Origin of the sequence: Streptomyces sp. NEAU-W12 (assembly GCF_026242095.1) — a bacterium.
In the GTDB taxonomy this organism is placed as follows: domain Bacteria; phylum Actinomycetota; class Actinomycetes; order Streptomycetales; family Streptomycetaceae; genus Streptomyces.
The window spans coordinates 239357-297027 of record NZ_JAPJDM010000001.1 but is presented as its reverse complement, the minus strand read 5'-3'; the positions used below and the strand labels follow the sequence as shown (position 1 = coordinate 297027).

Annotated in this window: 46 protein-coding genes, 3 pseudogenes and 1 riboswitch (1 of these 50 cut by a window edge); of the genes and pseudogenes, 27 read left to right on the top strand and 22 right to left on the bottom strand. The window is 68.6% G+C overall.

Annotated features, from left to right (window positions below; translation table 11 throughout):
• The 5 genes from ORI94_RS01290 to hisC all read right to left on the bottom strand — a co-directional run.
• A protein-coding gene (locus tag ORI94_RS01290; protein ID WP_266071795.1) for a M23 family metallopeptidase crosses the window boundary here: on the bottom strand, positions 1-348 show its 5' portion. The gene continues 717 nt to the left of window position 1, outside the view; only the first 348 of its 1065 coding nucleotides appear in the window; its start codon is at positions 346-348; the stop codon falls past the left edge of the window.
• A 202-nt stretch (positions 349-550) separates the two neighbouring features.
• Positions 551-4102, bottom strand: a complete 3552-nt coding sequence (gene cydD / locus ORI94_RS01285; RefSeq protein WP_266071794.1) for a thiol reductant ABC exporter subunit CydD — start codon at positions 4100-4102, stop codon at positions 551-553.
• Positions 4103-4114: 12 nt separating this feature from the next.
• A complete protein-coding gene (gene cydB, locus ORI94_RS01280; protein ID WP_266071793.1) occupies positions 4115-5119 on the bottom strand; it encodes a cytochrome d ubiquinol oxidase subunit II in 1005 nt (334 codons plus the stop codon).
• Between the two features lie 21 nt (positions 5120-5140).
• The gene (locus ORI94_RS01275; protein WP_266071792.1) at positions 5141-6646 is read right to left on the bottom strand and encodes a cytochrome ubiquinol oxidase subunit I; all 1506 of its coding nucleotides are present in this window, start codon (positions 6644-6646) and stop codon (positions 5141-5143) included.
• 260 nt (positions 6647-6906) lie between these two features.
• Positions 6907-7986 carry a histidinol-phosphate transaminase gene (gene hisC / locus ORI94_RS01270; protein WP_266071791.1) on the bottom strand — a complete coding sequence of 360 codons (1080 nt, stop codon included), beginning with the start codon at positions 7984-7986 and terminating at the stop codon, positions 6907-6909.
• Positions 7987-8553: 567 nt separating this feature from the next.
• Between hisC and ORI94_RS01265 the strand changes: the two genes are divergently transcribed.
• The 3 genes from ORI94_RS01265 to ORI94_RS01255 all read left to right on the top strand — a co-directional run bounded on the left by ORI94_RS01265 (position 8554) and on the right by ORI94_RS01255 (position 12140).
• Entirely contained in the window at positions 8554-9666 is a 1113-nt protein-coding gene (locus ORI94_RS01265; protein WP_078878020.1) for a LacI family DNA-binding transcriptional regulator, read from the top strand.
• Positions 9667-9995: 329 nt separating this feature from the next.
• Complete coding sequence (locus tag ORI94_RS01260) at positions 9996-11087, top strand: metallophosphoesterase (protein ID WP_266071967.1); 1092 nt, start codon at positions 9996-9998, stop codon at positions 11085-11087.
• A 183-nt stretch (positions 11088-11270) separates the two neighbouring features.
• Entirely contained in the window at positions 11271-12140 is an 870-nt protein-coding gene (locus ORI94_RS01255; protein WP_266071790.1) for a hypothetical protein, read from the top strand.
• Between the two features lie 232 nt (positions 12141-12372).
• Here ORI94_RS01255 and ORI94_RS01250 read toward each other — a convergent pair whose 3' ends face one another.
• Both ORI94_RS01250 and thiC read right to left on the bottom strand, forming a co-directional pair.
• Positions 12373-13875 (bottom strand): VWA domain-containing protein, encoded by a 1503-nt coding sequence (locus ORI94_RS01250; protein WP_266071789.1) that lies wholly within the window; start codon positions 13873-13875, stop codon positions 12373-12375.
• A gap of 98 nt (positions 13876-13973) precedes the next feature.
• Positions 13974-15803, bottom strand: coding sequence for a phosphomethylpyrimidine synthase ThiC (gene thiC, locus ORI94_RS01245; RefSeq protein ID WP_266071788.1), 1830 nt, complete (start codon positions 15801-15803; stop codon positions 13974-13976).
• Positions 15796-15986: riboswitch (TPP riboswitch) on the bottom strand. It overlaps the preceding gene by 8 nt.
• A gap of 72 nt (positions 15987-16058) precedes the next feature.
• On the opposite strand from thiC, the gene ORI94_RS01240 reads away from it, so the two are divergent.
• Positions 16059-17795, top strand: a complete 1737-nt coding sequence (locus ORI94_RS01240) for a YibE/F family protein (protein ID WP_266071787.1) — start codon at positions 16059-16061, stop codon at positions 17793-17795.
• A gap of 136 nt (positions 17796-17931) precedes the next feature.
• On the opposite strand, the gene ORI94_RS01235 is transcribed toward ORI94_RS01240, so the two are convergent.
• The 4 genes from ORI94_RS01235 to ORI94_RS01220 all read right to left on the bottom strand — a co-directional run bounded on the left by ORI94_RS01235 (position 17932) and on the right by ORI94_RS01220 (position 20172).
• Positions 17932-18366, bottom strand: coding sequence for an SsgA family sporulation/cell division regulator (locus ORI94_RS01235; RefSeq protein WP_042163260.1), 435 nt, complete (start codon positions 18364-18366; stop codon positions 17932-17934).
• 98 nt (positions 18367-18464) lie between these two features.
• Positions 18465-19202 carry an IclR family transcriptional regulator domain-containing protein gene (locus tag ORI94_RS01230; protein ID WP_323056019.1) on the bottom strand — a complete coding sequence of 246 codons (738 nt, stop codon included), beginning with the start codon at positions 19200-19202 and terminating at the stop codon, positions 18465-18467.
• 290 nt (positions 19203-19492) lie between these two features.
• Positions 19493-19705: a DUF5326 family protein gene (locus ORI94_RS01225; RefSeq protein ID WP_042163258.1), complete on the bottom strand. Its 213-nt coding sequence runs from the start codon at positions 19703-19705 to the stop codon at positions 19493-19495.
• A 149-nt stretch (positions 19706-19854) separates the two neighbouring features.
• A complete protein-coding gene (locus tag ORI94_RS01220; RefSeq protein WP_042163256.1) occupies positions 19855-20172 on the bottom strand; it encodes a cupin domain-containing protein in 318 nt (105 codons plus the stop codon).
• A gap of 59 nt (positions 20173-20231) precedes the next feature.
• Between ORI94_RS01220 and ORI94_RS01215 the strand changes: the two genes are divergently transcribed.
• From ORI94_RS01215 to ORI94_RS01190, 6 genes are all read left to right on the top strand, one after another.
• Positions 20232-20609, top strand: coding sequence for a phage holin family protein (locus ORI94_RS01215; protein WP_266071786.1), 378 nt, complete (start codon positions 20232-20234; stop codon positions 20607-20609).
• 5 nt (positions 20610-20614) lie between these two features.
• Positions 20615-21106 (top strand): low molecular weight protein-tyrosine-phosphatase, encoded by a 492-nt coding sequence (locus ORI94_RS01210; protein WP_266071785.1) that lies wholly within the window; start codon positions 20615-20617, stop codon positions 21104-21106.
• On the top strand, positions 21103-22275 hold the full coding sequence (locus tag ORI94_RS01205) for a cystathionine gamma-lyase (protein WP_266071784.1): 1173 nt from the start codon (positions 21103-21105) through the stop codon (positions 22273-22275). Before ORI94_RS01210 ends, ORI94_RS01205 begins: the two co-directional genes overlap by 4 nt.
• Positions 22276-22499: 224 nt before the next feature.
• Positions 22500-23405 (top strand): LysR family transcriptional regulator, encoded by a 906-nt coding sequence (locus tag ORI94_RS01200; protein WP_266071783.1) that lies wholly within the window; start codon positions 22500-22502, stop codon positions 23403-23405.
• Between the two features lie 88 nt (positions 23406-23493).
• On the top strand, positions 23494-23976 hold the full coding sequence (locus ORI94_RS01195; protein WP_266071782.1) for an NUDIX domain-containing protein: 483 nt from the start codon (positions 23494-23496) through the stop codon (positions 23974-23976).
• Between the two features lie 153 nt (positions 23977-24129).
• A complete protein-coding gene (locus ORI94_RS01190; protein WP_266071781.1) occupies positions 24130-25002 on the top strand; it encodes a GNAT family N-acetyltransferase in 873 nt (290 codons plus the stop codon).
• Positions 25003-25084: 82 nt separating this feature from the next.
• Here the strand turns inward: ORI94_RS01190 and ORI94_RS01185 are convergent, their stop codons facing one another.
• Positions 25085-25441: a GlcG/HbpS family heme-binding protein gene (locus tag ORI94_RS01185; RefSeq protein WP_266071780.1), complete on the bottom strand. Its 357-nt coding sequence runs from the start codon at positions 25439-25441 to the stop codon at positions 25085-25087.
• 380 nt (positions 25442-25821) lie between these two features.
• Here ORI94_RS01185 and ORI94_RS01180 point away from each other — a divergent pair.
• Positions 25822-26178, top strand: a pseudogene (locus ORI94_RS01180) (MarR family winged helix-turn-helix transcriptional regulator); the annotation flags it as partial.
• Positions 26179-26223: 45 nt separating this feature from the next.
• Positions 26224-26667: pseudogene (locus ORI94_RS01175) on the top strand (GNAT family N-acetyltransferase).
• A gap of 97 nt (positions 26668-26764) precedes the next feature.
• Here the strand turns inward: ORI94_RS01175 and ORI94_RS01170 are convergent.
• The 3 genes from ORI94_RS01170 to dnaB form a co-directional block, all read right to left on the bottom strand.
• Positions 26765-28150, bottom strand: a complete 1386-nt coding sequence (locus ORI94_RS01170; protein WP_266071779.1) for a serine hydrolase domain-containing protein — start codon at positions 28148-28150, stop codon at positions 26765-26767.
• 91 nt (positions 28151-28241) lie between these two features.
• Positions 28242-29012: a methyltransferase domain-containing protein gene (locus tag ORI94_RS01165; RefSeq protein ID WP_266071778.1), complete on the bottom strand. Its 771-nt coding sequence runs from the start codon at positions 29010-29012 to the stop codon at positions 28242-28244.
• A gap of 67 nt (positions 29013-29079) precedes the next feature.
• Entirely contained in the window at positions 29080-30558 is a 1479-nt protein-coding gene (gene dnaB, locus ORI94_RS01160) for a replicative DNA helicase (RefSeq protein ID WP_266071777.1), read from the bottom strand.
• Positions 30559-31018: 460 nt separating this feature from the next.
• Between dnaB and ORI94_RS01155 the strand changes: the two genes are divergently transcribed.
• A complete protein-coding gene (locus tag ORI94_RS01155) occupies positions 31019-32356 on the top strand; it encodes an MATE family efflux transporter (RefSeq protein WP_266071776.1) in 1338 nt (445 codons plus the stop codon).
• A 93-nt stretch (positions 32357-32449) separates the two neighbouring features.
• Here the strand turns inward: ORI94_RS01155 and rplI are convergent, their stop codons facing one another.
• From rplI to rpsF, 4 genes are all read right to left on the bottom strand, one after another.
• Positions 32450-32896, bottom strand: coding sequence for a 50S ribosomal protein L9 (gene rplI / locus ORI94_RS01150; protein ID WP_266071775.1), 447 nt, complete (start codon positions 32894-32896; stop codon positions 32450-32452).
• A gap of 18 nt (positions 32897-32914) precedes the next feature.
• The gene (rpsR, locus tag ORI94_RS01145; RefSeq protein ID WP_003949403.1) at positions 32915-33151 is read right to left on the bottom strand and encodes a 30S ribosomal protein S18; all 237 of its coding nucleotides are present in this window, start codon (positions 33149-33151) and stop codon (positions 32915-32917) included.
• Between the two features lie 42 nt (positions 33152-33193).
• The gene (locus tag ORI94_RS01140; protein ID WP_266071774.1) at positions 33194-33790 is read right to left on the bottom strand and encodes a single-stranded DNA-binding protein; all 597 of its coding nucleotides are present in this window, start codon (positions 33788-33790) and stop codon (positions 33194-33196) included.
• A gap of 77 nt (positions 33791-33867) precedes the next feature.
• Entirely contained in the window at positions 33868-34158 is a 291-nt protein-coding gene (rpsF, locus tag ORI94_RS01135; protein WP_062188887.1) for a 30S ribosomal protein S6, read from the bottom strand.
• A 319-nt stretch (positions 34159-34477) separates the two neighbouring features.
• Here rpsF and ORI94_RS01130 point away from each other — a divergent pair, with 319 nt between their 5' ends.
• The 3 genes from ORI94_RS01130 (at position 34478) to ORI94_RS01120 (ending at position 37232) form a co-directional block, all read left to right on the top strand.
• Complete coding sequence (locus tag ORI94_RS01130; protein WP_266071773.1) at positions 34478-34792, top strand: hypothetical protein; 315 nt, start codon at positions 34478-34480, stop codon at positions 34790-34792.
• A gap of 185 nt (positions 34793-34977) precedes the next feature.
• Positions 34978-36099 carry a peptidoglycan bridge formation glycyltransferase FemX gene (gene femX, locus ORI94_RS01125; protein ID WP_042163219.1) on the top strand — a complete coding sequence of 374 codons (1122 nt, stop codon included), beginning with the start codon at positions 34978-34980 and terminating at the stop codon, positions 36097-36099.
• 101 nt (positions 36100-36200) lie between these two features.
• Positions 36201-37232, top strand: a complete 1032-nt coding sequence (locus ORI94_RS01120) for an alanine racemase (protein ID WP_042163217.1) — start codon at positions 36201-36203, stop codon at positions 37230-37232.
• Positions 37233-37419: 187 nt separating this feature from the next.
• On the opposite strand, the gene ORI94_RS01115 is transcribed toward ORI94_RS01120, so the two are convergent.
• Positions 37420-38928, bottom strand: coding sequence for a glycosyltransferase family 87 protein (locus ORI94_RS01115; RefSeq protein WP_266071965.1), 1509 nt, complete (start codon positions 38926-38928; stop codon positions 37420-37422).
• Between the two features lie 99 nt (positions 38929-39027).
• Positions 39028-41703: a transglycosylase domain-containing protein gene (locus ORI94_RS01110; protein ID WP_266071772.1), complete on the bottom strand. Its 2676-nt coding sequence runs from the start codon at positions 41701-41703 to the stop codon at positions 39028-39030.
• A 394-nt stretch (positions 41704-42097) separates the two neighbouring features.
• Between ORI94_RS01110 and ORI94_RS01105 the strand changes: the two genes are divergently transcribed.
• From ORI94_RS01105 to ORI94_RS01090, 4 genes and pseudogenes are all read left to right on the top strand, one after another.
• Positions 42098-42781 (top strand): PadR family transcriptional regulator, encoded by a 684-nt coding sequence (locus ORI94_RS01105; RefSeq protein ID WP_266071771.1) that lies wholly within the window; start codon positions 42098-42100, stop codon positions 42779-42781.
• Positions 42782-42824: 43 nt separating this feature from the next.
• Positions 42825-43907, top strand: coding sequence for an inositol-3-phosphate synthase (locus ORI94_RS01100; RefSeq protein ID WP_266071770.1), 1083 nt, complete (start codon positions 42825-42827; stop codon positions 43905-43907).
• Positions 43908-44008: 101 nt separating this feature from the next.
• Entirely contained in the window at positions 44009-45271 is a 1263-nt protein-coding gene (locus tag ORI94_RS01095; protein ID WP_266071769.1) for an MFS transporter, read from the top strand.
• Positions 45272-45394: 123 nt separating this feature from the next.
• Positions 45395-45889, top strand: a pseudogene (locus ORI94_RS01090) (hypothetical protein); the annotation flags it as partial.
• Positions 45890-45995: 106 nt separating this feature from the next.
• Here ORI94_RS01090 and ORI94_RS01085 read toward each other — a convergent pair.
• A complete protein-coding gene (locus ORI94_RS01085) occupies positions 45996-47462 on the bottom strand; it encodes a CCA tRNA nucleotidyltransferase (RefSeq protein ID WP_416237748.1) in 1467 nt (488 codons plus the stop codon).
• A gap of 251 nt (positions 47463-47713) precedes the next feature.
• Here ORI94_RS01085 and ORI94_RS01080 point away from each other — a divergent pair, with 251 nt between their 5' ends.
• From ORI94_RS01080 to trxA, 7 genes are all read left to right on the top strand, one after another.
• Positions 47714-50128, top strand: coding sequence for a DUF6049 family protein (locus ORI94_RS01080; RefSeq protein WP_266071768.1), 2415 nt, complete (start codon positions 47714-47716; stop codon positions 50126-50128).
• 44 nt (positions 50129-50172) lie between these two features.
• A complete protein-coding gene (gene murJ / locus ORI94_RS01075; RefSeq protein WP_266071767.1) occupies positions 50173-52494 on the top strand; it encodes a murein biosynthesis integral membrane protein MurJ in 2322 nt (773 codons plus the stop codon).
• Between the two features lie 141 nt (positions 52495-52635).
• Positions 52636-54360: a protein kinase family protein gene (locus tag ORI94_RS01070; protein ID WP_266071766.1), complete on the top strand. Its 1725-nt coding sequence runs from the start codon at positions 52636-52638 to the stop codon at positions 54358-54360.
• 30 nt (positions 54361-54390) lie between these two features.
• Positions 54391-55116 (top strand): RNA polymerase sigma factor SigM, encoded by a 726-nt coding sequence (sigM, locus tag ORI94_RS01065; RefSeq protein ID WP_266071764.1) that lies wholly within the window; start codon positions 54391-54393, stop codon positions 55114-55116.
• Positions 55113-56024, top strand: a complete 912-nt coding sequence (locus tag ORI94_RS01060) for an anti-sigma factor family protein (RefSeq protein ID WP_266071763.1) — start codon at positions 55113-55115, stop codon at positions 56022-56024. The genes sigM and ORI94_RS01060 overlap by 4 nt, the downstream gene beginning before the upstream one ends.
• A 192-nt stretch (positions 56025-56216) precedes the next feature.
• Positions 56217-57185, top strand: a complete 969-nt coding sequence (gene trxB, locus ORI94_RS01055) for a thioredoxin-disulfide reductase (protein WP_266071762.1) — start codon at positions 56217-56219, stop codon at positions 57183-57185.
• 41 nt (positions 57186-57226) lie between these two features.
• Positions 57227-57559 carry a thioredoxin gene (gene trxA, locus ORI94_RS01050; protein ID WP_266071761.1) on the top strand — a complete coding sequence of 111 codons (333 nt, stop codon included), beginning with the start codon at positions 57227-57229 and terminating at the stop codon, positions 57557-57559.
• Positions 57560-57671: the final 112 nt, after the last annotated feature.

Sequence of the window (57671 nt, the reverse complement as noted above, 5' to 3'; positions counted from 1 at the left end):
GTGCGCGGTCAACGGAAGTCCGCCGCCACTGCGGTACTGGGACCGTGCGACACGACCGAGGTCGTCGCGCAGGACCTCGGCGTCCCGGCGCTTCCGGTCGAGCAGCCTCTCCAGCCGCAGCACCTCGGTCCGCTGCCGCTCGGCCTCGCGCCGGCCCGCCTCGTACTTCAGCGTCGCCGCGGCCGCCTCCTCGTAGAGCCGCGCCACCTGTGCGCTGACCCCTGCCTGTGGGCCGTGACCCGGAGCATGCGGACCGTCGCCCTCCCGGTCGGTGGGCCGGGCGGCGAGCACGGCGAGCGCGCACAACGGCACGGCGAAGAGCAGCGGATGACGGCGGGTGAGACGCATGACAGCGATCCTGGTCCCCGCCCCGGCCCACGACCCTGTTCACCTCGTACGCCTGGGGGACCGGACGACCCGGATGGACCAGTGATACCGCCGAACAGAGGCACGGGGAGACGGGATTGACAGCCTGTCAATCGTCTTCCGTCACGCACGTCCGTACCGGGCGCACGCGCCTCGTGCCACATGCCCGCCCCTCGTGCCCGGGTCAGCCCACCTCCACCAGCTCCACCAGCCGGTCCGCCTCGGCCTCGCGTCGCGCCATCCGCCGCAACGGCCCGGCTGCGGAGGCCAGTTCCCCGTACGCACCGCGCTGCACCACACGTCCCTCATCCAGCACGATCACCTCGTCCACCGCCTCGAGCCCGGCCAGCCGGTGGGTGATCAGCAGCGTCGTACGGCCCTCGGTGGCGGCCAGCAGGTCGGTGGTGAGGGCGTCGGCGGTCGGCAGGTCGAGGTGCTCCGCAGGCTCGTCCAGCACCAGCACGGGGAAGTCCGCGAGCAGCACCCTGGCCAGCGCCAGCCGTTGCCGCTGACCGCCGGAGAGCCGCGCCCCGTGCTCGCCGACGAGTGTGTCCAGGCCGTCGGGCAGACTGTCGGCCCACTCCAGCAGCCGGGCACGGGCAAGCGCGTCGCGCACTTCTCCCTCGGTGGCTTCGCGCTTGGCGAGCAGCAGGTTCTCGCGTACGGAGCTGTCGAAGAGGTGGGCATCCTGCGCGCACAGCCCGACCAGCCCACGTACGTCGTCACCGTCCAGGGCGTACGCGTCCACACCGGCCAGCGTGTACGAACCGGCGCCGGGGTCCAGGAACCGCAGCAGCACCTGTGCGAGCGTCGTCTTGCCGGAGCCTGACGGGCCGACCACCGCGATCCTGCGGCCCTGCTCCAGCGTCAGGTCCAGCCCGGCGAGCGCGTCCCGTTCCTGCCCGGCGTGCCGGGCCTCCAGCCCCTTGACCACGAGTGGGAACGGCGACGCGGGCGCCTGCCGGGGCTGCTCCGGCTCCCGTACGGGCACCGGGGCGTCCAGCACCTCGTACACGCGCTCGGCGCTCTTGCGCACCCTCTGCCGGTGCTGCACGGCGAGCGGCAGCCCGAGTACGGCCTCGAAGGCCGCGAGCGGGGTGAGGACGACGACGGCCAGTGCCACTCCGTCCAGCCGGCCGGCGGCCACCGCCTGGACGCCGACGACGGCCGCGGCCGTGACGGTCAGGCCCGAGACGAGTGCGACGAGCCCATCGCCGAGGGCGGTGGCGGTGGCGGCACGCGAGGCGATCCGGGTGAGCACGCCGTCGGCCCGCCGGGTCCCGGCGGTCCGCGCGGGCAGAGCCCCGGCGACCGTCAGCTCCCCGGTCCCGGTGAGCAGGTCGGTGACCTGGGTCGCGAGGACTCCGCGGGCGGGCGCCAGCCTGCGCTCCGCGCGCCGGGCCACCGCGCCCGTGAGGAGGGGCAGACCCGCCCCCGCCACGAGCAGCCCGGCCGCGAGGACGGCACCGGCCTCCGGAAGCAGCCAGGCCGTGAAGCCGACGGACAGGGCCGAGACGACCACCGCCGCACCGGCCGGCAGCAGCCAGCGCAGCCAGTAGTCCTGGAGTTCGTCCACATCGGCGACCAGCCGGGAGAGCAGATCGCCCCTGCGGACCCCGCGCAGCGCGGCGGGCGCCAGCCGCTCCAGCCGCCGGTACACCGCGACCCTGGTGTCGGCCAGCATCCGCAGTACCGCTTCGTGCGACACGAGCCGCTCGGCGTACCGGAACACGGCCCGCCCGATACCGAAGGCCCGGGTCGCCGTGACGGCGAGCATCAGGTACATCACGGGCGGCTGTTGCGAGGCCCGGGAGATGAGATACCCGGATGTCGCCATGAGGCCCACAGCGCTGCCCAGCGCGAGGCTGCCGAGCAGCAGCGCGAGCATGAGCCGCCCCCGGTGGGCGCCGGACATGGCACGGACACGGGCCAGCACGCCGCCCGCTTTGGCCGCCACGACCGGTCCGGTCGGCGCCGGGCCCTCGGAGTCGGCGGGCTCGGCCTTCTCCACCTGCTCCCAGTCGAGAGCGGGCTGGACGTCCGCCCGTTCCCGGCCGGCACCGAGGACGGTGTCACCGTGCTCGGGCTGCGGCCGGTCACCGGGGGTGGGGTCGGCCAGCCGCACCACCCGGTCCGCCACCGCGAGCAGTGCCGGACGGTGCACCACCAGCAGTACCGTCCGTCCGGCCGCCAGGCGCCGTACCGCTGCCACGACCTCGGCCTCGGTGGCACCGTCCAGTGCGGCCGTCGGTTCGTCGAGCAGCAGCACGGGCCGGTCCGCGAGGAACGCACGGGCGAGCGCGAGCCGTTGCCGCTGTCCCGCGGACAGTCCCGCCCCGTCCTCCCCCAGCACCGTGCCGGTGCCCTCGGGCAGCGCGTCCACGAACTCCAGGGCGCCCGCGTCCCGCAGAGCCCGACGGACGGCATCGTCGTCCGCGTCGGGCCGGGCCAGGCGTACGTTCTCGGCGACAGTCCCGGCATACAGGTGCGGTCGCTGCGGCACCCAGGCCACCCGGCTGTGCCACTGGGCCGGATCGAGACCGGTGAGATCGGCTCCTCCGATCCGGACCCGCCCCTCGGTCGGCTGCACGAAGCCCAGCAACACGTTCAGCAGTGTCGACTTGCCCGTCCCGCTCGGCCCGACGAGCGCGACCGTCTCCCCGGGTTCGACGGAGAACGACACGCCCGACACGGCGTTCGACGACCGTCCGGAATAGCGGACGGTCACGCCCTCGAAGGACAGGGCACCCGACGGCGCCGCCGCGGCCCCCGGTGCCGGAAGGGGTGTCTCCAGGACCTCGAAGATCTCCTCTGCGGCGGCCAGCCCCTCCGCCGCCGCGTGGTACTGCGTGCCGACCTGGCGCAGGGGCAGATAGGCCTCGGGCGCGAGGATCAGGATGAGCAGGCCGATGTACAGGTCCATGTCGCCGTACACGAGCCGCATGCCGATCGTCACGGCGACCAGGGCCACCGAGACGGTGGCGAGGAGTTCCAGCGCGAAGGAGGAGATGAAGGCGATCCGCAGGGTCCGCATGGTCGCCCTGCGGTACTCGGCGGTGATCCGCCGGATCGACTCCGCCTGCGCCTTGGCCCGTCCGAACACCTTCAGCGTCGGCAGCCCGGCCACGACGTCCAGGAAGTGGCCGGACAGCCGGGACAGCAGCTCCCACTGCCGGTCCATCCGGGACTGGGTGACCCAGCCGATCAGCATCATGAAGACCGGGATGAGCGGCAGGGTGACGACGATGATCGCCGCCGAGACCCAGTCCTCGGTGACGATCCGCGCCAGCACCGCGACCGGAACGACCACCGCGAGCCCCAACTGGGGCAGATAGCGCGAGAAGTAGCCGTCGAGGGCATCGACCCCGCGGGTCGCCAGGGCGACCAGTGAGCCGGTCCGCTGCCCGGTCAGCCACCCCGGGCCGAGCGTCGTCGCCCGCTCCAGCAGCCGGCCCCGAAGCTCCGACTTGACCGCCGCGCCGGCCCGGTGCGCGGCCAGTCCGGTGAGCCAGCCGACCAGGGCACGGCCGACCGCGACACAGGCCAGAAGCACCAGGGGGGTACCGAGGTCCGCCACGGCCATGCCGTGCTGGAAGGAACCCACCACCACCTCGGCGATGAGCATGGCCTGAGCGATCACCAGCACCGCGCCGACGGCACCCAGGGCGACCACCGCCGCCAGGAAGAGCCGTGTGGCACGGGCGTAGCGGAGCAGCCGCGGATCGATTGGTTTCACGTGAAACACACCTCAGTGCACGGGATCGGCGATGTGCTGGGTGCCGATCCGCTTACGGAAGACCCAGTAGGTCCAGCCCTGGTAGACCATGACGAGCGGCGCGGCGATCACCGTGAGCCAGGTCATGATCGTCAATGTGTAGTCGCTGGAGGAGGCGTTGGTGACGGTGAGACTCCAGTCCGCGTCCAGCGTGGACGGCATGACGTTCGGGAAGAGCGTCAGGAAGAGCATCGTCACGGCGGCCACGATGGTGACACCGGACAGGGCGAACGACCATCCCTCGCGCTCTGCCTGGTTCGCCACCAGCGCGGCGACCAGGGCAGCTGCCGTGACGACCATCGCGACCAGGCTCGCGCCGTCACCGCGCTCGATCTGTGTCCACACCAGGAAGACCAGCGCGAGGACAGCGGTGATCAGCCCCGTTCGCAGGGCCGTCTGCCGGGCCCGGCCCCGGATGTCACCGACGGTCTTGAGTGCGGCGAACACGGCGCCGTGGAAGGTGAAGAGCGTCAGCGTGACCAGACCGCCCAGCAACGCGTACGGGTTGAGCAGGTCCCAGACGTTGCCCACGTACTCGAACTCGGCGTCGAGCTTCACTCCACGCACGATGTTGCCGAACGCCACGCCCCAGAGGAACGCGGGGATGAGCGAGGTCCAGAAGATCGCCGCCTCCCAGTTGCGCTGCCAGCGCTCCTCCGGCCGCTTGACCCGGTACTCGAAGGCGACACCGCGGATGATCAGGCAGACCAGGATGACCAGCAGCGGCAGGTAGAAGCCGGAGAAGAGCGTGGCGTACCACTCGGGGAAGGCCGCGAAGGTCGCGCCGCCGGCCGTGAGCAGCCATACCTCGTTGCCGTCCCAGACGGGGCCGATGGTGTTGATCAGCACCCGCTTCTCGGCGCGGTCACGGGCAAGCAGCCGGGTGAGGATCCCGATCCCGAAGTCGAAGCCCTCCAGGAAGAAATAGCCGATCCACAGGAAGGCGATCAGAACGAACCAGACGTTGTGAAGTTCCATGACTCTGTGGCTCCCTCGGGCCTAGTACGAGAAGGCCATCGGCTTGTCGGCGTCCCGGAGATCGCCACCGATCTTCGTGGGCGGGTTGAGATCGGCCTCGGTGAGTTCGGGCGGGCCCGCCTTGACGTACTTGGCGAGCAGCTTGACCTCCACCACGGCCAGAGCGGCGTACAGCAGGGTGAAGACGGTCATCGAGATGATGACCTCGGCCTGGGACACTCCGGGGGAGACCGCGTGCCGGGTCTGCATCACGCCGTAGACGACCCAGGGCTGCCGGCCCATCTCGGTGAATATCCAGCCCCAGGCGTTGGCTATCAGAGGGAAGGCCATGGTCCAGAACGCCAGGAGCCAGTACAGCCGGGTGAGCCTCGCGCCCAGCGGCTTCTTCAGCAGCACCAGGCGCGGTACCTCGTCCTCCCCGGTACGCAGGGCCGCGGGCACCAGGAACCTCTTCCTCGTGAGCCAGAGCCCCAGCAGCGCGAGCGAGAAGGAGGCCATGCCGAAGCCGATCATCCAGCGGAAGCCCCAGTAGGCGACCGGCACGATGGGCTTGTAGTCACCGGGACCGAACTGCTCTCGCAGGGCCTCATTGGTGTCGTGGATGCCGGGCACGTACGAATCGAAGTCGCCGTGGGCGAGGAAGGACAGCAGCCCGGGTACCTCCAGGGCGACCTCGTTGTGCCCCTTGTCGACGTCGCCGTACGCGAACACGGAGAACGGCGCCGGACTCTCGCCCTCCCACAGGGCCTCGGCGGCGGCCATCTTCATGGGCTGCTGCTCGTACATGACCTTGCCGAGGGTGTCTCCGCTGATCGCGGTGAACATGCCTCCGACCGCCATGGTGACCAGGCCGAGCCGGAGCGACGTCCGCATCACCGGGATGTGCTTCTTGCGCATCAGATGGAAGGCGGCGATGCCGACCATGAAGGCGCCGCCGGTCAGCGCGGACGCCGAGAAGCTGTGGAAGACCTGGTTGAGCGTGGTGTTCTGGGTGAGCACCAGCCAGAAGTCGGTGAGTTCCGCCCGCCCCTTCTCCTCGTTGATCCGGTAGCCGACCGGGTGCTGCATCCAGGAGTTGGCCGCCAGGATGAAGTACGCCGACAGCAGTGTGCCGAGGGAGACCATCCAGATACAGGCCAGGTGGATCTTCTTGGGCAACTTGTCCCAGCCGAAGATCCACAGGCCGATGAAGGTGGACTCGAAGAAGAAGGCGACCAGGGCCTCGAAGGCGAGCGGGGCACCGAAGACGTCACCGACGAAGCGCGAGTAGTCGGACCAGTTCATGCCGAACTGGAACTCCTGCACGATGCCGGTGACCACCCCCATCGCGATGTTGATCAGGAAGAGCTTCCCCCAGAACTTCGTCGCCCTGAGGTACTTCTCCTTCCCGGTGCGCACCCAGGCGGTCTCCAGCCCGGCCGTGAGAGCGGCCAGCGAGATCGTCAGAGGAACGAAGAGGAAGTGATAGACGGTGGTGATACCGAACTGCCATCGCGCCAGTGTCTCCGGCGCCAAAGCCAGGTCCACGTCGCCGCTCCTTACATCGCCGTGGTCACAACGACCGTTTGGCCTGTTCATCCGCCGCATCTCGGGAGAAACGGGATGCGCTTGTGAACGCGTTCACATTCACAAGCAATTATGACCTACTGCTTTTCACATCTGGAAGGGGGGTCCCCTGTGACGTCAACCCCTTCTCGGCGACGGTGGGAACACAGGAGTGCCGGGCGACGGCCCACCCGTCGCCCGGCACTCCTGGCCCTGCTCCTGACCGTGTGCGGTTACAACCGCTACAGCTCCTTGCGGAAGGCTTCCGTCACCTTCAGGAAGATGTCGTTCGCCTCGGCCTCGCCGACCGTCACCCGCACGCCCTCACCGGGGAAGGGCCTGACGACCACCCCCGCCTGCTCGCACGCCTGCGCGAAGGCCGTCGTGCGCTCCCCCAGCCGCAGCCACACGAAGTTGGCCTGGGTCTCGGGTACCTGCCAGCTCTGGGCGCGCAGCGCTTCCACGACACGGTTGCGCTCACACACCAGCGAGCCGACCCGTCCGATGAGCTCGTCCTCGGCACGCAGCGAGGCGATCGCGGCATCCTGTGCGACCTGGCTCACACCGAACGGCACCGCCGTCTTGCGCAGCGCCGCGGCCACCGGCTCGTGGGCGATCGCGAAGCCGACCCGCAGCCCCGCCAGACCGTAGGCCTTGGAGAAGGTCCGCAGGACGCAGACGTTGGGCCGGTCCCGGTAGAACTCCACGCCGTCCGGGACCTCGGGGTCACGGATGAACTCGCGGTACGCCTCGTCGATCACCACCAGGACATCACGGGGCACCCGGTCGAGAAAACGCTCCAGCTCCGCCCGCCGCACCACCGTGCCGGTCGGGTTGTTGGGGTTGCATACGAAGATCAGCCGGGTCCGTCCGGTGATCGCCCCGGCCATCGCGTCCAGGTCGTGCACATCGCCCGGTGTCAGCGGCACCTGCACGGCGGTGGCACCGCTGATCCTGGTGATGATCGGATACGCCTCGAACGAACGCCACGCGTAGATCACCTCGTCGCCGGGGCCCGAGGTGGCCTGCAGCAGCTGCTGGGCGACGCCGACAGAGCCGGTGCCGGTGGCCAGATGGGAGACCGGCACGGCGAAGCGCTCGGACAGCTCAGACATCAGAGACGTACAGGCCATGTCGGGGTAGCGGTTGAAGGCGGACGCCGCGGACGTCACGGCCTCCATCACCCCCGGCAGCGGTGGATAGGGGTTCTCGTTGGAGGACAGCTTGTAGGCCACCGGGCCCCCGGCCGCCGCCGGCTTGCCCGGCCTGTACGTGGGAATACCCTCCAGCTCGGCGCGCAGCCTGGGGCTCGTCTCGCTCACCGCAGTCCTCCTCCGAAGACCGGCGGCCCTTGTCCGCCGCCGACATCCAATACTGCTCACCTTAAGAGGATTCGGCGTCACTGCGTAGACGCGTACAACGGCGGCGCGGACGGGACTGCCGGGGTCCGGGGCATGGTGCGGTCCGGCGCTCGTGCCGGCGGGGACGACATGGTCCGCGTCGGGGTGGGCGCCGAGGGGCGGGGCGGCCTCCCGGGAACCTTCGGAACGGTCAGCCCCTGAGCCGCATCCGCCCCTTCGGCAACAGGGGCATCAGCGCGCGAAGGCCCACAAAGGGTGTCCACCCAGGGGGCGCGCCTCACATATATCTACGCGCCGGTAGCTCACGCCGTGGCGCGCGTCCCTCGTGCAGGTGAGTTGAGACCTCTTCGCAACATCACCCCCTCGACAGGTCCGCATGCGCCGACACGCCAGGTCTTGATATTGGAACGTTCAACCTCCTTGCTTTCCAAGGAGGTTACTGCTTAATGATCATGCAGAAACGTGCCTGCCAATGCGTGCATATGCGTCCGCCCTACCCCACCGCATGAGCCCTACTATCGGCTCGCCATGACAGCAGCAGGGAAGCACCAGGTGAGCCGCGCGGAAACCTCACGCCGAAGCAGCAGGCCGGGCCGGGCGGGCATCAGGGACGTGGCCGCCGCAGCCGGAGTATCCATCACGACCGTCTCCGATGCCCTCAACGGCAAGGGCAGACTCCCGGACGCCACCCGGCGCCACGTCCGCGAGGTCGCCGACAGACTGGGCTACCGCCCCTCGGCCGCCGCCCGTACGCTCCGCACCGGAAAGTCGGGGCTCATCGGCCTGACCGTGACCACGTACGGGGAAGAACCCTTCACCTTCACCGAGTTCGCGTACTTCGCCGAGATGGCGCGCGCCGCCACCTCCGCCGCGCTGGCCCGCGGCTACGCCCTCGTGATCCTCCCCGCGACCTCCCGACACGACGTGTGGTCCAACGTCGCCCTGGACGGCACGGTCGTCATCGACCCCTCGGACCAGGACCCGGTCGTCAGCGAACTGGTCCGGCAGGGCTTACCGGTCGTCTCCGACGGCCGCCCGGCCGGCTCGCTCCCGGTCACGGCCTGGGTGGACAACGACCACGAAGCGGCGGTCCTCGGGATCCTCGACCACCTGGCCGACGCCGGCGCCCGCCGCATCGGCCTGCTGACCGGGACCACGACCGACACATACACCCACCTGTCGACCACCGCGTATCTGCACTGGTGCGAGCGCGTCGGCCAGGAACCGGTGTACGAGGCCTATCCGGCGCACGATCCGTGCGCGGGCGCCGTCGCGGCCGACCGGCTGCTCGCCCGTCCCGACCGCCCGGACGCCGTCTACGGCCTGTTCGATCCGAACGGCACCGATCTGCTCGCCGCCGCACGCCGCTACGGCCTGCGTGTCCCGGACGACCTGCTGCTGGTCTGCTGCAGCGAGTCGACCGTCTACGCCAACACCGAGCCGCCCGTCACCACGCTCTCGCTCAAACCGCGCCGCATCGGCACGGCGGTGATCCAGCTGCTCATCGACGCGATCGAGGGCGTCGACCCCGAACACACGGTGGCGCAGGTCATACCCACCGAGCTGATCGTGCGCACCTCGTCGCAGCGCCGCCCGCCGCGCACGACGGTCAGCCCGCCGCGGTCACCGGAGCGGACGTGACGGAGCGCGGGACTCGACAGCGGGGCGGAGGGTGCGGTGGCATCGGTGGCATCAACGGCTCCCGGAGGGGTGGAGCCATTGCTGCCACGGGAGCGGTACGGCGCCGCACTTCCGCGGCCTTGCCGCAGTCTCCCTCCGCCGCACCGTCGGACAGATTCCGGAGGGGCCGAAGAACTGACCAATCGGGAGAAAAGCCGCAGCGAACTGGAGCCGTTCCCCGATTCACCACCCCTGGGTCATCACACGGCGCGATCCACATTCCTATGATGGGCCCACGACACCGCGGGCCGCTGCGACCAGGCAGTCCGACACGGTGCAGTTGCGGCTTGATGGTGGAGGGGTCGATGACGCAGGGGGCCGGTCAGGGACCCGAGGCGGAGCGCACAGCTACGGTGCGCGACTTCCGGGTGCCCGCTTACGTCCACGAGACCGGTCCGTACGCCCACAGCATGCACCCCGGCGACGTGGCCCCGCCCTCCGAGGCGAGCCACCCGGAGGGATACACACCCACGCAACGGGACCTCCCGGTCATCAATCGGGGTGACACTGTGCAGGTGACCGTCGACCCCGCGTCCGTACCCGCACCACAGCCCGCCGCCGGGCCCGGCCCGCTCTACGTGGTCGGTGACGTCCACGGCTACCTCGACGAGCTGGTGGCCGCCCTCCAGGAGCAGGGCCTCGTCGACTCCGCGGGCCAGTGGTGCGCCGGCCCCGCACGGCTGTGGTTCCTCGGCGACTTCACCGACCGCGGCCCGGACGGCATCGGCGTCATCGACCTCGTGATGCGGCTGTCCGCCGAGGCCGCCGCGGCCGGCGGCTACTGCAAGGCCCTGATGGGCAACCACGAACTGCTGCTGCTCGGCGCCAAGCGGTTCGGCGACACCCCCGTCAACTCCGGCGCGGGCACCGCCACCTTCCAGGCCGCCTGGCTGCTCAACGGTGGGCAGAAGAGCGACATGGACCGTCTCCAGGACCACCACCTGCAGTGGATGGCCCGCCTGGACGCCGTCGAGGCCGTCGACGACCACCTGCTGCTGCACTCCGACACCACCGCCTATCTCGACTACGGCCGTTCCATCGAGGAAGTCAACGACACCGTCCGCGAGACGATCACCCGCAACGACGCCGATGAGGTCTGGGACCTGTTCCGCAAGTTCACCAAGCGGTTCTCCTTCCGCGACGAGGGCGGTGCCGAAGCCGTGCGCTCCCTGTTGGATACGTACGGCGGCACCCGGGTCGTTCACGGCCACAGCCCCATTCCTTATCTGCTGGGCGAAGTAGGCTCCGAGGACGGTGAGGACGACAACGGTCCCGTCGTCGAGGGTCCGCACGTCTACGCCGAGGGCCTGGCCATCGCGATGGACGGTGGCGTGACGATGGCCGGAAAGCTGCTGGTCCAGCAACTGCCGCTCGCGAAGTGAACGGTCGCCGGGCCCGGTCTCCCCGGCCCGGCCCGGCATCGGACCGAGGCCAATTTCGGTAAACCCCCTGTCACGGCGCACCGTCGGCGCTCTACCATCGGCTTATCCGTAGCAGGCTCCCCTCCGTTTCTGCCCAACGGCTCGTCAGCATGCCGAGCCGCAAGCCCTACGGAGCATCGGGGGATGCACATGAACAGCGTTCCGCAGCATCTGTTGGCCGAGGACCGCCAGGATTACGTGCGGATTCTCGATGAGGCGCTGCGCTCCGCACCACAACGCCCGGAACTGAGCACTGTCGGACAGCGACTCACCTCCGAACAACTGCGCACGATGGCGCTCAACGCCACCGCGATCATCACGGCGGCCGCGGCGACCGAGTACCAGCACTACACCAAGGTCCGCGAGGAACTGCGCCGGCCACCGGCGTCGTCCACCCCGTCCACGCGCGCGTCCGGCTCGTCCGGGCCGGAGCCGGGCACGGCGGGGATCGCCACGACCGTGGGAGAGGTCGCCGAGACCGCCGGCGCGGGTGCCGTCGCCGTCGTCGCCGTTCTGGCACCTGTTCTGGCCGGAACCGCGACCGCGATATTCCTGCTGGTCGGTTACGTCCTGCGGATGCTCGACCCCGGCGCGGCCTTCGCCCAGACCATGATCACCACGGGCTGGACATTCGGCGCCGTGACCGCGGTCGCCATCCTGGTCGCCGCGGTGGGCCTGCTGCTCACCGCACTGCGCAACAAGCCCTCGGCCCGAAGCGGGCCGTACGGTGAAGCCGACAAGGAGATGACTCTGGCCAGGGAAGCCTGGCACGAGGCACTGCTGGAGCGGGGAATCGTCCCGTTCCTGCGGGACGCGCTCGCCGACCCGGGCACGGCGGCCGCACTGCACTGCGCGGCACCGGCCGAACCGGCCGGCCGTATCCCGCATCTCGGCTATGGCCGGCCAGGGTTCACCAGCCCCGGCGAGGGTACGAACCGCGGCCGACGGCCGAGCTACTCGAGTCCCGACTACACCAGCCCGGACTTCGGAGGGCCGGAGCACAAGCCGGAGTAGCCGGAACAACCGAATAAGCCGGGCCCACCGGAGCCGGCCGAACCGGATGAGCCGGACAGCCGGACAGCCGGACAGCCGGATGAGCCTGTCGAAGGGACCACGGCGTTCGGACGGCCCGGCCGTCGGCTTGCGCTCTCACCGGCGGAGCCCGTTCCCGAGGTTCCGCGCCGAAGGACGTGAGCCGGGTGCCCAGCGCACCGCCCTGCGCCCTTACCGGCCTGGGCCGTGGCTGTCAGGAACGGAGAATGCCCGCCCGGCCAGCTGCGGTGATCCACCGAGGGAACTCGGACAGCAGGCGGTCGTACAACTCCGGGTCCGGCACGGTGCCGATGTCGTCGACGGCAAAGAACCCGACGTTGTCGACAAGGCGTCCGGGCAGCGTGTCGAACCGCTCCAGCACGCCGTAGTTCGCCCGGCCGAGGCCCACGAACTGCCAGAAGATCGGTTCCTCCACCGCTTCGCGGAGTTCCCGCTCGATCTCCGCGTTCCGGTAGACACCGCCGTCGGAGAAGAACAGCACGAGCGTCGGGGCCGCCGCGGGGCTGTGCCTGACGAAGGAGCGGACCTCGGCGATGACCTTCTGCTCCTCGTTCTGGATGCCGACCTCTCGCATGTCGACCTGGCTCGGGTCCAGCCCTTTCTTCCGCCCGCGCCGGAAGAGACTCATCTCTCCCACCCGTACGTGCAGCCGGAGCCATTCGGGCAGCTCGCCCAGGAGCAGGTCCGGCAGCCGCGCCGGGTTCGATGCGAACGTCCAGGCCTGCATCTCACCGTCGTCGTCCAGTTGCGCGGCGACCGCGGCCATACGTTCGACGACGTCCGCCACCACTCCCTTGGAGTACAGGAAGGACATGGAACCGGAGGCGTCCAGTACGAGGACGACGCGCGCGGTGACTCCGGCGGCCCCGTGCTTACGCAGACTGACTGCCACCTGTTCCTTGCGCAGTGACAGCCGCTTGCGCATGTCCACCGGCAACCGCTCCTCACCCTTGGTGAGGAGCGGAGCGGCCGAAGGAACGGCCGACGGCACGGAGGGCGGGGCAGAGGGCCCCGGGGCGGAGGCGGTGGGCGCGACCGGGGGCCGGGGTGGGAGCGGGGTGGTGGGTGCCGCAGACGGCACCGCGGGCGCGGCAGAGGGTGTCGTAGCGCCGGGTACCGTGGTGGAGCCGTCAGCGGTCGTGGAGGCCGCTGACGCCGGGGAAGCGTCGTCCACGGTGATACCGAAGTCGGTGGCCAGCCCGGCGAGCCCCGAGGCGTACCCCTGCCCCACCGCGCGGAACTTCCACTTTCCCTGGCGCCGGTACAGCTCGCCCCCGATGAACGCGGTCTCCGTCGCGGCCGCCATGTCGAACCGGGCGATCTCGGCCCCCGCACCGGCGTCGAGCAGCCTGAGTACCAGTCCCGGCACCTGGCCGAACGTCCCGCCGTCGGACGACGCGCACAGCACGACCCGATCGACGGCCGGTTCCAGCAGGCTCAGGTCCACCTCGATCGTGTCGGTCGCGGCGCCGGCGGCATTCCGCTTCCCCAGGTGCGTCACGGCGTCGGAGGTGTGCTGCGGCTGGTTGTAGAAGACGAAGTCGCCGTCGTCCCGCACCCGCCCGGCCTCCGTGAGCAGCAGAGCCGACGCGTCGATGTCGGGCACACCGGCCCCGGCCGTCCAAGCGATCTCGACGTGCACCGCCCGGGCGTCGACGGAGAGGTTGGACCCTTTGCTCATTGATCTCGCTGTCATGGCATCCAGTCTGCCGACCCGTCCTTCCGGGAAGAGAGGGGCGGGCCCGAACGGCCCGCCCCCTCGTTCTTCCGGTCCGTTTGTCCGTTCAGTACGTCTCAGTCCGTCAACGGCAGATACACGCGGTTTCCTGCCTCTGCGAACTCCTTCGACTTCCGCAGCATCCCCTCGGCGATCTCCTCGGCCGACGCGCCCTCGGCCGACGCACCCTCCGCCGAGATCCCTCCGAACCGCTCCGTGATGCTCCGGCTGATCTTCATGGAGCAGAACTTCGGCCCGCACATCGAGCAGAAGTGCGCCGTCTTCGCGGGCTCCGCCGGAAGGGTCTCGTCGTGGAACTCGCGTGCCGTGTCCGGGTCGAGAGCCAGGTTGAACTGGTCCTCCCACCGGAACTCGAAGCGCGCGTCGGACAGGGCGTCGTCCCACTCCTGGGCCCCTGGATGCCCCTTGGCCAGGTCGGCGGCATGGGCGGCGATCTTGTAGGTGATGACACCCGTCTTGACGTCGTCGCGGTTGGGCAGGCCCAGGTGCTCCTTGGGCGTGACGTAGCAGAGCATCGCCGTACCCCACCATGCGATCATCGCCGCACCGATACCGGAGGTGATGTGGTCGTACGCGGGCGCGATGTCCGTGGTCAGCGGGCCGAGCGTATAGAACGGGGCTTCATCGCAGATCTCCTGCTGAAGTTCGATGTTCTCCTTGATCTTGTGCATCGGGACATGCCCCGGGCCCTCGATCATGGTCTGCACGTTCAAACGCCTGGCGACCCGGTTGAGTTCCCCGAGGGTGCGCAACTCCGCGAACTGGGCCTCGTCGTTGGCGTCGGCGATCGAGCCCGGCCGGAGACCGTCACCGAGCGAGTAGGTGACGTCGTACGCCGCGAGGATCTCGCAGAGTTCCTCGAAGTTCTCGTACAGGAAAGACTCCTTGTGGTGCGCCAGGCACCATGCCGCCATGATCGAGCCGCCGCGCGAGACGATGCCCGTCTTGCGGTGGGCGGTGAGCGGGACATACGCCAGCCGTACGCCCGCGTGGACCGTCATGTAGTCCACGCCCTGTTCAGCCTGTTCGACGACCGTGTCCTTGTAGATCTCCCAGGTCAGTTCCTCGGCCCTGCCGTCGACCTTCTCCAGCGCCTGGTAAAGCGGCACTGTGCCGATGGGGACGGGGGAGTTGCGCAGCACCCACTCCCGGGTGGTGTGGATGTTGCGGCCGGTGGACAGGTCCATGACCGTGTCGGCACCCCATCGGGTCGCCCAGGTCATCTTCTCCACCTCTTCCTCGATGGAGGAGGTCACCGCGGAGTTGCCGATGTTGGCGTTGACCTTCACCAGGAACCGCTTGCCGATGATCATCGGCTCGATCTCCGGGTGGTTGACATTGGCGGGCAGCACCGCACGGCCTGCCGCGATCTCCTCCCGCACGACCTCCGGCGACACGTTTTCCCGGATGGCCACGTACTCCATCTCGGGCGTGACCTCGCCGCGGCGTGCGTACGCCAACTGTGTGACCGGCCCGCCCGGCCGACCCCGGCGTGGCTGACGGGGCCGACCGGGGAACACCGCGTCGAGATTGCGCAGCCCACCGCGCGGCGAGGTGTGCTTGATCCCGTCGTCCTCGGGGCGGACCGGACGCCCCGCGTACTCCTCGGTGTCGCCACGCCCAATGATCCAGTTCTCCCGCAGCGGGGCCAGCCCTCTGCGCACATCGGTGTCGACCAGGGGGTCGGTGTACGGGCCCGATGTGTCGTACAGCGTGACCGACTGCCCGTTGGTGAGGTGCACCTGACGGACCGGCACCCGCAGATCGGGGCGTGTGCCCTCGATGTACGCCTTGTGCCAGCCGATGGACTTCCCTGCCTCCTCCTGAACCGACGCTTCCGTCGGGTCCTGGGCGGAGACAGGCGTGCGTGCGTCCTTGTTGGTCATGAGACCTACTCCCTACGCCGGCATTACCCGGTAACAGGTTCAGCGGTCGACGCAGCGGCTTCCGTCCGTCGGCGTTCCGTGTGAAACATCACTCGGACAACGGTGATGTTTCATGTGAAACGTCCCTGGAACGAAGGTCAGCGTCCTCTCAGCCCGGTGCTCCGAGCTCCCGCGCGTACAAAAGGTGGCTCCACGCTAGCGGGAATTCTGGCGCGGTGAACAGAGGGCCCTCGTTGTTCTTGCGATGATCGGGCGGTGACCTCGACGCAACCTCCCCCGTACCCGCCGCCCGAACCACCCCGCGGCTCCGGCGCCCGAATCGGCGGCGACCGCGGCAGAGAGCCCGCCTCCGACCACGGCCTGAACCATGGGGACGGTCAGAAAGACGGCCCCGGCTCCGGAGACTGGTTCGGGCATGGACACGGTTCCGGCGAGGCACCGGTGGCGCAGAACCGCCTGCCCGGCGAGGACCCGGGCCATGGGCCGGGGCAAGGGCAAGGAGGGCAAGGGCAGGGTCGTGCCCGTGGCCAGGATCACGGTCCTGGCCACGGGCACAGCCCGGACCCCGGTGGTGGGGGCCGCGGGCATGGCTCGAACTCCGGGGGCGGCCCCCGCCCGGGCGGCGGGTACAGCGGTCCACCTCCGGGCGACGGCGGACGCCAGCACAGTCCGGGCTCCGATGGCGGGCACGGCCATGGGCACAGTCACAGCCACGGACCGGCTGCCCCTGTTTCGAAGCACCTGCGCAAGGTCATCGCGGCAGTCCTCATCCCGTTCGGCGCTGCGGTGCTGATCGGTCTCGCGGTGCTGTGGCCGGGCGGCGCACCCGGCCACGAACGCACCGGCGTCGGCTTCGACCGGCAGACGCAGCAGGCCACGGTCACCGAGGTGGACGAGGTGAGCTGTTCGTCCGTCAACGCGTCCGGAGGCGTCCCGACCGGCGACACCTCGACGGCCGAGGGGTCCTCCGCACAGCAGCAGGCGGACGGCACGTGCAAGAAGGCGACGATCCGGGTCGACACCGGCGACGATGCAGGCCGCACCTTCACCGAGATCGTGCAGCCGGACCAGTCACGGCAGCTGAGCGAGGGGCAGGAGGTCGTGGTCGCCTACGAACCCTCCGCGCCCGAGGACCTCCAGTACTCGGTCGCCGACGTGAACCGGCGCGTGCCGCTGGCCCTGCTCGCCGGCATCTTCGCGGTCGCCGTAGTGGTCGTCGGACGGCTGCGCGGTGTGATGGCGCTGATCGCACTGGCGGTCAGCTTCCTGGTGCTGAACTTCTTCATCCTGCCCGCGATCCTGCAGGGATCGAACCCCCTGGTCGTGGCGGTGGTGGGGGCGAGCGCCATCATGCTGCAAGCCCTGTACCTCTGCCACGGACTGTCGGCACGCACCTCCGTGGCAGTGCTCGGAACGCTGATCTCGTTGCTGCTGATCGGCGTTCTGGGCTCGGTCTTCATCAGCTGGGCAGCGCTGACCGGCGACACCGACGACAACACCGGGCTGATCCACGGTCTCTACCCCGACATCGACATGAGCGGTCTACTGCTGGCCGGCGTCATCATCGGATCGCTCGGTGTGCTGGACGACGTGACGGTCACACAGACGTCGGCCGTCTGGGAACTGCACGAGGCCAACCCGTCGATGGGCCGGCGCGGGCTGTACCGCGCGGGCATCCGTATCGGCCGCGACCACATCGCGTCCGTCGTCAACACCCTGGTCCTCGCCTACGCGGGCGCCGCGCTGCCCTTGCTGCTGCTGTTCTCCATCGCACAGAGCAGTGTGGGGACCGTCGCCAACAGCGAGCTGGTGGCGGAGGAGATCGTGCGTACGCTGATCGGATCGATCGGTCTGGTCGCCTCGGTGCCGGTCACCACGGCGCTGGCCGCCCTGGTGGTCTCGGCCGATCGTCCGACGGCACAGGCGGCCGAAGAGGGCGTCCGGGCGGCTCCGGCACGCGGCGGGGGGCGGGGCAGGCGCCGCAAGCGCTGATCCGCTGCGCCGGATCACGCCGTCCGCTCGTGGCCGCCCCCGGTCCTTCCCTCGGCGACCCGCCTTCCGACAGTCGGCCACCGGTCACCCGCTACGGGCCGGCCAGTCCGCAGCGGGTGACCGGTGGCAGAACGCTTCACCCGGCGCTCTGCTCCGCCAGAATGCGGTCCAGCGCGTCGTCGAGATGGGCGTCGAAGTCGGCGAGCGCCCCCTCCTGGCCCAGCGGCACCAACTTGTCGGTGCGGTCGAGGAAGGCCACGAGCGGCGCCGTCGACGAGCGGAACAGTGCGTGGTCGCCGCCGACCTGAAGCCGGATCAGCACCTCGCCCAGGGCGTCGGGATCGACCGGCGATACGCGTACGTCGCCCTCGCCACATGGTCTGCCCACGCCGTCGATCAGCAGTTCCCGGCCGAACGCCCAGGTCACCGGCGCATCACCGGGAAGATGGAAGGTCAGCCGTACGGCGTAGGGATCACAGGTGTCGTAGCGGAGTTCCACCGGGATACGGAAGGACAGCTCCTCCGACACGAGAAAACTCATCATGACCTCTGCCTGCACGGACTCGCGCATCGCCTACCCCGTCATTCGCTACGGACCGGCCGGGAATGGACTCCTGACACTAGGTGAATCTTGCTCAACGTACACGGCGAATCACAAGGAGTGAGTTTTCAGATACTGATAGAGAGTGCCAATGGCCCCAGCAGACGGCCCACTTCCGTCTGCAACTGCTGGGCGGCAGGGTGCAGCCGGTGAACCTGGTGCGCCGGCAGAGAGACGGCGACCGTCGCGGCCGTGGCACCGGCTGTGATGGGGACGGCCGCGCACACCGTGCCCAGCGCGTACTCCTGACGCGCGAACACCGGCTCCATACGACGCGTCCGCTCCAGGCGTCGGAGCAGGCTGTGCCCGTCGCGCACGGTGTACGGCGTGACGGGCTGCACGGGGTAGCGGTCGAGGTGGTCCCGGCGGGCTGCCACGTCGAGCTGGGAGAGCAGGCACTGTCCGATGGCGTGCGCGTGGCCGGTCGCCCGGAAGTCGGCCCCTTCCTGGACCGCGGGATGCCCCGGGGTGTCGGAGACGCACACCAAATCGATCTCACCCTCGCGGTACACCGCGTAATACACGGGAGCCCCGATTGCGTCACGCCAGCGCGCGAGCGCGTCGACAACCGTGCGGCGACGTTTCTGCGGGGCTCCGGTGCTGGTCAGTCGCTCGGCCGCGTCGCCGAGGAAGAACAGCCCCTTGTCACGGCGCAGATGGCCCTCATGCACCAGGGTGCGCAGCAGGTGGTAGGCCGTGGGAAGCGCCAGTCCCGTCTCACGGGCCAGCTGTTTGGCCGGGGCCCCGTACTCGTGTCCCGCCACGGACTCCAGCAGACGCATCGCGCGCTGCACCGAACCGATCAGGGTCGCGGCGGGCGCCGGCTCGGACGCCGCCCGCGCGCGGGGCTGGCAGGGAACGGCGGACAGGTGTGCGGGGACGGTGGCAGCCGTGGCCAAGGGTCACTCCCGAAGCGAGGGGGCAGCCCGTGCGGGGGAACACGGGTGGGGGTGTACGCCGCTCGCGGGGACCGCCCCCGCATGGCTTTCCGGACTCTAACCGTCTGTCACCGCAGACAGACGCTCCGTCCGGGAAACTTCCCCCGCCCGAGGGAACCGGCGTCGGCTGTTACCGCTTCACCGGCTCCCCGTGCAGCTCACCAGTCGCCGCGCGACGTCGAGCTCGACGTGAACTTCCGCACCACATAGATGAGTCCGCCGACCAGGGCGACGAAGACCAGCACCTTGAAGAGCAGTCCGATCACGAAGCCGACCACGCTGGCTATCAGGCCGCCGAACACGACCAGGGCGATGACGGGCACCGCGATCCACTTCACCCACCACGGCAGTCCCATGAAGATCTCTCGCATCGCCTTCGTCCTTACCTGCTTCGCCCGTCTCGTACCGGGTCACGTGAATGATGTCCTGCACTCGATGCTAGGGCGGCAGGAGCCCTGCCGGGGGCCTCGGATCCCTTGTCCTCCCCTGAGCGGTCCCCTAGGGAACCCGGGACCGCCGCTCAGCTCTCGGGCGGAGAGAACACCACCAGGACCCTCAGGTCCTCACTGATGTGATGGAACTTGTGCGCGACCCCGGCCGGCACGTACACGACGCTGCCACGGGCCACCTGCGTGGTCTCCATGCCGACGGTGATGGCCGCCCTGCCGCTGACGACGAAGTACACCTCGTCCTGGCCGTGCGGCTGCTGCGGATCCTGCCCGCCCGCGTCCAGGGCGTACAGACCGACCGACATGTTCCGCTCCCGCAGGAACTGGAGGTAGGCGCCCTCGTTGGCGGCGCGTTCGGCCTCCAGTTCGTCCAGCCGAAATGCCTTCATAGCCTTGTCCGCCCCTGCCTCACTGCTCATGTCCGGTCCTGTCTGCCACGATCAGACACATGAAGAATTTCGTAGTCAAGACGATCGCCAACGCCGCGGCCCTCGCGGTCGCGGTGTGGCTGATCGACAAGATCACCCTGTCCGGCGACAGCACGGGCAAGGAGATCGGTACCCTCATACTCGTCGCGTTGATCTTCGGCGTGGTGAACTTCCTGGTCAAACCACTCGTGCAGCTCCTCAGTCTCCCGCTGCTCATCCTGACGCTCGGGCTGTTCACACTGGTGGTGAACGCTCTGATGCTGATGCTCACCTCCTGGCTCGCCGACGTGGTCGACCTGAGCTTCCATGTGGAGGGCTTCTGGACGGCCGTGCTGGGCGGACTGGTCATCTCGGTCGTCTCCTGGGCCCTGAACGTCGTCCTGCCCGACGGAGACTGAGCAGCATGGCCTACCGCGTCTGTTTCGTCTGCACCGGCAACATCTGCCGGTCCCCGATGGCCGAATCCGTCTTCCGCTCGCGCATCGTCGAGGCGGGTCTCGACGGCGTGGTCGAGACCGACAGCGCCGGCACCGACGGCTGGCACGCGGGCGACGGCGCCGACCCCCGAGCGGTGGCCGTCCTTGAGGAGAACGGCTACGCCGGCGACCACACCGCCCGGCGGTTCGACCCGTCCTGGTTCGGCCGCCTCGATCTGGTCATCGTCCTCGACACAAGCCATCTCAGGACCCTGCGCCGCCTGGCCCCCACCCAGCGGGACGCGGACAAGGTGCGCCTGCTGCGCTCGTACGACCCCGGAGCGGGCGACGATCTAGACGTACCCGACCCTTACTACGGGGAGACGGACGACTTCTCCACGTGTCTTGAGATGGTGGAGGCGGCGAGCGACGGGCTGCTCTCCTCGATACGTGAGCAAGCGGAAGGACGGGCGGCATGAGCGATCGGACAAAGAACAGCGGCCACGGGGCGGGCGCGGGGGAGGCATCTCCCGGTGACGGCACGCGCGCGGTGCGGGCCGGGCTGCCCGAGCCGGTCAAGCACGAGCCGACCCTGCCCGGCCCCGTCTTCGCCGCCCACTTCCACCTGCCCGGTGACCCCACCGGCCCCTACACCTACGGCAGGGACGAGAACCCGACCTGGACGCTGCTGGAGCGGGCCATCGGGGAACTGGAGGCACCGGGACAGGACGGCGTCGAAACCCTGGTCTTCCCCTCGGGCATGGCAGCGATCTCCTCGGTGCTCTTCTCCCAGCTCCGCACCGGGGACGTTGCCGTCCTGCCGAACGACGGCTATCAGGCACTGCCTCTGGTACGCGCCCAGCTGGAGGCGTACGGCATCGAGGTGCGCACCGCACCGACCGGCGGCGACGCCCAACTCGATCTCCTCGACGGCGCGAGGCTGCTGTGGATCGAGACTCCGTCCAACCCCGGGCTCGACGTGTGCGACGTGCGACGACTCGCCGAGGCGGCACACGCACGCGGTGCGCTGGTCGCCGTCGACAACACCCTCGCGACACCGCTCGGCCAGCGCCCCCTGGAGCTCGGTGCCGACTTCACCGTGGCCAGCGGTACCAAGCAGCTCACCGGGCACGGCGACATCCTGCTGGGATACGTCGCCGGCCGCGATGCCGAGGCGATGGCCTCGGTACGCCGCTGGCGCAAGATCGCCGGTGCCATTGCCGGGCCCATGGAGGCCTGGCTCGCACACCGCTCGATCGCCACGCTCCAGTTGCGGGTCGACCGGCAGAACGACACGGCACTGATGCTGGCCCAAGCGCTGCGGGAACGGCCCGAGGTGACAGGGCTGCGCTATCCGGGGCTGCCTGACGATCCCTCGCACAAGATCGCCTCGCAGCAGATGCGGCGCTACGGATGCGTGGTGTCCTTCACGCTGCCCTCACGCGCGCGTGCGGACCGGTTCCTCGACGGGCTGCGGCTCGTGGACGACGCGACGAGCTTCGGCGGTGTGCGGTCCACAGCCGAACGAAGGGGTCGTTGGGGCGGGGACGCGGTGCCGGAGGGCTTCGTCCGCTTGTCCGTCGGTGCCGAGGACCCCGCCGATCTGGTGGCGGACGTGCTGCGCGCACTCGACGAGTCGGCCGGCTGACCGGCCCGTCCGGGTGGGGCGCCAAGAACCCGGCTCGGACGACGGACGGTCCGAGTCTCCCCCCTCGTGGCTCGGACCGTCCCGGTTCTGCGCGTGCGAAGAACCGCGCGAACAAGGCTAGTTGACTCCGTGTCAGTGTCCAATCACTGTAGCGACGGTCACCTATCGCCATATTTATAGTTGTGCCGAATCGGCAGCGGGGTCGACAAACGGGAGGACGTGCTGTGGATCTGGCCTTGCTGCGGACCTTCGTGACCGTGCACCGAGCCGGGTCCTTCACCCGTGCCGCCGCCCTGCTCGGCCTCTCCCAGCCGGCCGTGACCTCACAGATCCGGACCCTGGAGCGGCAGCTGGGACGGCCGTTATTCCTGCGACAGGCCCGTGGCGTGACCCCCACGACCATCGGGGACGAGCTCGCCCACAAGGCCGCACCCCATCTCGACGCCCTGGCGGAGATCACCGAAACCGGGCCCGACGAGGACTCCTCCTCGCGGACGCTGCATCTGGCGGGACCCTTGGAGTTCACGTCCGAGCGGGCGGCGCCCGTGCTCACCGCGCTGTCCCGCAGGGACGGCCAGAGCCTCACCCTGCGCGCATCCTTCGGAACCGCCGAGGAGACACTGGAGGGGCTGGCCGCCGGACGACACGATCTGGCTATCAGTACGGTCCGGCCACGCGGCGCACTGCTCTCGGCGACTCCGCTCTGCGACGAGGAACACGTCCTCGTCGCCGCGCCCCGGTGGGCCGAGCGGATCGACTCCGACAGGGTTCACCCCACAGGGGTATCCGCTCTGGAACAGATCCCGGTGATCGAGGTGCATGAGTCGCTCCCCCTCGTCTCTCGTTACTGGGCCTCCGTCTTCGACTCCCGACCTGCCACCACGGGCGCTGTCGTCGTCCCGGATCTACGCGCGGTGCTGGCCTGCGCAGTCGCGGGGGCCGGGCTGGCCGTGCTGCCCCGGTATCTGTGCACAGCCGCACTCGAGCGGGGGGAAGTGACCGCCCTGCACGAGCCCCCGGTGCCGCCGTTGCGTACGTACTTCCTGGCGGCCCGGAACGGCACCCTGGCCATGCCGCATGTCGCACGCGCCCATGAGGCACTGCAGCAGGCGGCCACCGACTGGTGCTGACCCTCCGACCGTGCGGCCCACGGCCGGAAATCCGACCGGTGATGTCCCGTGATGTTTCACGTGGAACGAGCTGGGCCAGATTTCCTCCATGACCGTCCGACCCGTGGTCAAGCGCACCGCTCGAGCCGTTCTGCTGGACGACGGCCACCTGATTCTGATCAAGCGCACCAAGCCCGGCGTGGATTCCTACTGGGTCACTCCGGGCGGTGGTGTAGAGCCGGAGGACTCGACCGTCGTCGACGCTCTCCACCGAGAGGTGTACGAGGAACTCGGCGCCAAGATCAGTGATGTGGTGCCCTGCTTCGTCGACACGGTGGAGCACATCGGCGCGGACGGCGGTGCCACCGGCGTGAAAGTGCAGCACTTCTTCGTCTGCCACCTCGACTCCATGGACCCCTCGTTGCGGCACGGCCCGGAGGTCGACGAGCCCGCCGGTGAGTACCAGATCGTCCGTGTGCCGTTCACTCGCGTGGGCATCGCTTCCGTCCACCTCGTCCCACTGTCGCTGCGGCACTATCTGGACGGCAACATCGAGGGTGTGCGTGCCCTGCACGCTCCCGATCTGGGCTGACCCTGTGGCAAGTTCGTTCGTTTCGGACGTTTCACGTGAAACATCCTCTACCGGCGACCGCATCCCCGCATCGGCCTCGGTGTGACCGAAAGGCCGCATCGATCTTCGGAAACAAGTGGACGCCGACAGCCGACGTCGGACAGCCTGACCTGCGTGCCGACACCTCCCTCTGTCTCTCTGCCCATCCGCCGCCTGACACTCCGCGATCTCTCGGCCTGCGCCGACTTGTCCGAGGACCGGGGGTGGTCGCGCGAAGAACACAAGTGGGGATTCCTCCTCTCCGCCGGGAAGGGGTACGGCATCGACGACCCCGACGGCGGGCTGGTATCCGCCTGCGTCGTCACCGAGTACGGGCCCCAGGAACAGCCCACGCTCGGTGCCATCGGCATGGTCCTGGTCGCCAAGCGGCATGCCCGGCAGGGTGTAGGACGCCGGCTGATGCGCCACGTGGTCTCGGCGATGGGCTCCACGCCGCTGACACTGCACGCGACGTCGTACGGCCTCCCCCTCTACGAGGAGCTCGGTTTCAAGGTCACCGGCCGGGTGGAGATGCTCCACGGGCACTTCGTCCCGGGCGCGGGTGGACCGGAGACCGGGGTCTTCACGCGCACCGCAACCGCCAGGGACCTGCCCGCCCTCCTCCGGCTCGACGAGGGCGTGTTCGGAGCGGACCGCACACACATCGTCGCCCGGCTGCCCGCATTCGCCGACCAGCTGCGTGTGGCCGAGGAGGACGGCCGGATCGTCGGCTACGCCGCTGCGTGGCCCAACACGGACACTCATGTCGTGGGCCCCCTGATCGCCCGTGACACCCTCGTGGCCAAGGCGCTCATCGCTTCACTCGCCGCCCATACCGACCGGTCACTGCGCACCGACATCGACGTGCGACACGAAGAGTTGCTTGCCTGGGCGAAGGCACGCGGTCTGGCATCCATCACCTTCAACGCGGTGATGACGTACGGGAGCACGGACCTGCCCGGCGACTGGACCAGGCGGTTCGCCCCTGTGACAGTCGCGGCCGGCTGAGGCAGTCCGGCCACGACGACGTCAGTTCGCGCAGATGCCGGGGATCGGCGCAGAACCGGCGTACCTGTCTGGGGCCCGCTGTTCAGGCAAGAGCGTCCACTGCGGCCGTGGCTAAGGAGTGATCCTGCTCCGGCGTGCCGCCGCCGACGCCGATCGCGCCGACCGGACGGCCGCCACGCTGGACGGGCACGCCCCCCGCGATGAACAGCAACGGCTGGCCCAGTGCGGTGGGCAGGGTGTGGAAGAGTTCCCCGGGCTGTACGACGTCGACGAGGTGGACTGTGGGCGTGTTCAGTTGAAGAGCGGTGTACGCCTTGCGGGTGCTGGTCTCGCCGGAGATCAGCACGGCGCGGTCGTCCCGCCGGAAGGCGAGCAGATGCCCACCCGCGTCCAGGACGGTCACGCTGACCGTGGCCCCGGCGGCCTGCTGTGCGGCCATGACGAGGGCTGCGGCATCGCCGGTGGTGAGCAGGGCGACAGCGGTGCTGGTGTTCGCGAACAGGTACTTCTCGTGTGCAGTGGTGGCGCTTGAAGCGGTGAGGTCCGTGAGGGAAGTGGTACCGGGGGTGCAGGCGGTACCGACTGTGGCGGCAAAGGGACCCGCCGGAGGGTGCGGAGGCGGCCCCGACCTCTGCGCCCACAGGTGTCCCGGTCAGTGAGGAACCGCGGTCCGCCACTCGGTAGGCGCCTGGATGACTGTCACGGCGCCCAAGGCCTTGCCGCGACGGTCGAGGGTGGCGGGGACGAAGGCCAGCACCAGGGCGCTCGCGGCAAGAACGGCACCGACCCGGTCATCGGGCGGGCCCTCCAGGCCCTCGGCACGATCTGGGCGTGCGGGAATACTCCCTGCTCGACGTGTTGAGCCGACAGTACGACGGCGACGGAGGACATCTGCAGATGAAACAGGTGGCAGACGCGGCCGTACTCAGTCAGAGCGCGACCACTCGCCCGGTCACCCGGCTTGAGGACCGCGGCCTGCTGGAGCGCTACCTCTGCCCTACGGACCGGCGTGGCATCTACGCCAACGTCACACCCGCCGGCCTCACTCTCCTCGAGGAGGCGCGGCCGACCAACGTCTCCGCCTTGCGCGAGGCACTCGACGTGGCGGCGGAGAACTCCGCCCTGGTCCCACTGGCCCGCACGGTGGAGACACTGAAGGCGTCCGTGCCGGCATGAGCCGGCCGCACCGGAGCGTACCGGCTGCCTGCGTAAGGTACCGCCATGGAAGATCTGGAGATACGCGCCGCGGTCGCCCACGCCCTCCCCGCACTCGTCGGTATGCTCGCGGACGACGCCCTGGGGGCGCGGCGCGAGTCTCCGGACGACCTCGCTCCGTATCTGGCCGCGCTGAAGCGACTCAGCGCCGATCCGACCAGCACCTGGTCGTCGCAGTCCGCAAGAACCGCGTGGTCGGCACACTCCAGCTCACGATCGTTCCCGGGCTGTCCCGGCGCGGCTCCACAAGATCGATCATCGAGGGCGTCCGTATTCACGCCGACGAGCGCGGCAGCGGTCTGGGAGCCCGGCTCATCAAGTGGGCCATCGCCGAATCCCGCCGCCAAAGATACCGATCGGTACAGCTGACCTCCGGCAACACCCGTACCGATGCCCACCGCTTCTACGAACGGCTCGGCTTCCCACGTGGGTTTCAAGCTGGCGCTGTAAGAACAATTCTCAGTGGCTGTTTCACGTGAAACAGCCACAGGCCCCAGAGGTTCCAAGCCCTCTGACCCTCTGAGCAGGCCGGGTGGGCAACCGGGCCCTAGCCGATCCCTCGCCATCCCTCGGAGTCCACCCCACCAGGCACGGAAGCCTCCTCCCCGTACGGCTGACGGCCGAACACGAAGGACCCGAGGTCCAGATGGCCCACCGATCCGTCCGGCCGCCGTACAGGCGTCAGAAGCTCTCCGGCGTAGTAACCCTCCAGCCCGGTCCAGGTTCCGTCACCATTCGAGCGGAAGCGGGTACGACGGCCCGTACCGGACAGCGGCTCCAACGACAGCAGTCCGTCGGCCGACAGACGCAGGGCGAAGCCCTGCGTCCCCCAGTACCACTGCCCCACCAGCGCCAGCACCCTGGAATCAGCCTCCCGCAACGGCCGCCAGGGAGCTGGGATACGCGGCTCCGCCTCGGCGACGATCCGAACGAGATCGGCGGCGACCGGAAACAGCAGCGGCCCCGACGTGCAGTTGGCCAGGACCACCGCGGCCACGTCGTCCTCCACTCCGATCGCCAGACAGGCGAGGAAGCCCGGCAGGGATCCGGTGTGCCCGACGAGAGCCCGCCCGTCCCGGTGACGCAACTCCAGACCCAGGCCGTAGGCATAGCCGCTCGCCACGTCCGTCGCCTCCACCGGCGCCGCGGGCCTCCTCATCTCCCGCAAGGACTCGGCACTCAGCACGCGTTCGTCCCCGTTGACCAGGAAGGCCGCGAAGCGCGCCAAGTCACCCGTGGTGGACCAGAGCTGTCCCGCCGGCGCCATCCGCCCGAGGTCCTCGGCCGGCTCACGCAGCATCACGTCGGCCCACGGATGCACGGCCCAGCCATCCGCATGCGGCGCCTGTGGACGCACACCTGTCCGACACAGGCTCAGGGGCTCGAGCACGTCACGCCGGAGTACCTCCTCCCACGAGGCACCGCGCAGCTTCTCCACCAGCGCGCCGAGCAGCGCGTATCCGGGGTTCGAGTAGTGAAACCGTCGGCCGACCGGATGCACCAGGGGCCGCTCGCCCAGGACATCGGCCAGGTCGGGCCGCAGTGCACCGGGGGTGCGCTCCCACCATGGCCCCGGCGTCTCGGCCGCCAGACCGCCCGAGTGCGAGAGCAGTTCGGCAAGGGTCGCCTCCCCCACGCCCGTACCCGGCAGATACTTCTCCAGCGGGTCCCCGAGGTCGATCACTCCCTCGTCACGCAGCTGGAGAACGAGAACGGCGGTGAACGTCTTGGTGATGGAGCCGATCCGGTACTGCACGTCCTCGTCCGGCGCATGTCCCTCCACCGATGACCGCGTCCCCGTCCACACGGCCTGGCCGCTCCGTACCACGGTCGCGACGAGCGACGGAGCACGCCCCTCCGCCTGGGCGACGGCGATCCGGTGCAGCAACGCCCGACGCGTGCCGGCCAGCAGTTCTTCCTGATGTGTCGTCATGCCCTCAGTTCACCAGGTGCGGGTTCCACCCGAACGAAGCCGACGGCCTGGGTGCCGGAGCGTTTGTCGCCGCGTCCGTCCCGGGCGCTCGTCAGCGGGAGCAAATCACACTGACGAGCGTGAAGGAAGCGAAGAAGGACCCCTCGGAAAGAGAGGCGAACCATCGACGGCCACGTTCCTCACCGATGTGACCTTCCTGAATGGCCTGTTGCATGTTGCGGCCCAGGCCCAGAGTATGGTCCGCGTCCCGGAAGTCGAGGAAGACCGGTGTCGTGACGGTCACCGCCTCAACGGTGAAGCCGGCTTGCTCGGCGTGGCGGGCGAGGCTGCGGCCGATGGTGGCGTGCCGGACCACTTCCGAGGTGGTGTAGCGCGTGAAGGCGCGGCTTGTGTCGAGATCCTCCGCGTCGACGATCAATGTGTCCCAATCGGGTTCGGCGAGACCGATCCGCGCACCTGGCCGGGTGACCAGGTGGAGCTGTGCCAGAACATCGGTGGGCTCGGCGACATGCATGAGAACCCGGTCTGTCTTGGCCCGGTCCACTGTCCCCGGTGTGACGGGCAGGGAGTGGGCGTCCCCCTCCCGGATCTCCACTGCCAACAGGTCACTCGTGCGCCGGCGCGCCTCGGTGAGCATGGCCGGGTCACGGTCGACTCCGATCACCGTGCCGCTGACACCCACACGTCCGGCCAGTGCCGGCAGGTCGGCACCCGGACCGCAGCCCACGTCGAGTGCCGTCTGTCCCGCCTGTACGTCCAGCCGGTCCATCAGCTCCCGCTTGTAGCCGCGGCCGGCGCCGACTGCCGCTCGCAGCATGTAGTCAGCCTGATCAGGTCGGGGCACACCGAGAGTCGTCGACATACGGAAGAGTCAAGCACTGCGGCCGTCATCCGTGCTGTTCCCTGGCGTCCGACAGGAAAAGAACCGGTCAGGTCTGCGCCATGTCCACGAAGCGGGAGTAATGGCCCTGGAAGGCGACCGTGATGGTGGCCGTCGGGCCGTTTCGGTGCTTGGCCACGATCAGGTCGGCCTCGCCCGCGCGCGGGGACTCCTTCTCGTACGCGTCCTCGCGGTGCAACAGGATGACCATGTCTGCGTCCTGCTCGATGGAACCCGACTCACGCAGGTCGGAAACCATCGGCTTCTTGTCGGTTCGCTGCTCGGGGCCGCGGTTGAGCTGGGAGAGCGCGATGACCGGGAGTTCCAGTTCCTTGGCGAGCAGCTTGAGGCTACGGGACATGTCCGAGACCTCCTGCTGACGGCTCTCCGCCCGTTTGGAACCGCCGGACTGCATCAGCTGGAGGTAGTCGATGACGACCAGCCGCAGGTCGTTGCGCTGCTTCAGCCGACGGCACTTGGCGCGGATCTCCATCATCGACAGGTTCGGGGAGTCGTCGATGTAGAGCGGCGCCGCCGACACGTCCGGCATCCGGCGTGCAAGGCGGGTCCAGTCCTCGTCGGTCATCGTGCCGGACCGCATGTGGTGCAGGGCGACCCTGGCCTCGGCGGACAGCAGACGCATCGCGATCTCGTTGCGCCCCATCTCGAGCGAGAAGACCACACTCGGCAGGTTGTGCTTGATGGACGCGGCACGGGCGAAGTCCAGCGCGAGCGTCGACTTGCCCATCGCGGGACGCGCGGCAATGACGATCATCTGCCCGGGATGCAGCCCATTGGTGAGCGAGTCGAAGTCTGTGAACCCCGTGGGCACACCGGTCATCTCACCGCTGCGCGAGCCGATCGCCTCGATCTCGTCCAGCGCGCCTTCCATGATGTCGCCGAGCGGGAGGTAGTCCTCGCTGGTGCGCTGTTCGGTGACGGCGTAGATCTCGGCCTGCGCACGATTGACGATCTCGTCGACGTCGTCGTCGGCCGCGTATCCCATCTGGGTGATGCGCGTACCGGCTTCGACCAGGCGGCGCAGCACGGCGCGCTCGTGCACGATCTCCGCGTAGTACGCCGCGTTGGCCGCCGTGGGCACCATCTGGACGAGGGTGTGCAGATACGAGGCCCCGCCCACCTTGTTGATCTCGCCGCGCTTGGTCAGCTCCGCGGCGATCGTGATGGGGTCGGCCGGCTCGCCCTTCGCGTAGATGTCAAGAATGGCCGTGTAGACGGTTTCGTGAGCCGGCTTGTAGAAGTCGTGGCCCTTGAGGATCTCGACGACATCGGCGATGGCGTCCTTGGACAACAGCATGCCGCCCAGAACGGACTGCTCGGCCTCGAGGTCCTGCGGCGGCACCCGCTCGAAGGCGGAGCCCGCGCCGTCCCATCCGCCGGAGTCACGGCCACGGTCGTGCTGCTCGTCGCGGCTCCGGCCCCCGTCCTCGCGGCGCCGGGAGGCGGGCAGACGATCACTGGGTCCGCTGTCGGCCCACGGGTCGTCCAAGGGCTCGGAAATGCTCACCGAGCCACCTCCTCCCGTCCGCCGAGCGGACCTCGCCATGCCCCTCTTTTTCTACGGCACGGCACTGACAAATAGGACGCCCGACTCCGGTTGTCGCGCGCCGGTTTTGCGACCTTCTGGAAACCGGCGGACGGAGCAGGCGCCGGACCACCGTAGGCCCCTCCGCACCGTCAGCCAATCTGGTTATCCACAGGGCATGTGGACGACCGGCCCAATGTTGTGGAGAAGTCCGCCAAACCTGTGCACGACCCGGTGGACAGCCCTGTGAACAAGACCCGCATCGATCCGCAACGGAGTCCCTCACCTGGTGTTTCATCGTCCACTGCCTGTGCAGAACAAAAACTTTCCCCATCGGCCCAAGATCTCCCCGAGTGCTGTATGCACGCACACACCCTGAGCCATCACGTAAGGGTCCCTTGAGCATTGCGTCTCTTACCTGTGGATGATTAGATTGGTGCACATGACACAGGCCCCCGCGCGCCCCCGAGCCGTCCGACGGCAGCACGACCGCGAGATCGTCATGCTGGCCGTACCGGCATTCGGCGCCCTCGTCGCCGAACCCCTCTTCGTCATGGCAGACAGCGCCATCGTCGGCCATCTCGGCACAGCACAGCTCGCCGGACTCGGTGTCGCCTCGGCCCTCCTGATGACCGCCGTCAGTGTCTTCGTCTTCCTCGCCTACGCCACCACGGCCGCCGTCGCCCGGCGGGTCGGCGCCGGCGACCTCCCCTCAGCCATCCGCCAGGGCATGGACGGAATCTGGCTTGCCCTGTTCCTCGGTGTCGGTGTCGTCGCCGTAATCCTGCCCCTGGCACCCACCCTCGTGGATCTGTTCGGCACCTCGGACACCGCGTCTCCCTACGCGATCACCTACCTGCGTATTTCCTCACTCGGCATACCGGCCATGTTGATCGTGCTCGCCGCGACCGGTGTCCTCCGCGGACTGCAGGACACCAGGACCCCTCTCTACGTCGCCGTCGGCGGCTTCGCCGCCAACGGCGTTCTCAATGTCGCCCTCGTCTACGGCGCCGGTTTCGGTATCGCGGGCTCCGCCTGGGGCACGTTCGTCGCCCAGTGGGGTATGGCCGTTGCCTACCTGATCGTGGTGCTGAGGGGAGTGCGCAAACACGGTGCCTCGCTACGCCCGGACCTCGCAGGGATCAGAGCCTCCGCCCAGGCCGGCGCACCCTTGCTGGTACGGACCCTCTCGCTCAGGGCCATCCTGATGATCACCACCGCAGTCGCCGCCCGAATGGGTGACTCCGACATCGCGGCTCACCAGATCATCCTCTCCCTGTGGAGCCTGCTGGCCTTCGCGCTGGACGCCATCGCGATCGCCGGGCAGGCCATCATCGGCCGCTACCTGGGAGCCGGGGACGCCCAGGGTGCCCGCCAGGTGTGCCGTCGCATGGTGGAGTGGGGCTTCGCGGTCGGGGCCGCCCTCGGGGTACTCGTGGTGCTCGCCCGGCCGGTCTTCCTGCCTCTGTTCACCGGCGATTCCACGGTCACGGACACAGCACTGCCGGCTCTGGTGATCGTCGCGCTGTCCCAACCCATCTCCGGCATCGTCTTCGTTCTGGACGGGGTACTGATGGGCGCGGGCGACGGGCCGTATCTGGCATGGGCGATGCTGATCACCCTGGCGGTCTTCACTCCGTTCGCCCTGCTGGTCCCGGTGTTCGGAGGCGGGCTCACCGCACTGTGGGGCACGATGGCGCTCATGATGGCCGTTCGGCTGCTGACCCTGTGGTTCCGTACCCGCTCGGGCCGCTGGGTCGTCACCGGCGCCGCACGCTGACCGTTTCACGTGGAACCCCACATTTCACGTGAAACGACGATGGGGCCGCACCCTGAAGGTGCGGCCCCATCCCACTGCTACAACGAACAGCAACTACTCCGAGACAACCTCGAGGTCGACCTTGGCGGCAACCTCGGGGTGCAGACGTACGAACGTCTCGTGGGCACCGAGGGTCTTGATCGGCGCGCCGAGCTCGATGCGACGCTTGTCGACCTGAGGACCGCCGGCGGCCTTGATCGCGGAAGCGATGTCGGCCGGCGTGACGGAACCGAAGAGACGACCGGCGTCGCCGGAGCGGACCGCGAGACGAACCTTGACGCCCTCGAGCTGGGCCTTCACCTGGTTGGCCTGCTCGATGGTCTGGATCTCGTGGATCTTGCGAGCGCGACGGATCTGCTCGACGTCCTTCTCGCCACCCTTGGTCCAGCGGATCGCGAGCTTCCGGGGAACCAGGTAGTTGCGAGCGTAACCGTCCTTGACGTCGACGACGTCGCCCGCGGCACCGAGGCCGGAGACCTCGTGGGTGAGGATGATCTTCATGAGTCGGTCACCCTTCCCTTATCGCGCGGTGGAGGTGTAGGGCAGCAGCGCCATCTCACGGCTGTTCTTGACGGCCGTGGCGACGTCACGCTGGTGCTGAGTGCAGTTGCCGGTCACGCGACGGGCACGGATCTTGCCACGGTCGGAAATGAACTTCCGCAGCATGTTCGTGTCCTTGTAGTCCACGTACGTGACCTTGTCCTTGCAGAATGCGCAGACCTTCTTCTTAGGCTTGCGCACAGGCGGCTTCGCCATGATGTATCTCCTGTGTGATCAAGAAGTGTGGTGCGGCCCCGCCTAGAAGGGGGGCTCGTCCGAGTAGCCGCCGCCACCGCCGCTGCCGGAGCCTCCGCCCCAGCCGCCGCCACCCTGGCCGCCGCCACCCTGCTGGCCACCGGCAGGAGCGCCGGAGGCCCAGGGGTCGTCGGCCGGAGCGCCGCCACCCTGCTGGCCGCCGCCGGGGCTTCCGCCCCAGCCGCCGCCACCCTGGTTGCCGCCACCGCCGCCGTAACCACCCTGGCCGCCGCGGCCGGTGGTCTTGGTGACCTTGGCCGTGGCGTTGCGCAGGCTGGCGCCGACTTCCTCGACATCCAGTTCGTAGACCGTGCGCTTGACGCCCTCACGGTCCTCGTAGGACCGCTGCTTCAGCCGGCCCTGCACGACGACGCGCATGCCTCGCTGGAGCGACTCGGCGACATTCTCCGCCGCCTGGCGCCAGACCGAGCAGGTCAGGAACAGGCTCTCGCCGTCCTTCCACTCGTTCGTCTGGCGGTCGAAGGTGCGGGGAGTCGACGCGACACGGAACTTCGCGACGGCCGCACCGGACGGGGTGAAGCGCAGCTCGGGGTCATCGACAAGGTTGCCGACGACCGTGATGACGGTCTCGCCTGCCATGGGGGAACCTCTCGGCGGGTTTGCTGCTGGCTGCTAGTACTGCTACTCGGATCCCGAGACCAGCTGAGCGAAAGGGCTCAGTGGTTCTCGGGGCGGAGGACCTTGGTCCGGAGGACCGACTCGTTCAGGTTCATCTGGCGGTCGAGCTCCTTGACGACCGCAGGCTCGGCCTGCAGGTCGATGACCGAGTAGATGCCCTCGGGCTTCTTCTTGATCTCGTACGAGAGACGACGACGGCCCCAGGTGTCGACCTTCTCGACCTTTCCGCCGCCGTCACGGACGACAGAGAGGAAGTTCTCGATCAGCGGGGAGACAGCACGCTCCTCGAGATCGGGGTCGAGGATGACCATCACCTCGTAGTGACGCATGTGGAACCCACCTCCTTTGGACTCAGCGGCCACGGTCGTTCCGTGGCAGGAGGGTCGTGATGCGTTGCGCAACGATGCCTGTCAGTAGAACAGCCGCCACTGACAATCGCGGTCGGGCGGCGGTTTCTCCAGGTCGGCCGGGGCGGACCCGTGGCCCTGTCCTGAACGTGACTGGATCTGTCCGAACAGACACCGGTGCAGACGGTACAGAGTACCCGCACAGCGGCTTCCGGTTGAAATCCGTCTCGGAAGCCCGTCAGTCTGTACACATCGGGTGTGTATGGCGCTACGATGCGCCGCCTTTCGCAGGAGGTGCCCCATGGCACAGGCATTGCGACCCAACACCGCCGGAGGCCTTTTCGCCACGGACGGCAAACCCCACCCAGTCCAGAAGGCCCTGCTCGCGGTGACCCTGGTACTGGGGGTCACGTCCCTCGTCACCGCGATGTTCCACCAGCTGCACCTGCTCAGCTCCTGGACCGGCCTGGTGGGAATCCTCACCGGCGCGTACGGCCAGTGGATCTCGGAGACGACGCGGGAGCGCTTCGGCCTGATCCTGGGACTGGGCGCCGCGGCGATCGGTTTCTTCCTCGGCATGGCGCACGGCGGCCTGTTCGGCGGGATCTTCGACTAGGGCCCGCCCGGCGGAACATCCCGTCGGGCGCCTCCTCCCGCATACCGTGAAGCGCCCCGGCCGTGACGGGCCGGGGCGCAGGTCCCGTGTGCCCAACCGGGGCGCCCCCACGGCGCAGTAGGCTTCGCGCGAGAGCCGGAGCCCCTGAACCCATGGGGACACACCAGCCCGAGGAGCGCCCCGAAATGAGCCTGACCCTGAGGACCATCAGCCGAGAGCAGCATCTGGCGTACATCCAGAGCCTGCCGTCGGCGAGTCACATGCAGGTCCCTGCCTGGTCGGACGTCAAGGCGGAGTGGCGTGCGGAGAACCTCGGCTGGTTCGACGACCGGACCGGTGAGATCGTCGGCGCCGGCCTCGTCCTCTACCGGCAGCTTCCCAAGATCAAGCGCTACCTGGCCTACCTCCCCGAAGGCCCGGTCATCAACTGGTTCGCGCCAAACCTTCAGGAGTGGATCGAGCCGATGCTCGCGCATCTGAAGCAGCAGGGCGCCTTCTCGGTGAAGATGGGGCCGCCGGTGATCATCCGACGCTGGGAGGCGACGACCATCAAGAAGGGGATCCAGGACCCGGACGTGAAGCGTCTGCGCGACCTGGAGGCCGATTTCATCGAGCCCCGTGCCTTCGAGGTCTCCGACAAGCTGCGCCGCATGGGATGGCAGCAGGGCGAGGACGGCGGGGCCGGATTCGGCGACGTACAGCCCCGCTACGTCTACCAGGTGCCGCTGGCGAACCGGTCCCTGGAAGAGGTCCACAAGAACTTCAACCAGCTGTGGCGCCGCAACATCAAGAAGGCCGAGAAGGCCGGTGTCGAGGTCGTCCAGGGCGGTTACGACGACTTGGCCGAGTGGCAGCGGCTGTACGAGATCACCGCCGTGCGCGACCACTTCCGGCCGCGCCCGCTGTCGTACTTCCAGCGCATGTGGACCGCCCTCAACACCGAGGACCCCAACCGCATGCGGCTGTACTTCGCCCGGCACAACGGCGTCAATCTGTCGGCGGCGACGATGCTGATCGTCGGAGGTCACGTCTGGTACTCCTACGGCGCCTCCGACAACATCGGCCGTGAGGTCCGTCCCTCGAACGCGATGCAGTGGCGGATGCTGCGCGACGCCTACGCGCTCGGCGCAACGGTCTACGACCTGCGTGGCATCTCCGACTCACTGGACGAGACCGACCACCTCTTCGGTCTGATCCAGTTCAAGGTGGGCACGGGCGGCCAGGCCGCCGAGTATCTCGGCGAGTGGGACTTCCCGCTGAACAAGCTGCTCCACAAGGCACTCGACATCTACATGTCGCGCCGCTGATCCCGGCTCCGCCGCACAGCTCGCTCCACCGGCTCCCACAGGCCTCACAGCTCTCATTCCTCCGACACACCACAGCCACGAGAAAGGTTCCAGGTCCGGCCATGGCGCTCACGCTCTACGTCGACACCGCGCGCTGGCGGGCGCATCACAAGCACGTGCAGCAGCAGTTCCCGGGACTCGTCCCGGTCTGCAAGGGCAACGGCTACGGCTTCGGACACGAGCGGCTGGCCGAGGAGGCCACCCGGCTGGGCTCGGACGTCCTCGCCGTCGGTACCACGTACGAGGCCGCCCGGATCAAGGACTGGTTCGGCGGCGATCTGCTCGTGCTGACGCCGTACCGGCGCGGCGAGGAGCCCGTCCCCCTGCCCGACCGGGTCATCCGCTCGGTTTCGTCGATCGACGGCGTGTACGGCCTGGTCGGCGCCCGGGTGGTCATCGAGGTGATGTCCTCGATGAAGCGGCACGGCGTCAGCGAGCAGGATCTTCCGCAGCTGCACTCCGCCATAGAGAACGTCCGGCTCGAGGGTTTCGCGATCCACCTGCCCCTGGACCGCACCGACGGCTCGGACGCCGTCGAGGAGGTCATCGGCTGGATGGACCGACTGCGGGCAGCCCGTCTCCCGCTGCACACCATGTTCGTCAGCCACCTCAAGGCCGAGGAACTCGCCCGGCTGCAGCAGCAGTTCCCGCAGACACGGTTCCGCGCCCGGATCGGCACGCGGTTGTGGCTGGGGGACCACGAGGCCACCGAGTACCGCGGTGCCGTCCTGGACGTCACGCGCATAGCCAAGGGCGAGAGGTTCGGCTACCGGCAGCAGAAGGCCGCCTCCGACGGTTTCCTGGTGGTCGTGGCGGGCGGTACGTCGCACGGGGTGGGCCTGGAGGCCCCCAAGGCTCTGCACGGCGTCATGCCGCGTGCCAAGGGTGTTGCCCGTGCCGGGCTGGCCACGGTGAACAGGAACCTCTCTCCCTTCGTCTGGGCCGGGAAGCAGCGCTGGTTCGCCGAACCGCCGCACATGCAGGTGTCGATCCTGTTCGTGCCCGCGGAGGCACCGGAGCCGCAGGTCGGCGAGGAGCTGGTGGCCCACCTGCGGCACACCACCACGCAGTTCGACCGGGCCCTCGACCGCTGAGCGGCACGAGGCACGCCAAAGACGTGGCAGGCAGGGAAGACAGAGGCAGCGCCTGAACAGCCGCCAGGACAAGGGGAAGGGCCGTGCACGGTGCCCCCGTGCACGGCCCTTCCCCTTGTTGCTCACCAGCATCCGGGGGGCCTGCCACCGGACCGGTCGCCGGGACGGCTGCCCGCCGGTCGTTCGCTCAGAGTGAACCACTTGTGGCGTCGGCCTTGCCCCACTCGGCCTGCGGGCCGTCGAAGTGCGCGGTGTCCCGAGCGGGCCGAGCGGCGGGACCGAGTACGAAAACGTCCTCCGCTCCGTCCAGCACCCCGCCCGAGGGATCGTCGTCACCGGACCGGCGCACCGGGTCCCGCTCCGGCGTCAGGACGTCGCGCACGATCATGACGCACAGATAGAGCGTCCCGAGCAGATGCAGGCCGATGGCCCAGTGGTAGCCGTCGGCGGGCAGTCCCTTGTGGGCGTCTCCACTGGTCGTGTAGGCGAGATACATCCAGATGCCGAGGAAGTAGGCCACCTCACAGGCCTGCCAGATCAGGAAGTCCCGCCACTTCGGCCGGGCCAGGACGGCCAGGGGCACCAGCCACAGGACGTACTGGGGCGAGTAGACCTTGTTGGTGAGGATGAACGCCGCGACGATCAGGAAGGCGAGCTGTGCGAAGCGCGGTCGGCGGGGGCCCGTCAGAGTCAGCGCCGCGACACCCACGCAGCACAGCAGCATCAGCAGTGTGGCAAGGGTGTTGACGGTCTCGGTGCTGAGCGGGTCGGACGAGTTCTGGGCGATGATCAGCCAGAAGGACCCGAAGTCGACGCCCCGCTCCTGGCTGAAGGTGTAGAACTTCGACCAGCCGTCAAAGGCGAAGAACATCACCGGCCCGTTCACCACGGCCCAGGCGACGACGGCACCGCCCAGGGCCCTCGCGAACTCCCGCCAGCGTCCCGCACGCCAGCACAGGACCAGCAGGGGCCCCAGGAGGAGCGCCGGATAGAGCTTGGCGGCCGTGGCCAGTCCCAGGAGGACTCCGAAGGCGAGAGGCCGGCTACGCGACCACATGAGCATCGCGGCGGCCGTCAGCGCAACCGCCAGCAGGTCCCAGTTGATCGTCGCGGTCAGGGCGAAGGCAGGCGCCAGAGCAACCAGCAGACCGTCCCAGGGCCGCCGGGCATGCGTGCGGGTCACACAGACGGCGATGATCGCCGCGCACACCATGAGCATCCCGGCGTTGACCATCCAGTACCACTGCTCCTGGTCCTGGATGCTCCCGCTGCCGGGTGTGAGCCAGGACGCGACCTCCATGAACACACCGGTCAGCACCGGGTACTCGAGGTACTGCATGTCGCCGGGGATCTGGTCGAAGTACGGTACGAGACCGTCGGCGAAACCCCGCCCCTGGTAGAGGTGCGGGATGTCCGAGTAGCACGCGTGGGTGTACTGGGAGCCGGCGCCGAAGAACCACGCGCCGTTGTAGCAGGGCGCCTTCTGGACCAGGCCGAGGGTGAACATACCGATCGCCACGAGCGCGATCACCCGGACCGGAGTCCACCAGGACACCCCCAGCAGGGCACGCCGCCCGAGCGGACCGCCGATCAGCTCGCTGCCGGCCTTGGCAACCGCGTCCTCCCGGGTCGGTTCCACCAGCTCCGGCTCGTGGGCGCTCGCTCGCATCGATTCTCCACTCGGCATGCCGCACATCCTGCCGTACGCGCCGGGGCCCACGCCGAGGGCCGCCGCACCCGAGGGGTACGGCGGCCCATGTTTCACGTGGAACACCCAAGTAGGACGAAAGAGCGACTAACCGGTCGGCCCTTCCAAGAAGCCACCGTTACCGTTGCCGTTACCCCGGCTGTCGTCTTCCTCCTCCGATTCCGAGGCCGACGGCGAGCTGGTCACCCCACCGTCCGTCCCACCGGCGTCCGCGCCACCCGGCCCGGTGCCCCCTGTGTCGTCTCCCTCTTCCTCACAGTTGAAGTCGAAGGGCCCACAGGTATCGGTCTCGGTCGGACTGGGGCTGCTGGTCTCAGGCTCCGGCTCCGAAGGGGTCGGAGAGGCCGACGGAGTCTCCTCCTCGGTCTCGGTGGGCGAGGGAGTGGCGGTCGGCGACGGAGTGTCGTTGACGATCTCGCCGATGGGCTCCGGCGTCGGGAAGGGCTCCGGCTTCTGGCCCTTCAGCGCGTCCTCCATGTAGTCCGCCCAGATATGGGACGGGAACGAGGCACCGTGGATCGAGTCCTGGGCACCTGTTCCGTACATCTCCAGGAACTCGCGGTTCTTGATGGTCTCGTCATCGGGGTACCGGAACATGCTGATCGCGGTGGACAGCTGCGGGGTGTAGCCGACGAACCAGGCGGACTTGTTGCCGTCCGTGGTACCGGTCTTGCCGGCCACCTCGCGGCCCTCGAGCTGGGCGTTGGTGCCGGTTCCTTCCTCGACGACGGTCTTCAGGACGTCCGTGACGTTGTCGGCGACCAGAGCGGTGAACGCCTGTTCGGTCTGGGTCTTGTGCGTGTAGACCGTGCCGTCCTTGCTCGTCACCTTCTTGACGGAGAACGGGTCGCGCTGCTCGCCGCTGGCCGCGAAGGTGGCGTACGAACCCGCCATGCGGATCGCGCTGGGGGTGGAGGTACCGAGCGAGAAGGACGGGTAGTTCGTTCCGGCGAGGCTGCTCTCCAGAAGCCCGGAGTCCACCGCGGAGTTCTTCACCTTGTCCAGGCCGACATCCACACCGAGCTGGACGAAGGAGGAGTTCACCGACTCCCGCATCGCCTCACGAAGATCGATCTTGTAGTCGGGCGCCTCTCCGTACGACTTGTCGCCGTCGTTGACCTGCTCCCACTGCTCGCCCTTCTCGTTCTGCCAGACCGAACCGTCGTATTCCTTGATCTTGAGCTTGTTCTTGCCGCTGTACAGGCTCTTCTCGGACACCTGCGTACGCTCGTCCTGGGCCTGCACGGGATCCCCGTCGGGGTCCCGGACGCCCCATTTCATGGCGGCCGCCAGCACGTACGGCTTGAACGTCGATCCCACCTGTGCACCGGTCGAGTCGGCGTTGTTGGTGAAGTGCTTGGTCGCGTCGGTACCGCCGTAGATGGCCTCGATCGCACCGGTCGCCGGGTTCACCGAAGCCCCGCCGAACTGGACGTGGGTGTCCTCCGGGCGCTCCTCGGGCTTGATGTTCTTCTTGTAGACCTTCTGGACCGCCTTCTCGAGTTCCTTGACCTTCTTCCTGTCGAAGGTCGTGTGGATCGAGTAGCCGCCCTGTTCCAGTTGGTTGGCGGTGACCCCGGTTTCCTCGCTGTTGTTGACGATGTACGCCTTGGCGAGGTCCACGAGGTAACCGATCTGCCCGCTCAGCGCGGTGTTCGACCGGGGGTTCTGCACCTTGGGCAGCTTGGTGTACTTGGCCCTGGTCGCGGGATCCAGACGCTCGTACTCGACCATCTTGTCCAGCGTGTCCTGCATCTGGGTCAGGGCACGCTTCTTGTTCGCCTCGGGAGTGGCGCCGACCGGGTCGATGGAGGTCGAGCCGGCCGGGTCGTAGTAGGTGGCGCCCTTGAGGACCGCCGACAGGAAGGCGCACTCGCCCTCGCTGAGCTCGAGTGCGTCCTTGTCGAAGTACGCGCGTGCGGCAGCCTGGATCCCGTAGGCCCCTCGTCCGTAGTACGCCGAGTTCAGGTAGCCCTCGAGGATGTCGTCCTTGTCCTCGGTGGCGCCCACCTTGATCGAGACGAAGATCTCCTTGAACTTGCGGGAGACCGTCTGCGACTGGTCGTCCAGCATGGCGTTCTTGACGTACTGCTGGGTGATCGTGGATCCGCCCTGCGTGTCGCCGCCCTTGGCCATGTTGAACACGGCGCGGGCGATACCCCGGGGGTCGATGCCGCTGTCCTCGTAGAAGGTCTTGTTCTCCTGGGAGATGACCGCGTCCTGCATCGCCTTGGGGATCTGCTCGAGATTGACGATCTGACGGTTGCGCTCACCCCCCGTGGCGACCATCTGCTTGCCGTCGGACCAGTAGTAGACGTTGTTCTGCGCCGTGGCGGTCTCGGCGACGACGGGCACGCTCACCAGCGCGTACCCGATCCCCGCGGCGGCCACCATGCTGCCGAAGAACGCGATGCACAGCCCGGTGACGAGCTTCCAGGACGGCATCCAGCGACGCCAGCCGTACTTGTCGTGGCGTGGATAGTCGACGATCCGCTTCCTGCCGGGAGGCGCAGCACGGCCCCGGCCGGGGCCGGCGGAACCTGCCCGGCGGCCCCCGCCTCTCTGTGCCGCGCGTCGTGCTTCGGCGCGGCTTCCATAGGTGTGGCCCTCACCACCCGAGTCCGACCCATAGGAATCGGACGGAGACCCGGTGGCGCCTCGCGGTGCCGCACGGCGGCCGGAGGACGAGCCGGACTGGCCGCGTCGGGCCGCGGCACGTCCGCCTCCCTGCGGCTGCGGCGGTTTGCGACGGTGCTCGCTCATCGAACGACTACTCCTCGGGCAGGCGCATCTCGCGCGCCTGGAAACGGCAGCTGGTTTCCGGTCCCCCCGAAGTACGGATGCGGTGAGTTCCGCATTCATCCCGTACTGCACCAGGGACAGGGACGCCCCCGGGCGCCACTTGGTTCCCGGTGTTGCGCATGGCGCACAGACTACGCACCGCCAAAACCCGCCGAGCACAGAAGTTCAGCTCAAATCAGGCAACTTGCTCGCATTGAATCGATGATGTGATCCCGTTCACCACACCCCCCCTTGTCCCAGTCGGAACGCCGTTCTATCGTCATGATGTATCGAGTCGATACATCAGCTCGGCATAAAGGTGGCGATGCGCCACACACGACCGTCATCGCACGACCGCGGCAGAGAGGAGGCGACGATGAGCCGGCGTTCCGGGATCCTCGAGTTCGCCGTACTCGGCCTGCTCCGCGAGTCCCCGATGCACGGCTACGAGCTGCGCAAACGACTCAACACGTCACTGGGTGTGTTCCGTGCCTTCAGCTACGGGACGCTCTACCCCTGCCTCAAGACGCTGGTCGCCAACGGCTGGTTGATCGAGGAGCCGGGGAACACCACCGAGGACGCCCTCGCCGCTCCGCTCACGGGCCGCCGCGCCAAGATCGTCTACAGGTTGACGGCCGATGGCAAGGAGCACTTCGAACAGCTGCTCTCCCAGACGGGCCCCGACGCGTACGAGGACGAGACCTTCGCCGCGCGGTTCGCCTTCTTCGGACAGACGTCACGCGACGTACGCATGCGCGTACTGGAAGGCCGCCGCAGCCGGCTGGAGGAGCGCCTGGAGAAAATGCGCGCCTCGCTGGCCCGGACCCGGGAGCGCCTGGACGACTACACGCTCGAGCTCCAGCGCCACGGAATGGAGTCCGTGGAACGGGAAGTGCGCTGGCTGAACGAGCTCATCGAGAGCGAGCGGGGTGGGCGGGGCCTGAAGGGCCCTGCCTCAGGGGCGCCTCCTCGACAGGAGACCACATCTGGAGCGTCGGGCGACCTGCCCCGGACCGGGGACACCCCCCGGACCGGTTCGCCCGACGACACCGTCACGTGAGGCCCGTTCGGGGCCTCACTCATACACACAGGGAGCAACCGGAATGGGTTCGGTTCGCGTAGCCGTCGTCGGTGTGGGCAACTGCGCCGCGTCGCTGGTGCAGGGCGTCGAGTACTACAAGGATGCCGACGCGGCGTCCAAGGTGCCGGGCCTGATGCACGTCCAGTTCGGCGACTACCACGTCCGCGACGTCGAGTTCGTCGCCGCTTTCGACGTGGACGCCAAGAAGGTCGGCCTCGACCTCGCTGACGCCATCGGCGCCTCCGAGAACAACACCATCAAGATCTGCGACGTCCCCAGCACCGGGGTGACGGTCCAGCGCGGCCACACCCTCGACGGCCTCGGGAAGTACTACCAGGCCACCATCGAGGAGTCGGCCGAGGAGCCGGTCGACGTCGTCCAGGTCCTCAAGGACAAGCAGGTCGACGTCCTCGTCTGCTACCTGCCCGTCGGTTCCGAGGACGCGGCGAAGTTCTACGCCCAGTGCGCCATCGACGCCAAGGTGGCCTTCGTCAACGCCCTCCCGGTGTTCATCGCCGGCACCAAGGAGTGGGCGGACAAGTTCACCGAGGCCGGTGTGCCGATCGTCGGTGACGACATCAAGTCCCAGGTCGGTGCCACCATCACGCACCGTGTCATGGCGAAGCTGTTCGAGGACCGCGGTGTCGTCCTGGACCGCACCATGCAGCTGAACGTCGGCGGCAACATGGACTTCAAGAACATGCTCGAGCGGGAGCGCCTGGAGTCCAAGAAGATCTCCAAGACGCAGGCCGTCACCTCCCAGATCCCCGACCGGGACCTCGGCGAGAGGAACGTCCACATCGGCCCGTCCGACTACGTCCCGTGGCTGGACGACCGCAAGTGGGCCTACGTGCGCCTCGAGGGCCGCGCATTCGGTGACGTTCCGCTGAGCCTGGAGTACAAGCTCGAGGTCTGGGACTCCCCGAACTCCGCCGGTGTCATCATCGATGCCCTGCGTGCCGCGAAGATCGCCAAGGATCGCGGTATCGGCGGCCCGATCCTGTCGGCCTCCTCGTACTTCATGAAGTCCCCTCCGGTGCAGTACTTCGACGACGAGGCCCGCCTGAACGTCGAGAAGTTCATCCAGGGCGAGGCCGAACGCTAGGACCCACCTCCTCGGGTGAGGACCTTGCCTCCCCTGCGGGTGATCGAGGGTCCCTGGGGCACATGTCCCGGGGACCCTCCCCGTATGTGAGGCTGTGCCCCATGGCCGTCGTCCGTGACCTGCGCGTCCTGCTGCGTTTCCAGGGCTTCAGACGCCTGCTCACCGTCCGGCTGCTCTCCCAGGGCGCCGACGGCGTCTTCCAGGTCGCACTAGCCTCCTACGTGGTCTTCTCACCGGAGAAGCAGACGTCGGCCGCGGCGATCGCCTCCGCGATGGCGGTCCTGCTGCTTCCCTACTCCCTGGTCGGCCCCTTCGCCGGTGCACTGCTCGACCGCTGGCGCCGCCGCCAGGTCTTCCTGTACGGCAATCTGCTGCGCGCACTGATGGCCTCGGTGACCGCTGCCCTGATTCTCGGCCAGGCCCCGGACTGGCTGCTCTTCACCTCCGCCCTGTGCGTAACCGCCGTCAACCGCTTCGTCCTCGCCGGCCTCTCCGCCGCGCTGCCACGCGTGGTGGACTCCGAGCGGCTGGTCATCGCCAATTCCCTCTCCCCGACCGCCGGAACGCTCGCCGCGACCGCGGGCGGTGGACTCGCCTTCCTCGTACGCCTGGTCGTCTCCGACTCGGACGCGGCCGTGGTGCTCGTGGGCGCGGCGCTGTACCTGTGCGCGGCTCTGGCATCGCTGCGCATGGCGAAGGAACTGCTGGGCCCCGACCGGGCGCTGGTGCAGCCGCGGCTGGCCGCGGCGCTCACCGGCACCGCTCGCGATCTGCTGGCAGGTCTGCGCCATCTGGCGGCGCCCTCGCGCAGGGAGGCAGCCTGGGCACTCGCCGCGATGTCTCTGATGAGGTTCTGCTACGGCGCCATGCTCGTCATGCTGCTGATGCTGTGCCGGTATGCCCTGACCGACACCACGGAGGAGGGACTCGCCCTGCTGGGCCTGGCGTTGGGTGTGTCCGGCGCCGGTTTCTTCGTCGCGGCCGTCGCGACCCCCTGGGCCGCGGGGCGGTTCGGGCCGGGCCGCTGGATCATGCTGTGCTCGGCGGCCGCCGCAGTCCTGGAGCCCGCGCTCGGTCTGCCCTTCGCCAGTGGCCCCCTGCTGCTCGGGGCATTCGTTCTGGGCCTGACCACCCAGGGCGCGAAGATCGCCACCGACACCATCGTCCAGTCCTCCGTCGACGACGCCTTCCGTGGCCGGATCTTCTCCCTCTACGACGTCCTGTTCAACGTGGCCTTCGTCGGTGCCGCCGCGGTGGCCGCTCTGATGCTGCCGCCGGACGGCCGATCAGCCCTCCTGGTGGTAACAGTCGCTGTTATCTACGGGGGAGTAGCTGTAGCTATCAGCCGTTTTGAGCGTCAGTAAGTGTCACATCAATGCCACAGAGCTTCCTGACCGTGTGGCGATGTCAGTGGTGCCCGGTAACTTGCCTGCGTCTTATCAACGCGCCATTCGCGCCATGTTCTTGTGTTCCAGGGGGACCTCCAAGTGACCACTCCGCCTCAGGGCAACCCGTTCGCTCAGGACCAGCAGCAGCCTCAGAGCCAGAACCCCTATGCCCAGGGACAGCCGGGCTTTCCCCAGCAGGCCGGCCAGCCTGGATTCCCCCCGCAGGGCGCCCCCGTTCCGCCGGAGCAGCCTCGCCGCAAGACCGGCTTCAAGACGATCAAGAACATCGTCATCGTCGCGGTGGTCGCCGCTGTGGCCATCGGCGGCTTCATCGCCAGCCGGGACGACGCCAACACCGCGACAGTCGGCGACTGCATGCACCGCGGCAGCACCAGTGACAACAATCCCGACCTCGAGGTCGTCGACTGCGGTTCCTCGGACGCCCAGTACGAGGTGCTCGCCAAGATCGACGGTTCGTTCCTCTCCGACACCCTGGCTTCCAGCAAGTGCGAAGCCGAGGCCAAGGATTTCCAGTACGTGTACACCCAGAGCGGTGACGGCAAGGACTTCCTGCTCTGCCTGAAGGACTACAAGAAGAAAGGCGGCACACGGAGGGGCGGTGTTTCACGTGAAACACCGCCCCTCCGTGCACCTCGGACGGGGTCATGTTTCACGTGAAACATGACCCCGTTCCGCACTCTCAGCCTTGCTGTCCGGCCCACCACTCCTTGAGGGCCGCCACCGCCGCCTCGTGTTCCATCGGACCGTTCTCCAGCCGTAGTTCCAGCAGGTGCTTGTACGCCTGACCGACAGCCGGACCAGGCTTGACTCCGAGGATCTCCATGATCTGATTTCCGTCGAGGTCCGGACGGATGGCGTCGAGCTCCTCCTGCTCCTGAAGCTGGGCGATCCGCTCCTCCAGACCGTCGTACGCGCGCGAGAGGGCCGCTGCCCGGCGACGGTTGCGCGTCGTGCAGTCCGAGCGGGTCAGCTTGTGGAGCCGGCTCAGGAGCGGCCCCGCGTCGCGGACATAACGGCGGACGGCGGAGTCCGTCCACTCTCCCATTCCGTAACCGTGGAACCGCAGGTGGAGTTCCACCAGGCGCGAGATGTCCTTGACCAGCTCGTTGGAGTACTTGAGGGCTGTCAGACGCTTCTTCGTCATCTTCGCCCCCACCACCTCGTGGTGGTGGAACGAGACCCGGCCGTCGTTCTCGAAACGGCGCGTACGCGGCTTCCCGATGTCGTGCAGCAGCGCCGCCAGGCGGAGGGTCAGGTCGGGGCCTTCCTCCTCCAGGGCCATCGCCTGTTCCAGAACGATCAGCGTGTGCTCGTAGACGTCCTTGTGCCGGTGGTGCTCATCGCTCTCCAGGCGCAGGGCCGGCAGCTCGGGCAGCACATGGTCGGCAAGCCCTGTGTCGACGAGCAGGGTCAGTCCCTTGCGGGGGTAAGCGGACAGAACCAGCTTGTTCAGCTCGTCCCGTACCCGTTCGGCGGAGACGATCTCGATGCGTCCGGCCATCTCCCGCAAAGCCGCGACCACCTCGGGAGCCACCTCGAAATCGAGCTGAGCGGCAAAACGTGCGGCTCGCATCATCCGCAGTGGATCGTCCGAGAAGGACGCCTCGGGAGTGCCCGGTGTACGCAGCACTCCTGCCGCGAGATCGTCCAGACCGCCGTACGGATCGATGAACTCCTTCTCGGGCAGGCCGACGGCCATCGCGTTCACGGTGAAGTCACGTCGGACGAGGTCCTCCTCGATGGAGTCGCCGTACGCCACCTCGGGCTTGCGCGACGTGCGGTCGTACGCCTCCGAACGGTAGGTCGTCACCTCGATCTGGAAGCTTCGGTCAGCGTCTCCGACACGGGCCTCCTTCTGGGCTCCGACAGTGCCGAAGGCGATGCCCACCTCCCAGACCGCGTCCGCCCACGGACGGATGATCTTCAGAACGTCCTGCGGGCGGGCATCGGTGGTGAAGTCCAGGTCGTTCCCGAGCCGGCCGAGCAGCGCGTCCCGGACCGAGCCGCCGACCAGAGCGAGTGAGAACCCGGCCTCCTGGAAGCGGCGGGCGAGGTCGTCGGCGACCGGGGCGACTCGCAGCAGCTCGTTCACCGCTCGGTCCTGCACCTGGCTCAGGGCACTGGTTTGTTCGTTGGCATTCGGCACAACAGAAAAGGGTACGTGGCCCGGGCGGCCGAAGGCTCCTCCATTGATCTGCCCCACCGACTCCCACAGTGCTCGCACAGGGCCGACGTCCGCTCGCGGCAGGCGCTCCCCCTATACGGCCACATACGGGACAGCGCGACGGCCGACCCGATCGTGCGGACCGGTCCGCGGCACTCAGCCACACGAGGCATCGTTACCATGCGTGGACGCACATCCGACGACCACTGACGACGATAGGGACGGGCGAGCGCGTGGCCGAGGCGGCAGACTTCCAGGGGATGAGTCCCTCACCTGCCCGCCGCTGGCTGCGGCGCACCGGCACCCTGTTCGCCGGAGTGCCCCTGCTGGCGGGTCTGCTTCAAATGCCCGCCGTGGCGCCCGCGGCCGCCTCCACAGGGAGTGCCGCGCGGTCCGCCACCGACGCGGGCCCGGTCTCCGTCTCCGTGAACTCGCTCACGCCCAGCCTCCCCGGCGAGGGCGACACCGTCACGGTGTCCGGCACGGTGACCAACACGGGCAAGCAAGCGGTCACCGACGCCCACGTCGGTCTGCGGGTGGGCCCTCTGCTGAACACACGTTCCGGGATCGACAGCGTCACCCGGGACGGCGACGACATTCAGGGCGCCATCGGACCGGAGATCGACGACAAGTACGCCCAGAAGTACACCGAGCTCACTCCCGGTGTCTCGCAACGCTTCAGCCTCTCTGTTCCCGTGGACGAGCTGAACCTCGGGAAGAACGGCGTCTACCAGGTGGCCGTGGCCCTCTCCGGGCAGACCGCCGCGCAGCCCTGGGAACAGACCCTCGGCGTCCGGCGGACGCTCCTGCCATGGCAGCCCGACGAAGCCGACACGAAGACGAGCACGACGTTCCTGTGGCCGCTGGTCTCCACGGTCCACACGACGGCGGAGACAGGCTCCAACGAGCAGCAGACCCCGGTCCTCCGTGACGACGACCTGGCCAAGGAGATCTCCCCGGGCGGCCGTCTGGACCGGATGGTGACGCTGGGCAAGAACCTCGACGTCACCTGGGTGATCGATCCGGATCTGCTGGCATCCGTCGACGCCATGACCGAGAGCTACGAGGTCCAGGGCGAGGGTGACACCACCACGCCCGGCGGTCATCAGGAAACCGCCAAGCGGTGGCTCGCCGACGTACAGAGCGCGGTGAAGGGCAAAGAGGTCGTCGCACTGCCCTTCGGCGATCCGGATCTGGCCTCCCTCGCCCACAACGGCACCTCGGTCACCGGCTCCCTGAGTCATCTCAAGGAGGCCACGGACGTCGTCGTCAACACGGTGGAGCCGATCCTCCACGTGAAACCGGCTACGGACTTCGCCTGGCCCGTCAACGGCGCGGTGGACCCCTCCGTCATCAAGGTCGCCACCTCCGCCGGCGCCGACAAGGTGATCGCCCGCAGCGACAGCTTCCGGGAGACCGGGGACCTGTCGTACACGCCCTCGGCCGCCCGCCCCATCGGCGGCGGCACCACGGCGGTCGTAGCGGACTCCCGGCTGTCCACCGTGTTCCAGGGCGACATGACCAAGGCCTCCACGTCCACGCTCGCCGTCCAGCGGTTCCTGGCCCAGAGCCTGACGCTGAGCCTCCAGACCAGCCGGCAGCGCGGCGTCGTCGTCGCTCCCCAGCGCACCCCCACAGCCAGCCAGGCCCAGACGATGGCCGAAGCCCTGAAGGCCGTCCAGGACGGGAACTGGTCGGAGCCCGAGGACCTCACCGCTGTCGCGAAGGCCGAGCCGGACCCTGCCGCCACCACCGAGGTCCCCGCGGCCTCCTCGTACCCCTCCTCGCTGCGCAGGCAGGAACTGCCTCGGTCCGCGTTCGAGCAGATCGCGAGGACGCAGGACAAGCTCGACAAGTTCAAGGTGATCCTCTCGGACCCGTCCCGGGTCGTGACCCCGTTCGGCCGGGCCCTGAACCGCGGGATGTCCGTCTCCTGGCGCGGCCGGATCTCCGAGGCAGCCACCTACCGCAGCGGTGTCGAGGCGTACCTCGACGGGCTCCTCGACCAGGTGAAGCTGATCGAAAAATCGGAGACGAAGCTCTCCGGCCGCAGCGCCACGATCCCCGTGACCGTCCAGAACAACCTGGTGCAAGGTGTCGAGAACCTGACGCTGCGACTCACCTCGACCAACCCGACCCGCCTCGAGATCGGCGGGGACGCCTACCAGGAACAGCCGGTCGCCGTCTCCGGCGGACACAGCCAGTCAGTGAAGTTCACCACGTCCGCCAATGCCAACGGCCGCGCGACGGTGATCGCCCAGCTGTACACGCAGGACGGCCAGAAGTACGGCGAGCCGGTCACCTTCGACGTCAAGGTCACCGAGATCACCGCCACGGTGATGCTGGTCATCGGCGGCGGTGTGCTGCTGCTCGTCCTCGCCGGTTTCCGGATGTACACGCAGCGCAAGCGTGCCGCGGTCCGCGAGGTCCGGGAGCAGAACCGCGCGGAGGACGAGGGCAACGACGACCCGCAGAACCCGGACGCCCCCGCGGAACGTCCTGCCGAGAAGCCGGAGAACGGCCCGGAGACGAAGAAGCCGGAGGCCGGCTCCGGGACGGACGGCCCAAAGCAGCCGAGTGACCCGGTACCGGACACCGAACCGGAAACCGCAGACCCGTCCGGCACGGGTGAGAGAGTGGACCGTTGAGGATGTCGTGGCCGGTGGGCCCGGGACGATGAGGTGGGGTAACCATGAACGCGCCGTACGACGGTGACCGCGGCCATGCCGCGGGCAACTCGGGCCATCCCGAGTCGGACCCCCATGGGGGTCCGCCGCCCGGTCACGACCCGGCGCCGCAGCCGCCCGCCGACACATACCTCCAGGACGCCTACGACCAGGACCCCTACCGGGCTCAGGACATCGCCGCCCAGGACCCGGTCTCCGAGGCCCTGTACGACCGCGCGGCACACCCTCCGCCACCCCCGGGCACATACCCCCCTCAGCAACCGTTGTACGGGCAGCCGCCCCGGTCGCCGTACGCGCCCGACCCACGGATCTGGGCCCAGGCGCCCGCTCCGGAGCCGGGCGGTCCGACTCAGCACCTCCCGTACGGGGACGACCCGCGCACGACGCAGTTCGTGGGCGTGGACGACCTGGTCGGTCAAGCCGGGGACCAGCGCCACGAGCCGGACGCCTTCGCCCACCTCTTCCGCGATCAGCAGCAGGGCGGCGGGCACGCCGGACCGTACGACGGGGGATATTCCGGGCAGCAGGGCAGCGGGCACCCCGGCCACCAGCCGGTGACCGGCGGGCAGTCCTACGAGTCCGCTTCCGTGCCCGGCCCGGCCTCTGCGGCCCCCGGTCACTACGCGGGAGCCACGCCTCCTTCGGTCGCCGAGGCTCCCGTGCCGGAGCCGGCTCCCGCGGCTCCCCCGAAGAGGGGCGGCCGGGCCGGAGGGCTGCTGAAGTCCAGCGCCGTGATGGCGGCGGGCACCATGGTGTCCCGCCTCACGGGCTTCATCCGGTCCGCACTGATCGTCTCGGCTCTCGGCCTGGGCCTGCTCGGCGACTCGTTCCAGGTCGCGTACCAGTTGCCGACCATGATCTACATCCTCACCGTCGGCGGTGGCCTCAACTCCGTCTTCGTGCCGCAGCTCGTCCGTGCCATGAAGGACGACGCCGACGGTGGCGTCGCGTACGCCAACCGGCTGCTCACCCTCGTGATGGCGGCCCTGGCCGCACTGACCGCCGTCGCGTGGCTCGCCGCACCGCTCCTCGTAAGGGCGCTGTCGAACCCGGTCGCCTCCGATTCCTCGGCCAACGAGGTCGCCGTCACCTTCACCCGCTACTTCCTGCCCTCGATCTTCTTCATGGGCGTGCACGTGGTGATGGGGCAGATCCTCAACGCGCGCGGCCGGTTCGGCGCGATGATGTGGACCCCGGTCCTCAACAACATCGTCATCATCGTGACCCTCGGTACGTTCATCTACGTCTACGGCACCGCAGCCGACTCACGGATGACCGTCACGAGCATCCCGCCGGAGGGCCAGCGTCTCCTCGGCATCGGTATCCTGCTCGGCCTCGTCGTCCAGGCTCTGGCCATGATCCCGTACCTGCGCGAGACGGGATTCCGCATCCGTCTGCGCTTCGACTGGAAGGGCCACGGGCTGGGCAAGGCGGCGATGCTCGCCAAGTGGACCATCCTGTTCGTGCTCGCCAACCAGGCGGGCGCGCTGGTCGTGACCCAGCTGTCCACCGCTGCCGGTCTGGACTCCGACGTCCAGGGCACCGGTTTCGCCGCCTATGCCAACGCCCAGCTGATCTGGGGCCTGCCGCAGGCCATCATCACCGTCTCCCTGATGGCCGCCCTGCTGCCCCGTATCTCCCGCTCGGCGGCAGAGGACGACGGCGGCGCCGTCCGGGACGACATCTCCCAGGGCCTGCGCACCACGGCCGTCGCGATCGTGCCGATCGCCTTCGGCTTCATCGCGCTCGGCATCCCGATGTGCACCCTGATTTTCGGCTCCTCGGGCATCAGCGAAGCGACCAACATGGGGTACATGCTGATGGCCTTCGGCCTCGGCCTGATTCCCTACTCCGTGCAGTACGTCGTCCTGCGTGCCTTCTACGCCTACGAGGACACCCGAACCCCCTTCTACAACACGGTCATCGTTGCCGCGGTCAACGCGGTCGCCTCGGCGGTCTGCTTCTTCGTCCTCCCGGCCCGTTGGGCTGTGGTCGGCATGGCCGCCTCGTACGGCGTGGCCTACGCGACCGGCGTCGGTATCGCCTGGCGACGACTGCGCACGAAGCTGGGCGGAGACCTGGACGGCGCCCGGGTCCTGCGGACGTACGCCCGGCTGTGCATCGCCTCGGTTCCGGCCGCGCTGCTCGCCGGCGCGATCTGCTACGGAATCGGACACACCCTCGGTCAGGGCGTCGTCGGTTCCTTCGCCGCGCTGGTGGCCGGTGGAGCCGTGCTGCTCGGCGTCTTCTTCGTCGCCGCGCGCCGGATGCGCATCGTGGAGGTCAACTCGCTGGTCGGTATGGTCCGCGGACGCCTGGGACGCTGAGGCGCGGGTAGGCGCACAACCATCGTCGGCCCTTGTGTGTCGTGCATAGCGGCGGACTGTGGGCACAATTGGTTTCGGCGTCGGACGGCGCGCACGGGCCGTTGCCCGACGCGCACATGGATGGGGAGGCAGGGAACGACGGTGGCGGAACGGAGCACAGCTGCCGTCGACGTGGCAGACAACAGCGGCGACCAGTCGCTGACCGCGCAGGCGGACCAGTCCACGGCCGACGGGGTGGCCAAGAACCGGGAGCAGGACACGGACAGCGACGCGGCACAGGAGAACATCGGGACCGACGGTTCCGGGAAGACACCGCCGCTCGAACTGCACAGCGGTCACAAGCTCGCCAGACGCTACCGCCTCGAAGAGTGCGTCACCCGTCTGGACGGGTTCAGCAGTTGGCGTGCCGTGGACGAGAAGCTCCGCCGCGCCGTCGGCGTGCACATCCTGCCCGCACACCACTCGCGTGCCCGCTCCGTCCTGGCCGCGGCCCGTTCCTCCGCCCTGCTGGGCGACCCGCGCTTCGTTCAGGTCCTGGACGCCGTGGAGGAGGACGACGTCGTCTACGTCGTCCACGAGTGGCTTCCCGACGCCACCGAGTTGACCGCCCTCCTGGCGGCCGGACCGCTGGAGGCGTACGACGCCTACCAGATGGCCAGTCAGATCTCCTCCGCCATGGCCGCGGCCCACCGCGAGGGACTCTCCCATCTGCGCCTGAACCCCAACGCGGTACTGCGCACCTCGACCGGCCAATGGCGTATCCGGGGCCTCGCGGTGAACGCGGCGCTGCGCGGCATCGACTCCGACACCCCGCAGCGCACGGACACCGAGTCCATCGGCGCCCTGCTGTACGCGGCGCTCACTCAGCGCTGGCCGTACGAGAGTGACGCCTATGGTCTGTCCGGGCTGCCGAAGGACATCGGCCTGATCCCTCCCGACCAGGTACGGGCCGGCGTCCACCGGGGCCTGTCCGAGCTCGCCATGCGCGCCCTGGCCAACGACGGGGCCACCGCGTCCCGCCACGAGTCCCCCTGCACCTCACCGGAGGAACTGGTGAAGGCGATCGGCGAGATGCCCCGCATCCGCCCGCCGGAGCCCGCGTTCACCACTCCACCGGACTACCAGCGCACGACCTACCAACAGGGCTCCTACGGTCGTCCGGCATCCCGTCCGGGTGCGCGTGTCACACAGCCGGTGCCTGTCCCGCCGCCTCCGCTGCAGAGCCGTACCGGCAAGGCCCTGAAGTGGGCTGTGTCGGCACTGCTGATCGCCGCGCTCGGACTGGGCAGTTGGCAGCTCGCCGACGCCCTCATCGACCAGAGCGGCAACGCGGGCGACACCAACAAGACCCAGACGACGGACGGGGACGACAAGAGCGGCGACAAGCCCAAGCCGGCCGAGCCGCTCACGATCCAGGGCGCTCAGGAGTACGTTGCGACGGGCGGCGCCCAGGCCCCGGGGGATGTGGCCAAGACGTACGACAACGACAGCGAGACCTACTGGCGGACCAAGAAGTACAACGAGGGCCCGACACTCGCACCGTACAAACCCGGCGTGGGCATCGTCTACGACCTCGGCTCGGCCAGGAAGATCTCGTCGGCTTCGATAGGCCTCCGCTACACCGGTGACCACACAACGGTGCATCTCTATGCGACGGATTCGCTGACACCGTCAACCGGAGTCGACGGCATGAAGGAGATCGCGACCGGCACGACCAGGAGCGGGTCCCTGGACGTGAAGGCATCGGAAGCCGTGACGTCACGGTACGTGTTGTTGTGGATGACGGCGGTGCCGAACGCACCCGCCGACGGCTACAGCAGCGCCGGCTACAAGCAGGCCATCACCGACCTGAAGTTCACCGGCTGACGTCTCGCCGAGCGAGGGGAGGGGGCCCCGATGCCGGATGGCACCGCGCACCACGACACGAACGATCAGGACCTCCTCACCCGTCACGTGGAAGGCGATCCCGAGGCCTTCGGGGAGCTCGTCCGCCGGCACCGGGACCGTCTCTGGGCGGTCGCCCTGCGGACCCTGGGGGACCGTGAGGAGGCCGCTGACGCGGTTCAGGACGCCCTCGTCTCCGCCTACCGGGCCGCCCACACCTTCCGGGGCCAGTCGGCCGTCACGACGTGGCTGCACCGGATCACGGTGAACGCCTGTCTGGACCGTGCGCGCAAGGCGGCATCCCGGAAGACCTCCCCCGTCGACGACACGGAGCGCCTGGAGCAGCTGCTGGAGCCCCATGAGTCCGCTTCGGCTCCCGCGGAACGGAACGATCTGCACCGCCAGCTCATCGAAGCGATGGGGACGCTTCCGCCCGATCAGCGGGCGGCGCTCGTCCTCGTGGACATGCAGGGCTACCCGGTGGCCGAGGCCGCCCGCATCCTCGACGTGCCCACCGGCACGGTGAAGAGCCGCTGTGCCCGGGGCAGAGCCAGACTCCTGCCTCTTCTGCGCCATCTGCGACCGGACGGCAGCGGTGACGGCAGGAGACGGGGTGAGGAGCGGAACCGGACGCAGGGGGCATCCGTCCCACCCGCAGCGGAACCGCGTCGAGCGGATCCGCCGGATACAGGACCGAGTGACCCAGCGGCAGTGAAGGGCGGAGGTGGGCGAGCGTGACCTCGACGACAGACATGACGGAGCACCCAGGCGTCGAGGAGATCTCCGACCTCACCGAGGGGCTTCTGTCGCCCGCCCGGGACACCACTGTGCGCCGTCACCTGGACGAGTGCGAGCTCTGCGCGGACGTCCGCGCCTCACTGGAGGAAATCCGAGGGCTGCTCGGCACTATGCCGGGTCCACCGCGTATGCCGGCCGAGACGACGAGCCGTATCGATGCCGCGCTCGCCGCGGAGGCTCTGCTCCACGCCACAGTGCCGGAGCCCCAGGACATCACCGAGCCGGCCGACACTTCCCCTGCCCTGTCCGATGCGGATCGCGCGCATGTTTCACGTGAAACAGCGGCATCGGCGGACCGCCCCGCTGGGCGCCCTCGGCCGTCCACCACCGGTCCGGGCCGCAAGGGCCGCATGCACCGTGGACGTCGTCGGGCCGCTGTGCTGGGAACAGTGTTCACCGTGGCGGTCCTGGGGCTCGGCACGGTATTCCTGTCCTCCCAGAACGAGGACCCGGGGGGCGGTCAGCAGACGACCGCCACGGACACCCTCTCCGAGGGAAAGCTGGAGAAGCGGGTCTCCGACCTCCTCGCACAGGGCCAGATGAAGACCGGCTCCCCCAACAGCCCGCAGACCTTCGGCCTCGAGTCGGCGCCCGGTTCGGCCACCAGCCCCAGGGTGCTCAAGTCCGCGGTTCCGGAATGCGTCCGCAAAGGGATCGGCCGCGAGGACGCCGCCCTCGCCACGGAGGAAGGCACCTACGAGGGGCGAGAGGTCCTGCTGGTGGTACTTCCCGATCCCTCCGACGACACCCGGGTGACCGCGTACATCGTCGATGCTTCCTGTGTCTCCCATCCCTCCTCCGCCTCTGCGGCGAAGGTTCTGCTGAAGCACTCCTACACACGCGCCTGACGGACGACGCTTCACCCACACCCTGTGTGGTATCTCCTACCCTGTACGCCTCCCGAGCCCGCCCGCGGACCGCGTCCGCGTACCCGGACCCAGCGGGAATGCGCGCCCCATAGGATCCGTTGGGTGAGGTGAGAGTTCAGACAGAAACTCCCACCGGTCGGATGACACAGACCAGAGACGAGGAATCAAGCCGTGAGCGACGTCCGTAACGTGATCATCATCGGTTCGGGGCCTGCCGGCTATACCGCGGCGCTCTACACCGCCCGTGCGTCGCTGAAGCCTCTGGTGTTCGAGGGCGCCGTCACCGCCGGTGGCGCGCTGATGAACACGACCGATGTCGAAAACTTCCCAGGCTTCCAGGACGGCATCATGGGCCCCGAGCTCATGGACAACATGCGCGCCCAGGCAGAGCGCTTTGGTGCCGAGCTCATTCCGGACGACGTGGTCTCCGTCGACCTGAACGGCGAGATCAAGACTGTCACGGACACCGCGGGCACCGTCCACAGGGCGAAGGCCGTCATCGTCACCACCGGCTCGCAGCACCGCAAGCTCGGCCTGCCCAACGAGGATGCCCTATCCGGCCGCGGTGTCTCCTGGTGTGCCACATGTGACGGCTTCTTCTTCAAGGACCAGGACATCGCCGTCATCGGTGGCGGTGACACCGCGATGGAGGAGGCCACCTTCCTCTCCCGGTTCGCCAAGTCCGTCACGGTCATCCACCGCCGCGACACCCTGCGGGCCTCGAAGGCGATGCAGGAGCGCGCCATCGCCGACCCGAAGATCTCGTTCGTCTGGGACAGCGAGGTCGCTGAGGTCCAGGGCGACCAGAAGCTCTCGGGTCTGAAGCTGAGGAACGTCAAGACCGGTGAACTTTCGGATCTGGCGGTGACCGGTCTGTTCATCGCCATCGGGCACGACCCTCGCACGGAGCTCTTCAAGAGCCAGCTGGAACTGGACGACGAGGGTTACCTGAAGGTCGAGGCACCGTCGACGCGTACAAACCTCACCGGCGTGTTCGGCGCCGGTGATGTGGTCGACCACACCTACCGCCAGGCGATCACCGCCGCTGGTACGGGCTGTGCCGCCGCCCTCGACGCCGAGAGGTTCCTGGCAGCTCTCTCCGACGAGAAGCAGGCCGAGCCCGAGAAGACCGCTGTCTGACCCCCACCCGCCCCACGTATCAACCAGTTAAGGAGCCCGCCGTGGCCGGCACCCTGAAGAACGTGACGGACGATTCCTTCGATGAGGACGTCCTCAAGAACGACAAGCCTGTCCTGGTGGACTTCTGGGCCGCCTGGTGCGGTCCTTGCCGCCAGATCGCTCCTTCTCTCGAGGCCATTGCCGCGGAGTACGGGGACAAGATCGAGGTCGTCAAGCTGAACATCGACGAGAACCCGGGTACGGCCGCCAAGTACGGCGTCATGTCCATCCCGACCCTGAACGTCTACCAGGGTGGCGAGGTCGCCAAGACCATCGTCGGTGCCAAGCCGAAGGCCGCGATCGTCCGCGATCTCGAGGACTTCATCACCGAATGATCGCCGACCGCCTCACCGGCGGCGCATGTTTCACGTGAAACGCGGAGGGGCCGGCCCCCAGGGCCGGCCCCGCCCCCGTACCCGCCCCCGGCCCAGGGGGGGCCAAGCCGGG

What these genes read in the sequence shown, in the direction of transcription:
- cydB (WP_266071793.1), bottom strand. Translation starts at nt 5,119, where the DNA reads ATGGAACTTCACAACGTCTGGTTCGTTCTGATCGCCTTCCTGTGGATC.
- ORI94_RS01265 (WP_078878020.1), top strand. Translation starts at nt 8,554, where the DNA reads ATGACAGCAGCAGGGAAGCACCAGGTGAGCCGCGCGGAAACCTCACGC.
- ORI94_RS01260 (WP_266071967.1), top strand. Translation starts at nt 9,996, where the DNA reads ATGGTGGAGGGGTCGATGACGCAGGGGGCCGGTCAGGGACCCGAGGCG.
- ORI94_RS01255 (WP_266071790.1), top strand. Translation starts at nt 11,271, where the DNA reads ATGCACATGAACAGCGTTCCGCAGCATCTGTTGGCCGAGGACCGCCAG.
- ORI94_RS01250 (WP_266071789.1), bottom strand. Translation starts at nt 13,875, where the DNA reads ATGACAGCGAGATCAATGAGCAAAGGGTCCAACCTCTCCGTCGACGCC.
- thiC (WP_266071788.1), bottom strand. Translation starts at nt 15,803, where the DNA reads ATGACCAACAAGGACGCACGCACGCCTGTCTCCGCCCAGGACCCGACG.
- ORI94_RS01235 (WP_042163260.1), bottom strand. Translation starts at nt 18,366, where the DNA reads ATGCGCGAGTCCGTGCAGGCAGAGGTCATGATGAGTTTTCTCGTGTCG.
- ORI94_RS01225 (WP_042163258.1), bottom strand. Translation starts at nt 19,705, where the DNA reads ATGCGAGAGATCTTCATGGGACTGCCGTGGTGGGTGAAGTGGATCGCG.
- ORI94_RS01220 (WP_042163256.1), bottom strand. Translation starts at nt 20,172, where the DNA reads ATGAAGGCATTTCGGCTGGACGAACTGGAGGCCGAACGCGCCGCCAAC.
- ORI94_RS01215 (WP_266071786.1), top strand. Translation starts at nt 20,232, where the DNA reads ATGAAGAATTTCGTAGTCAAGACGATCGCCAACGCCGCGGCCCTCGCG.
- ORI94_RS01210 (WP_266071785.1), top strand. Translation starts at nt 20,615, where the DNA reads ATGGCCTACCGCGTCTGTTTCGTCTGCACCGGCAACATCTGCCGGTCC.
- ORI94_RS01205 (WP_266071784.1), top strand. Translation starts at nt 21,103, where the DNA reads ATGAGCGATCGGACAAAGAACAGCGGCCACGGGGCGGGCGCGGGGGAG.
- ORI94_RS01195 (WP_266071782.1), top strand. Translation starts at nt 23,494, where the DNA reads ATGACCGTCCGACCCGTGGTCAAGCGCACCGCTCGAGCCGTTCTGCTG.
- ORI94_RS01185 (WP_266071780.1), bottom strand. Translation starts at nt 25,441, where the DNA reads ATGGCCGCACAGCAGGCCGCCGGGGCCACGGTCAGCGTGACCGTCCTG.
- ORI94_RS01170 (WP_266071779.1), bottom strand. Translation starts at nt 28,150, where the DNA reads ATGACGACACATCAGGAAGAACTGCTGGCCGGCACGCGTCGGGCGTTG.
- ORI94_RS01165 (WP_266071778.1), bottom strand. Translation starts at nt 29,012, where the DNA reads ATGTCGACGACTCTCGGTGTGCCCCGACCTGATCAGGCTGACTACATG.
- ORI94_RS01155 (WP_266071776.1), top strand. Translation starts at nt 31,019, where the DNA reads ATGACACAGGCCCCCGCGCGCCCCCGAGCCGTCCGACGGCAGCACGAC.
- rplI (WP_266071775.1), bottom strand. Translation starts at nt 32,896, where the DNA reads ATGAAGATCATCCTCACCCACGAGGTCTCCGGCCTCGGTGCCGCGGGC.
- rpsR (WP_003949403.1), bottom strand. Translation starts at nt 33,151, where the DNA reads ATGGCGAAGCCGCCTGTGCGCAAGCCTAAGAAGAAGGTCTGCGCATTC.
- ORI94_RS01140 (WP_266071774.1), bottom strand. Translation starts at nt 33,790, where the DNA reads ATGGCAGGCGAGACCGTCATCACGGTCGTCGGCAACCTTGTCGATGAC.
- rpsF (WP_062188887.1), bottom strand. Translation starts at nt 34,158, where the DNA reads ATGCGTCACTACGAGGTGATGGTCATCCTCGACCCCGATCTCGAGGAG.
- ORI94_RS01130 (WP_266071773.1), top strand. Translation starts at nt 34,478, where the DNA reads ATGGCACAGGCATTGCGACCCAACACCGCCGGAGGCCTTTTCGCCACG.
- femX (WP_042163219.1), top strand. Translation starts at nt 34,978, where the DNA reads ATGAGCCTGACCCTGAGGACCATCAGCCGAGAGCAGCATCTGGCGTAC.
- ORI94_RS01120 (WP_042163217.1), top strand. Translation starts at nt 36,201, where the DNA reads ATGGCGCTCACGCTCTACGTCGACACCGCGCGCTGGCGGGCGCATCAC.
- ORI94_RS01115 (WP_266071965.1), bottom strand. Translation starts at nt 38,928, where the DNA reads ATGTGCGGCATGCCGAGTGGAGAATCGATGCGAGCGAGCGCCCACGAG.
- ORI94_RS01110 (WP_266071772.1), bottom strand. Translation starts at nt 41,703, where the DNA reads ATGAGCGAGCACCGTCGCAAACCGCCGCAGCCGCAGGGAGGCGGACGT.
- ORI94_RS01105 (WP_266071771.1), top strand. Translation starts at nt 42,098, where the DNA reads ATGAGCCGGCGTTCCGGGATCCTCGAGTTCGCCGTACTCGGCCTGCTC.
- ORI94_RS01100 (WP_266071770.1), top strand. Translation starts at nt 42,825, where the DNA reads ATGGGTTCGGTTCGCGTAGCCGTCGTCGGTGTGGGCAACTGCGCCGCG.
- ORI94_RS01095 (WP_266071769.1), top strand. Translation starts at nt 44,009, where the DNA reads ATGGCCGTCGTCCGTGACCTGCGCGTCCTGCTGCGTTTCCAGGGCTTC.
- murJ (WP_266071767.1), top strand. Translation starts at nt 50,173, where the DNA reads ATGAACGCGCCGTACGACGGTGACCGCGGCCATGCCGCGGGCAACTCG.
- sigM (WP_266071764.1), top strand. Translation starts at nt 54,391, where the DNA reads ATGCCGGATGGCACCGCGCACCACGACACGAACGATCAGGACCTCCTC.